Source organism: Paenibacillus sp. R-74696 (genome assembly GCF_055814915.1).
The window spans coordinates 1-57,671 of sequence record NZ_JBPULM010000039.1 but is presented as its reverse complement, the minus strand read 5'-3'; the positions used below and the strand labels follow the sequence as shown (position 1 = coordinate 57,671).

General features: G+C 46.9%; 55 protein-coding genes (1 of these 55 running past the window's edge). 33 read left to right on the top strand and 22 right to left on the bottom strand.

The genetic code is table 11. The features are described from left to right. The 6 genes from ACSR9A_RS19085 to ACSR9A_RS19060 all read right to left on the bottom strand — a co-directional run. Positions 1–679: the beginning of a hybrid sensor histidine kinase/response regulator gene (locus ACSR9A_RS19085; RefSeq protein ID WP_473758924.1), read on the bottom strand. It extends 2,306 nt beyond the left edge of the window; the window shows 679 of its 2,985 coding nt (coding positions 1–679); it begins with the start codon at positions 677–679; the stop codon falls past the left edge of the window. A gap of 202 nt (positions 680–881) precedes the next feature. After that, on the bottom strand, positions 882–1,766 hold the full coding sequence (locus ACSR9A_RS19080) for an STM4011 family radical SAM protein (RefSeq protein ID WP_473758903.1): 885 nt from the start codon (positions 1,764–1,766) through the stop codon (positions 882–884). Next, entirely contained in the window at positions 1,763–3,121 is a 1,359-nt protein-coding gene (locus ACSR9A_RS19075) for an STM4012 family radical SAM protein (protein ID WP_473758923.1), read from the bottom strand. Before ACSR9A_RS19075 ends, ACSR9A_RS19080 begins: the two co-directional genes overlap by 4 nt. A gap of 23 nt (positions 3,122–3,144) precedes the next feature. Beyond that, a complete protein-coding gene (locus tag ACSR9A_RS19070) occupies positions 3,145–3,933 on the bottom strand; it encodes an STM4013/SEN3800 family hydrolase (protein WP_473758901.1) in 789 nt (262 codons plus the stop codon). Between the two features lie 27 nt (positions 3,934–3,960). Further along, positions 3,961–5,139 carry an STM4014 family protein gene (locus ACSR9A_RS19065; protein WP_473758899.1) on the bottom strand — a complete coding sequence of 393 codons (1,179 nt, stop codon included), beginning with the start codon at positions 5,137–5,139 and terminating at the stop codon, positions 3,961–3,963. 29 nt (positions 5,140–5,168) lie between these two features. Next, entirely contained in the window at positions 5,169–6,011 is an 843-nt protein-coding gene (locus ACSR9A_RS19060; protein WP_473758898.1) for an STM4015 family protein, read from the bottom strand. 524 nt (positions 6,012–6,535) lie between these two features. Between ACSR9A_RS19060 and ACSR9A_RS19055 the strand changes: the two genes are divergently transcribed. Together ACSR9A_RS19055 and ACSR9A_RS19050 are read left to right on the top strand one after the other, a co-directional pair. Beyond that, a complete protein-coding gene (locus ACSR9A_RS19055; RefSeq protein ID WP_473758897.1) occupies positions 6,536–6,955 on the top strand; it encodes a hypothetical protein in 420 nt (139 codons plus the stop codon). Positions 6,956–7,002: 47 nt separating this feature from the next. Then, the gene (locus ACSR9A_RS19050) at positions 7,003–11,940 is read left to right on the top strand and encodes a DUF4132 domain-containing protein (protein ID WP_473758896.1); all 4,938 of its coding nucleotides are present in this window, start codon (positions 7,003–7,005) and stop codon (positions 11,938–11,940) included. 103 nt (positions 11,941–12,043) lie between these two features. Here the strand turns inward: ACSR9A_RS19050 and ACSR9A_RS19045 are convergent, their stop codons facing one another. From ACSR9A_RS19045 to ACSR9A_RS19035, 3 genes are all read right to left on the bottom strand, one after another. Continuing rightward, positions 12,044–13,357, bottom strand: a complete 1,314-nt coding sequence (locus tag ACSR9A_RS19045; RefSeq protein ID WP_473758895.1) for a DUF5050 domain-containing protein — start codon at positions 13,355–13,357, stop codon at positions 12,044–12,046. A 181-nt stretch (positions 13,358–13,538) separates the two neighbouring features. Next, a complete protein-coding gene (locus tag ACSR9A_RS19040; protein ID WP_473758893.1) occupies positions 13,539–14,501 on the bottom strand; it encodes an alpha/beta hydrolase in 963 nt (320 codons plus the stop codon). Between the two features lie 186 nt (positions 14,502–14,687). Continuing rightward, entirely contained in the window at positions 14,688–15,623 is a 936-nt protein-coding gene (locus tag ACSR9A_RS19035) for a DMT family transporter (protein WP_473758891.1), read from the bottom strand. 136 nt (positions 15,624–15,759) lie between these two features. Here ACSR9A_RS19035 and ACSR9A_RS19030 point away from each other — a divergent pair, with 136 nt between their 5' ends. Together ACSR9A_RS19030 and ACSR9A_RS19025 are read left to right on the top strand one after the other, a co-directional pair. Beyond that, a complete protein-coding gene (locus ACSR9A_RS19030) occupies positions 15,760–16,656 on the top strand; it encodes a LysR family transcriptional regulator (RefSeq protein ID WP_473758890.1) in 897 nt (298 codons plus the stop codon). Positions 16,657–16,712: 56 nt separating this feature from the next. Further along, the gene (locus tag ACSR9A_RS19025) at positions 16,713–17,534 is read left to right on the top strand and encodes a PPK2 family polyphosphate kinase (RefSeq protein ID WP_473758888.1); all 822 of its coding nucleotides are present in this window, start codon (positions 16,713–16,715) and stop codon (positions 17,532–17,534) included. A 107-nt stretch (positions 17,535–17,641) separates the two neighbouring features. Here ACSR9A_RS19025 and ACSR9A_RS19020 read toward each other — a convergent pair whose 3' ends face one another. From ACSR9A_RS19020 to ACSR9A_RS18990, 7 genes are all read right to left on the bottom strand, one after another. Then, positions 17,642–18,238, bottom strand: coding sequence for a hypothetical protein (locus ACSR9A_RS19020; protein WP_473758886.1), 597 nt, complete (start codon positions 18,236–18,238; stop codon positions 17,642–17,644). Continuing rightward, the gene (locus ACSR9A_RS19015) at positions 18,235–19,134 is read right to left on the bottom strand and encodes a hypothetical protein (protein ID WP_473758884.1); all 900 of its coding nucleotides are present in this window, start codon (positions 19,132–19,134) and stop codon (positions 18,235–18,237) included. The genes ACSR9A_RS19020 and ACSR9A_RS19015 overlap by 4 nt, the downstream gene beginning before the upstream one ends. A 112-nt stretch (positions 19,135–19,246) precedes the next feature. After that, entirely contained in the window at positions 19,247–20,230 is a 984-nt protein-coding gene (locus ACSR9A_RS19010; RefSeq protein ID WP_473758882.1) for a LacI family DNA-binding transcriptional regulator, read from the bottom strand. Between the two features lie 30 nt (positions 20,231–20,260). Then, positions 20,261–21,172, bottom strand: coding sequence for a ribokinase (gene rbsK, locus ACSR9A_RS19005; protein ID WP_473758880.1), 912 nt, complete (start codon positions 21,170–21,172; stop codon positions 20,261–20,263). 302 nt (positions 21,173–21,474) lie between these two features. Further along, positions 21,475–22,230, bottom strand: a complete 756-nt coding sequence (locus ACSR9A_RS19000) for a hypothetical protein (RefSeq protein WP_473758878.1) — start codon at positions 22,228–22,230, stop codon at positions 21,475–21,477. A 78-nt stretch (positions 22,231–22,308) separates the two neighbouring features. Further along, positions 22,309–23,349, bottom strand: coding sequence for an ABC transporter substrate-binding protein (locus tag ACSR9A_RS18995; protein WP_473758876.1), 1,041 nt, complete (start codon positions 23,347–23,349; stop codon positions 22,309–22,311). A gap of 124 nt (positions 23,350–23,473) precedes the next feature. Then, entirely contained in the window at positions 23,474–25,144 is a 1,671-nt protein-coding gene (locus ACSR9A_RS18990) for a helix-turn-helix domain-containing protein (RefSeq protein ID WP_473758874.1), read from the bottom strand. Between the two features lie 213 nt (positions 25,145–25,357). Between ACSR9A_RS18990 and ACSR9A_RS18985 the strand changes: the two genes are divergently transcribed. Together ACSR9A_RS18985 and ACSR9A_RS18980 are read left to right on the top strand one after the other, a co-directional pair. Continuing rightward, positions 25,358–25,723, top strand: a complete 366-nt coding sequence (locus ACSR9A_RS18985; protein ID WP_473758872.1) for a hypothetical protein — start codon at positions 25,358–25,360, stop codon at positions 25,721–25,723. Positions 25,724–25,753: 30 nt separating this feature from the next. After that, positions 25,754–26,044 carry a hypothetical protein gene (locus ACSR9A_RS18980; RefSeq protein WP_473758870.1) on the top strand — a complete coding sequence of 97 codons (291 nt, stop codon included), beginning with the start codon at positions 25,754–25,756 and terminating at the stop codon, positions 26,042–26,044. Between the two features lie 46 nt (positions 26,045–26,090). On the opposite strand, the gene fliB is transcribed toward ACSR9A_RS18980, so the two are convergent. From fliB to ACSR9A_RS18965, 3 genes are all read right to left on the bottom strand, one after another. Continuing rightward, the gene (gene fliB / locus ACSR9A_RS18975) at positions 26,091–27,317 is read right to left on the bottom strand and encodes a flagellin lysine-N-methylase (protein WP_473758922.1); all 1,227 of its coding nucleotides are present in this window, start codon (positions 27,315–27,317) and stop codon (positions 26,091–26,093) included. 199 nt (positions 27,318–27,516) lie between these two features. Then, positions 27,517–28,581 carry an ABC transporter substrate-binding protein gene (locus tag ACSR9A_RS18970; protein WP_473758868.1) on the bottom strand — a complete coding sequence of 355 codons (1,065 nt, stop codon included), beginning with the start codon at positions 28,579–28,581 and terminating at the stop codon, positions 27,517–27,519. Between the two features lie 94 nt (positions 28,582–28,675). Beyond that, entirely contained in the window at positions 28,676–29,917 is a 1,242-nt protein-coding gene (locus ACSR9A_RS18965; RefSeq protein ID WP_473758866.1) for a helix-turn-helix domain-containing protein, read from the bottom strand. A 338-nt stretch (positions 29,918–30,255) separates the two neighbouring features. On the opposite strand from ACSR9A_RS18965, the gene ACSR9A_RS18960 reads away from it, so the two are divergent. Genes ACSR9A_RS18960 through ACSR9A_RS18950 form a run of 3 tightly spaced genes read left to right on the top strand, consistent with a single transcriptional unit; the run spans position 30,256 to position 32,425 of the window. Continuing rightward, on the top strand, positions 30,256–30,735 hold the full coding sequence (locus tag ACSR9A_RS18960) for a GreA/GreB family elongation factor (RefSeq protein ID WP_473758864.1): 480 nt from the start codon (positions 30,256–30,258) through the stop codon (positions 30,733–30,735). Then, the gene (locus ACSR9A_RS18955; protein ID WP_473758862.1) at positions 30,725–31,219 is read left to right on the top strand and encodes a cation:proton antiporter regulatory subunit; all 495 of its coding nucleotides are present in this window, start codon (positions 30,725–30,727) and stop codon (positions 31,217–31,219) included. The genes ACSR9A_RS18960 and ACSR9A_RS18955 overlap by 11 nt, the downstream gene beginning before the upstream one ends. A gap of 3 nt (positions 31,220–31,222) precedes the next feature. Next, positions 31,223–32,425 (top strand): cation:proton antiporter, encoded by a 1,203-nt coding sequence (locus ACSR9A_RS18950; RefSeq protein ID WP_341279290.1) that lies wholly within the window; start codon positions 31,223–31,225, stop codon positions 32,423–32,425. A gap of 131 nt (positions 32,426–32,556) precedes the next feature. On the opposite strand, the gene ACSR9A_RS18945 is transcribed toward ACSR9A_RS18950, so the two are convergent. Beyond that, positions 32,557–33,225: a PspA/IM30 family protein gene (locus ACSR9A_RS18945; protein WP_473758860.1), complete on the bottom strand. Its 669-nt coding sequence runs from the start codon at positions 33,223–33,225 to the stop codon at positions 32,557–32,559. 26 nt (positions 33,226–33,251) lie between these two features. Next, entirely contained in the window at positions 33,252–33,467 is a 216-nt protein-coding gene (locus ACSR9A_RS18940) for a PspC domain-containing protein (RefSeq protein WP_046233828.1), read from the bottom strand. Positions 33,468–33,705: 238 nt separating this feature from the next. Here ACSR9A_RS18940 and ACSR9A_RS18935 point away from each other — a divergent pair, with 238 nt between their 5' ends. The 23 genes from ACSR9A_RS18935 (at position 33,706) to ACSR9A_RS18825 (ending at position 55,848) form a co-directional block, all read left to right on the top strand. After that, positions 33,706–34,959 (top strand): LolA family protein, encoded by a 1,254-nt coding sequence (locus tag ACSR9A_RS18935; protein WP_473758858.1) that lies wholly within the window; start codon positions 33,706–33,708, stop codon positions 34,957–34,959. A 144-nt stretch (positions 34,960–35,103) separates the two neighbouring features. Next, on the top strand, positions 35,104–36,297 hold the full coding sequence (gene alr, locus ACSR9A_RS18930) for an alanine racemase (RefSeq protein ID WP_473758921.1): 1,194 nt from the start codon (positions 35,104–35,106) through the stop codon (positions 36,295–36,297). A gap of 231 nt (positions 36,298–36,528) precedes the next feature. Further along, a complete protein-coding gene (locus tag ACSR9A_RS18925) occupies positions 36,529–36,810 on the top strand; it encodes a CopG family ribbon-helix-helix protein (protein ID WP_046233825.1) in 282 nt (93 codons plus the stop codon). Positions 36,811–36,813: 3 nt separating this feature from the next. Then, positions 36,814–37,164, top strand: a complete 351-nt coding sequence (locus ACSR9A_RS18920) for a type II toxin-antitoxin system PemK/MazF family toxin (RefSeq protein WP_046233824.1) — start codon at positions 36,814–36,816, stop codon at positions 37,162–37,164. Between the two features lie 310 nt (positions 37,165–37,474). After that, on the top strand, positions 37,475–38,200 hold the full coding sequence (locus ACSR9A_RS18915; protein WP_473758855.1) for a CpaB family protein: 726 nt from the start codon (positions 37,475–37,477) through the stop codon (positions 38,198–38,200). Next, positions 38,200–39,045 carry a CpaE/TadZ family protein gene (locus ACSR9A_RS18910; RefSeq protein ID WP_473758853.1) on the top strand — a complete coding sequence of 282 codons (846 nt, stop codon included), beginning with the start codon at positions 38,200–38,202 and terminating at the stop codon, positions 39,043–39,045. Before ACSR9A_RS18915 ends, ACSR9A_RS18910 begins: the two co-directional genes overlap by 1 nt. Then, positions 39,042–40,421: an ATPase, T2SS/T4P/T4SS family gene (locus ACSR9A_RS18905; protein WP_473758851.1), complete on the top strand. Its 1,380-nt coding sequence runs from the start codon at positions 39,042–39,044 to the stop codon at positions 40,419–40,421. The genes ACSR9A_RS18910 and ACSR9A_RS18905 overlap by 4 nt, the downstream gene beginning before the upstream one ends. Next, on the top strand, positions 40,414–41,349 hold the full coding sequence (locus ACSR9A_RS18900; protein WP_473758848.1) for a type II secretion system F family protein: 936 nt from the start codon (positions 40,414–40,416) through the stop codon (positions 41,347–41,349). Before ACSR9A_RS18905 ends, ACSR9A_RS18900 begins: the two co-directional genes overlap by 8 nt. 48 nt (positions 41,350–41,397) lie before the next feature. Further along, entirely contained in the window at positions 41,398–42,288 is an 891-nt protein-coding gene (locus ACSR9A_RS18895) for a hypothetical protein (protein WP_473758846.1), read from the top strand. A gap of 40 nt (positions 42,289–42,328) precedes the next feature. After that, the gene (locus ACSR9A_RS18890) at positions 42,329–42,478 is read left to right on the top strand and encodes a hypothetical protein (protein ID WP_200931697.1); all 150 of its coding nucleotides are present in this window, start codon (positions 42,329–42,331) and stop codon (positions 42,476–42,478) included. Next, positions 42,450–42,665, top strand: coding sequence for a hypothetical protein (locus ACSR9A_RS18885; RefSeq protein WP_473758843.1), 216 nt, complete (start codon positions 42,450–42,452; stop codon positions 42,663–42,665). Before ACSR9A_RS18890 ends, ACSR9A_RS18885 begins: the two co-directional genes overlap by 29 nt. Then, positions 42,662–43,087, top strand: a complete 426-nt coding sequence (locus ACSR9A_RS18880; protein WP_473758841.1) for a hypothetical protein — start codon at positions 42,662–42,664, stop codon at positions 43,085–43,087. Before ACSR9A_RS18885 ends, ACSR9A_RS18880 begins: the two co-directional genes overlap by 4 nt. 22 nt (positions 43,088–43,109) lie before the next feature. Beyond that, the gene (locus tag ACSR9A_RS18875; protein ID WP_473758839.1) at positions 43,110–43,598 is read left to right on the top strand and encodes a hypothetical protein; all 489 of its coding nucleotides are present in this window, start codon (positions 43,110–43,112) and stop codon (positions 43,596–43,598) included. Positions 43,599–43,722: 124 nt separating this feature from the next. Beyond that, complete coding sequence (locus ACSR9A_RS18870) at positions 43,723–44,952, top strand: M24 family metallopeptidase (RefSeq protein ID WP_473758837.1); 1,230 nt, start codon at positions 43,723–43,725, stop codon at positions 44,950–44,952. A gap of 11 nt (positions 44,953–44,963) precedes the next feature. Then, positions 44,964–45,443: a PH domain-containing protein gene (locus ACSR9A_RS18865; protein WP_473758836.1), complete on the top strand. Its 480-nt coding sequence runs from the start codon at positions 44,964–44,966 to the stop codon at positions 45,441–45,443. Beyond that, complete coding sequence (locus tag ACSR9A_RS18860) at positions 45,436–47,001, top strand: PH domain-containing protein (RefSeq protein ID WP_473758835.1); 1,566 nt, start codon at positions 45,436–45,438, stop codon at positions 46,999–47,001. Before ACSR9A_RS18865 ends, ACSR9A_RS18860 begins: the two co-directional genes overlap by 8 nt. A 117-nt stretch (positions 47,002–47,118) precedes the next feature. Beyond that, a complete protein-coding gene (locus ACSR9A_RS18855; protein WP_341279276.1) occupies positions 47,119–47,499 on the top strand; it encodes an ATPase in 381 nt (126 codons plus the stop codon). Between the two features lie 168 nt (positions 47,500–47,667). Beyond that, positions 47,668–47,955, top strand: a complete 288-nt coding sequence (gene gatC, locus ACSR9A_RS18850) for an Asp-tRNA(Asn)/Glu-tRNA(Gln) amidotransferase subunit GatC (protein ID WP_341279275.1) — start codon at positions 47,668–47,670, stop codon at positions 47,953–47,955. 67 nt (positions 47,956–48,022) lie between these two features. After that, on the top strand, positions 48,023–49,480 hold the full coding sequence (gene gatA, locus ACSR9A_RS18845; protein WP_473758833.1) for an Asp-tRNA(Asn)/Glu-tRNA(Gln) amidotransferase subunit GatA: 1,458 nt from the start codon (positions 48,023–48,025) through the stop codon (positions 49,478–49,480). A 491-nt stretch (positions 49,481–49,971) separates the two neighbouring features. Beyond that, positions 49,972–51,417, top strand: a complete 1,446-nt coding sequence (gene gatB, locus ACSR9A_RS18840) for an Asp-tRNA(Asn)/Glu-tRNA(Gln) amidotransferase subunit GatB (protein ID WP_341279272.1) — start codon at positions 49,972–49,974, stop codon at positions 51,415–51,417. 172 nt (positions 51,418–51,589) lie between these two features. Next, positions 51,590–53,509: a DUF4097 family beta strand repeat-containing protein gene (locus tag ACSR9A_RS18835; protein WP_473758832.1), complete on the top strand. Its 1,920-nt coding sequence runs from the start codon at positions 51,590–51,592 to the stop codon at positions 53,507–53,509. Between the two features lie 72 nt (positions 53,510–53,581). After that, positions 53,582–54,010 (top strand): peroxide-responsive transcriptional repressor PerR, encoded by a 429-nt coding sequence (gene perR / locus ACSR9A_RS18830; RefSeq protein WP_056043983.1) that lies wholly within the window; start codon positions 53,582–53,584, stop codon positions 54,008–54,010. Positions 54,011–54,126: 116 nt separating this feature from the next. Continuing rightward, positions 54,127–55,848: a glycosyl hydrolase family 18 protein gene (locus tag ACSR9A_RS18825; protein ID WP_473758920.1), complete on the top strand. Its 1,722-nt coding sequence runs from the start codon at positions 54,127–54,129 to the stop codon at positions 55,846–55,848. A 194-nt stretch (positions 55,849–56,042) separates the two neighbouring features. On the opposite strand, the gene ACSR9A_RS18820 is transcribed toward ACSR9A_RS18825, so the two are convergent. Continuing rightward, complete coding sequence (locus ACSR9A_RS18820) at positions 56,043–56,393, bottom strand: YgzB family protein (RefSeq protein ID WP_231594383.1); 351 nt, start codon at positions 56,391–56,393, stop codon at positions 56,043–56,045. 148 nt (positions 56,394–56,541) lie between these two features. On the opposite strand from ACSR9A_RS18820, the gene ACSR9A_RS18815 reads away from it, so the two are divergent. Next, complete coding sequence (locus ACSR9A_RS18815) at positions 56,542–57,417, top strand: nucleotidyltransferase-like protein (protein ID WP_473758831.1); 876 nt, start codon at positions 56,542–56,544, stop codon at positions 57,415–57,417. The last annotated feature ends 254 nt before the right edge of the window (positions 57,418–57,671 follow it).

Here is a 57,671-nt window from a genome sequence, read left to right as displayed (position 1 = left end):
TAGGCAGCCAGGCAACCAATAATTTATTATCATCTAATAGAGTACCTAACATCATGCAGAAAATAACGATGGCCAAATAAACAAGCTCCTTCTTCCGCACACCAAGCAGAGGGAGAAGAGCGACATAAATTAGATGAAGCAAGTAGATGACGGTTACCGTTAGCTGCATGGCAATTAATAAATGATCCTCCCGTTGAACAGCGGCGAACGTCCCGAATTTAATCGGCTTGGTAATACCGCCCCCTGCAGGAAAATCGTAGTTAGACACATGGAGCACTATATTCATTTCATCTGTACCTGTAATGGATGCGATAAGAGGATACATCTTTCCCACATGCTCTTGCTTATTTTCTGAAGGCTGACCGAGCTTGGATACAGAACGCCCGTTAACGAATAACTCATAGCTGCTTGAAATAGTCATCGTCTCGATCCCAAATTGCTGAGTGCCATTGTCAGGAAGCAAAATTCGGAGACGATAGGTTCCAAAGCCAAAGCCAGAACCATCAGTGTCTTTATTTAAATAATTACCCCATTTATCTGGAACAGCAGCCCAGCTTTTGCTGGCAGGAGAGGCGTCTAAGGGATCAGGCGTAAGAAAAATGTTTGGATAAAACTCCCACTGACCATTAAGCCGGATCGTTTCTTTATCAGTAAAATGCCAGCTGCGCAAATCTAGCACACCCTGCTTTGCAACAGGATGGACAGGGGGCTTAAACGCCGCGTTCCAGATGAGATGCATGCAGGTTAGGAAGCTAATAAATACAACAATATAAATAAACAGTCTGAGTTTGGGCGTATTTTTAAGTATCATATTAGTTACAATTCGACAGAAATAGACAAGTTCCTTTTCAGGTAAAGTCTAGTTACAGACGAAAGTAGCTTTAGGATGTGCTTACTTTTTCTTTATGCTGAAAATGTACTGGAATTCGCTCCAGCAGACTGTCTTCATATATATTTCCCAGCTCCAGCTTTGGCATATGGATATAGCCGATATAACATCCGCATTTCTTCATGCCGCAAGGCCGTTCTGCGGACAAGCCTTCCAGTCCGTCCCGATAGAGTTGGCCGATGATACGCCGATCTTTGTAGCAATGTTTGACGACACCGCTTCCTTGAACATAAAACACGGAGGACCCGGCGGCGCATCGCTGACCAAAGCTATCATAGTCCATCGTATTCCATAGAAAATAAGGATCAACAGCTTCAAGCCGGGCGATTTCTGCTTCTGTGTAATAGTTAGGTTTATCTTTAAAGGCATTCACCCAAACATATACATCCTCTGGCAGGCTGCTGCGAAGTGCTTCAATTTGCTCGAAAGCACTTCGCAGCCCTACGGTTCCAACGCTAAAATTAAGTCCTTGTTGGTGCAACTGCACGCACTGTGACAGCATCTGGCTGAGCGTCGTCTGACCGGGGTGGTAAGTAACCCAAAAAGCAGCTTTCTCTGGATTTAGCCGGCTTGTCCAATCTAGCTTAGTAGAGAGATTCGTCTGGACGGCTACCTTGGAAATATGCGGCATATGTGACAACTCAATCATAGCCTCGCGATACCAGCGATGGATAAGGGCTTCGCCATAGGGGTTGAAAAAAATAGATAATTCATGGCCGGCGTGCCCTTGCTCCCGAATCCAATCCATGAAAGTATGCAATTGCTCCTCGTCTTTGCGCAGCGTAGCGGCACTATCTTTATTTTTGCTAAATGGACAATAAGGACAATCATAGTTGCAGGAGGAGAGTGACCCCCGATAATACAGCACGGCCTTCATGACAGCTCGTACCCTTCCATTAATTCTCTAACGTCACCGGAAATAAACTCATCGCCGATAGCATCGGAATAAGCCATGCCAAGCTCTGTTAGACGAAGGATTTGTCCGCCATCCATCATTTGGGCAAAGCCGAGTTGGATAAGCTCAGCCAGTTCGGAGTGATCGGCAAGTGCTTCGCTGCGAAAACGTTCTAAATAGCTTGCAAGTGAAAGGCCTTCGGCATGCAGCAGTGCCTTTAAAACAAACCGCCGTTTCTGTTCATCGACATTTAATTTAAATCCGTAATTCGCGGATTGGAAATTTTCTGTTGCAACATAATCGGCAATGATGCTTCTTGTAGCCGCTGCGCTTACCCCATAACGGGACGCATAATGCACTTCGCGCGTATAAGAGCGTGCACCGCAGCCGAGTCCGGCCATGCCTTCCTCCTGACAGCTAAATGGTAAAATGTTTTTGTGCGTAAACGTTATGTCTTTAGCAAACCGCCGCATGGAAAATTGCTTGTAGCCTGCCGCCTTAAGGCGTTCGCATGCAATATGATATAGTTCCAGCCGTGCATCGGTACCCTGGCGCTGAATTTCGTCTGGCTTTAAAATCGTATGTTCTCGCGTATACAGCGGATAAATGAAAATTTCGCCCGGAGCAAAGCTAATTGCTTTCTCCAATGAATATATCCATGAATCGGCAGTTTGTCCCGGCAAACCATAAATCAGATCAATATTCAGCAAGGGAAAATCAAAAGCCTGCAGCATCGTAATTGCTTGTTCAGCAAGCTTAGGCTTTTGTGGTCGATAAATGGCCGAAGCCTCCTCATCGATAAAGCTTTGCACACCAATACTAACCCGATCGGTCCGGCGGTCTTTTAAAATTTGCATCCGCTCTTCACTCACCGTATCAGGAGAGGTCTCCACAGAAATGGAAGCCTGTGATGTATCCAGCCCCATAACATCCTCGGCAATGGTAAACAGCCGATTTAACTGTGAAGCCTCAAGCAATGTAGGCGTACCGCCACCAATGGCGAAGCGGGAAAAAGGCTTTCCTGTAATAATGGGAGCCCACTGCAAAGCTTGACGTTCAAGTGCATCTACATATTGCTCATGCACATGGGTACGACGATCAGGCAGGGTGAACAAATTGCAAAATCCGCAGCGTACGCCACAGAACGGGATATGCATATATAAGAAATAATAATCGGCAGCTTCGTCTTTCCAGAGATCCTCAAGCGGCAGCGCCGGTGTTAGTGTTCGGTATGCGGTTTTATGCGGATAAGAATATAGATAGGAGCGGTAAGGGGAGGCGAACCAGCGCTTGCCCCATTCCGGCAAATCCGCTAGTCTAGTTAGTGATGTTGGCATGGACATCCGGCATCTCTCCTCTTTCATTCTAAAATAAATTCACGGTATGGTACGTTCCATACGACCTCATGTGCGAGTCGATGTCCGTCATATCCGTCTTCGCCATAGGCGGTTCCATGATCGGAGAAGGCGAGGCAAAGGGTTTTGCCGCGGCTTCGCAGCGCATCGAACAATATGCCAAGCTGGCTGTCTACGTATCTGAGTGCTGCACGCTGCGACTCGATGGAGTCTTTACGCGAACCGACAGGAAGAAAATAATGATTCGGCCCATGAATAGCCGAGATGTTCAGGAACAGAAACAATCTTTCATTGATATCAGCCTTCTCCAGCAGCTTTAGAGCATGATTGACCTGATGCTCAGTAGAACGAGGGTTGGTTACCCCGAAATTCATGCGCCAGTAGCTTTCTTGAAAATATCCGGGAAGTACTTTTGCCAGCTTATTTTTCTTAGTGAAAAAGATGACTCCTCCAATACATATCGTTCGGTATCCTTCTTCGGCAAGGCCGCTTACAAGATCAGGTGCATCAAACTGCCATGTGTGGGGATGTGTTTTTAAACCTGTATTTTTGGTGTGGAATAATCGCACATGCGATGCTTTATCCGTATTGGCAGGAGTAGGGAGAAAGCCTCCAAAAAAGGCATGATGTGCAGCATACGTGAAGCTGCCAGGCGTATGCCGCTTCTCCCATGGTCCGTCTGCGCATAAGTTGCGGCAGTTGGATTCTTCGAGCTTGGCTACATCATAACGCAGCGTATCAAGCGTAATCATAACAATATCATGAGAGCCCACGATTTGGTTCATATCTATCATCCTGAGCATCCTCTCCGTGCAGGCTTTTTACTGCTGTAGAAGCGACATTTGCCATTCGTAAGTATTCATTCCCTTATGCTCGGCATGATACAGTAAATCACCGAAGGGATTAACATCGCATATGTAGGTCCGGCCCTGTTTTTTTTGAACAAGCACATCAATTCCAGCGACCGTTGAACCATTAAAGGCAGCAAGTGCGGATACAGCGGTATCTTCAACCTGGTTTTTCAAAGCAGCTGACAGTGTGCTATCTGTTATTAAGCGACGCTCATTGCGCAAATGTAAATTAGTAATAGGAGTGCGGCTTAGCCTTGCTAAGGCATGGCAAGGGGATCCGTTAACGACAAGCTGCCTAATATCATAGCTGCTGCCATCGATACTGTCCTTTTCAATCCAACGCTCAATTTGAGCACCTTCACGACATACCCAGTCAATGATTAATCGGATCGTTGAATAGTCGGTATAACGCTGCAATTTACCAGAATTGTAGTAAATCTGTTCATTGTTATGCTGCTCTATGCCAATCGTTGTAATCGCAATTTCTGAGCCAGTTACAGGATGACGCTGATAGGCGATAACGCCTGAGGCTCCGGAGCCATAAGCAAGCTTAATGAATAAGCGGTTCATACGGCTCGATTGAACAGCCGTCAGCAGCGATTCATAATCTCGGATAGAGCCAGTGGGAGCTGGCATAGCAGGCGTAGGGACACCATTTTGTGAAAGCAGCTGCTGGCAGCGCCGCTTGTCGAACATAACGGCAACATCCGCCGGATCGTTGACCCAGCGGAATGGAAAATCACTTTGCTGCGCAGCTTCACGAAGCTCGGCTAGCAGGCGACAATAGCCACGGTACCATTGCCCTGGATAAAGGATGCGCCCATATTGTTCGGGAAGCCGCAATGCTTCGGCCGGAGTAACAGATATACCGCTAGTTAAATCTTTTCTGCTTCCTTGAAATTCTGCTCCCCACGCAATTAATTCACGCTCGACAAGCGGATTTTCTCCAGGAGCATCGAGTCGGAGAACAAAGGGCTTTCCTTCAATGGGCTGTGAGTTTGTTGCCGCCTGCCGAATTGATTCACCTAAATGGGTAGAACGTTTCAGCAGATCCGAATAAGGAAGAACGATAGCTGGGGGAAGCCCAAGCTTCTGCCTGGCAGCTTGTAGGCCAAGCGTACGTTTGTTGCCTGGGTTCCCAATTAACAAATAGGGTTGTACTGAAGCTGTGGCGGTCATTATTCCGTAATATAGGGATAGCGCCAGTCATCCTCATCAGCATCTTGCCCATCGCTAAGGTCAACAGAAAGACCAGTTGCTTTCCAGCGTTCGACCATATTATCGCTCATATAGTGGTAATTAAGATCCAAATGTTTAAGCTTCTTCACCCGCTCGCTCGTTATGAGGGCTTCTGCTCCCACATCGGTTAGAGTACCGTAAGACAAATCAAGCGTATCCAATTGGTCGACAATTGGCAAATCAGCAATCGCAATTGCAATCTCGTCCTGAATCTCGCTATTTTTCAAGCCCAAATAGGTGAGCTTTGGGAATAGCTCTGGATTAGCGACTGCCAGAACCTCTTCCAGCGATGCATCAAACCCATAATTATCTACACCGAGATACAATTCAAGTCTGCGAAGCTCAGGAAGCTGGGAGCCAGTGATTTGTCCAATTACACTATTCGGCAATCCGCCGCAAATAATTTTCAGTTCTTGAAGCGCTGCATGCTGCAGGGGTTCAAAACTTAAATCGGTGCTTCCTTTAACGGTAAGGGATCGAAGATTAGGATAGGCTTCAAGCAGTGGAGCGATGTTTGTTTGATTAATCCAGGATACTTCACATTCCTCCGAGTCCATATCTCCAAGAAATACGCTGCTCAGCCCTGTGAAAATATGTTTGTGTTTAACGAGTGATTCGATTGCATCATCAGGTCCGTTCTCATAGGCTTGTCCCCAATCACCGATCGTAAGCACGGAAATATTAGCTGCGTTCGGTTTTTCAGTGAGCTGGTCAATAAGCTGGGAAATGCGAACACCATTTTCATATTCATCGTAATCAATGGATAAGCGAATCTCAATCATTCATATCCCTCCAAAAGTTTCCATGTCCAATTTAAAATAACACGCTCTACTCAGTAGCGTCAATCCAGCTGTTTTCCTGAAAATGATTAATAAACAATGAAGCATAAAATCAAAGTTTCCAATAGAGGGTTATACCCATGTTAAGGAATGCTCAAACATTGTTTTTTTAATGAATTTTCAAAACCATATATCCAAAAGTAGAAGGAAGAGGTTGGAATTTCATTGACTAAGAACGTATGTTCCTGTAATATGAATTATAGAACCTATGTTCTCTTTTGACAAGCCGTAAATATTTAAGGACAATTAAACATACTTGAAGACGAAATAATGAAAATTTATACACTGTTCTATCCATATGCGATAGGTGTAAATAGTCTATATCACGTATTTTTAAGTGTAAAAGGGCCTGGCTGTGTAGAGAAAGTTTCATTATTTCCTCCTAAAGGCATGAAGGGCGTCCTTTCCTAAATATGGTACTATTATGGTAGTCAGGGGACATTATAAGTATCCGGAGGTAGTCGGTCATGATTGTGTACATAACGGTGAAGAGTCTTGGAAAGAAGAAAAGCTATTTAAATCGTCTCGAGTGGACACTTACAAATAAACCGGATACGTTGAAAGCGCTAATTACGGACCTGGTTACTGTAAATGTTCAGAAATTCAATCAAAAGGAGACGGACGTTCCGCTTGTGCCATATTTGACGCAAAGTGATGTGGAGCTGCAAGCCGAGACGGGCAAAGTTGGCTTTGGCTCAATATATAATGAGCAAAGGGCAAGTATAGATGAAGCGCTTTGTACTGCAATACTGGCGTTTGAAGACGGACTATATAAGGTATTTATTAATGGCGATGAAATCGAACAATTGGATAGTCCTTTACATATACAGGATGGCGACGAACTCGCATTGATTCGTTTTACTATGCTGGCAGGTAGAATGTGGTAGCTGGACTGGTTCATATTTTATTTTAATAAGCAGGAGGCTGTTACAATATGGAGTTAGAAGCGAATAAGGAGTATTTTCAGAAGATGCTGGATAAAGCGGTTACCTTGGATAAGGATGAGTCTTATCACAAACTTGCTAGTCTAGTCATCGAATTTGCTAAACAGAGATATATGGATAGTGACGCTAAGAAAGAATTAAAGCAATTGTTGATGCAATTGTCAGCAGATGATAGCAGCAAATGGTTCCATCCGCTTGTTGCTATTATGGACAAGCTGTTTGACGCCCCTTATGCAGCTGTATTCCGATATATTGTTAACCATTGCGTGGAGTATCCGTACAGTAATGGTTATTTGCGCCGCCCATTCCGCACGTCAAATTTAGAAGTACATACGGAAAGAGTGATAGAGAAATGTATTTCCCTCTTTTATATACAGGCGGCGAACTTCAATGTGAAGGATTATTTGACGAAAGTTGATCATTCTTCTCTCTCGGATTACAATCACCTAATGCTTGCCGCGGCGGATATGATTGCTTATGAGCTTGATAGGGAAAACGAAGAAACGTTTGAGGATTTGAAAGAAATTATATATGGTGACAATAACACCGCCTTGCTTTCCCGTCTTATGATTTCCGGTATATTTTTGAGCCATAGTAAGCGAGCTTATCATATGATAGGCGAGCTTCTTGTTGCTGCCCGTCTGCAAGAAGGACTCAGACAAAGTATTGTCGAGCAAATGGACTCGGGCACGATTGAGGCCATGCTATTTATGCTGAAAATTGTGGAGGACAATAATTTAATCCGATTTAGCTCGGTTATTCGCGCGTTGGATGTTTGGACAGGCCTGAATTTGGAAGCCGCGAATGCCCGAGTAGCGAAGCAGTGCCTCAGCTACGTGATCCAGTCCCTTGGCAACAAGGCATTATGTGAGCAGTGGCTGGAAAGCAGCAACGTCAATGAGGTATTTATGGCTCTGTGGACGACAGCTGTGCATGAGGAAAATGATTTGCATGAAAAGATATCTTATATAATGGGAAGCCAGGATACGTATCGTAAAGTGGTTGCTCAGTATGTTCTTGCACAGAGCACCAATACAGCTATGCGTTTTTCCATTGCTAAAAATTGGCTTGATGAGACAGATTATGAGCTGCAGTATTGGCTTCTTGATAATTATGCTTATGGATACAGCTACGAATGGCATATGGATAGAGATAATACGTTGACTTATACAAGTACACCATTTCTTGAGGAGAAATCGGAGAGACGGAGCCATTTTTCGAAATTTTCCAACATGCTTTCCGGGATGAATGAGAAGGAAATAACGAAAAATTCCCGTGTATTTGATTGGAGGAGCTATACGCTTCATGCCGATGAAATCGTAAGAAAGATGCTCTATCTGATAGCTTATGATATGGATAATGAAATGATTGCCGAGATAATAACTATTAAAGATACATTGAGTCCTAGTATGCGGGGCGAGTTGTTAAAGTATTTCCTTCCCGATCCAGAAAATAAAGCACAAAGAGGCTTTTTATTTGCAAGCCTTTCAGATAAAAGTACAAGCAATCGCGAATTCGCGATTCGGAAAGCTGCAAAGCTCCAAATGAGTGTGGAGGAGCTGTCTTCCATATCCGCTCTGCTGAAGCTTAAGAAAGGAGCACTTCGTCAAGGTGCTATTGAACTTCTGCTCAACCAACCAGCTTCCAGTCTTAAGGCTGTAACAAAGGAGCTTCTGCAAAGTCGGGTGGAGCTGCAGCGTCTGGCTGCGTTGGAATTATTGACTGAGATGAAGGAGGACGAGCAGCATGCAGGGCTGTTTGCTGAGCTTCAGGATCAGGTAGAAGTACTTACGGAGCCAACAGACAAGGAACGGCTATTACTAGCGAAGCTGAAACAAGAGGCTACCTATTCTTTGGCAAATGGCTTTGGCTTGTACAACCTTCCTGAGAAAGCCGATGGGCTTGTACAAATAGAACCAATGCCATTGTCGGCTTTGGAAGAAGTAAAGCAATATTTTACTTTGCCAGTGGACAAGATGCAGCATTTTCTACAAGGGTTATCTGAGCTTGTTCATGAATATCGGGAACATGAATATGAAATTCAAGATTATTATGAGGCTAAACAGACTGTGCTTCTCGGGACAAGGCTGTCAACAACTAGCTGGCGTTACGACCCCGAAGACAACACACCTGCATTGGAACGTTATCCTCTTACTGACGTGTGGAGAAAATATTTGGATTCGAGCGGCTTTGGCCCGCTTGAGTTAATGCAGCTGGAGTTTTATCGTCATGCAGATTTCTTGCATCGCTGCTGCACGGGACAATTGAAAAGGTGGGAAATGTACGAATCCAACTTTCAGGCGCTGGAGTCTTGGGGCAAGGAACTGATTGAAACCATCTATCCTATGGAGAAGGTGGTGGATATGCAAGCGATTTATAATCATTTGGATTATGGGGATCAGGTCAATGAAATTATTGATGCTTATATTTCAGATAGCAATAAACAGGAGCGATTTGACAAGTCAAATCATGCGCTGCGTTTAATTATTAGCTGCTTCCCTCATGACAAAGAGGATGAAAATCAAGGTATTTTAAATGCAGTGACGAATTTCTGGCGGCGCTGGCAAAAGTCTGAACTGCATAGCGATCATTCATTCAAACCGTATTTTGAAGTTTATTATTGGCTATTTGCACTGCAGGGTTACAATGGTTATTTGCTTGGAATTGAGGATTTTGCAAGGGCGTATAGCTTAGAAATACTGACTGAAAATGAACTTATTCGATTATTAATGTCCAGACCACGCAGCAATAATTACATCGGGGAAATGACTAGCCCGAAAAATCATGATTTAAGCTCTTACCCAGAAATCGTTGATATTAAAAGTAGGGTTATCGAGCGGATATTGGAAATTGAACTTAACCGCGGCGATCTTGCGACGGATGTCACGAAGCTCGCAACAAGCATTTCACTTATTCAGGGGACTTCATATTTCCTTCGTATTTTGACTGGGTTGGATAAAGAATCATTCGTCCGGGGCTACATTTATAGCAATGGCAAAAATACGACGAAAAAAGAATCGTTCAGTCAAATGCTTAAAGTATGCCACCCTGCTGCGGGGGAGAACGAAGAGACGTTGAAAGAGCTGCTTAAGGGAAGCAAAGTTAGCGAGGTCAGACTGCTTGAAGCAGCGATGTATGCACCGCAATGGGTTGATATTGTAGCAAAATATTTGGGCTGGGATGGTCTACGCAGTGCAGCCTGGTATTTCCACGCTCATATAAATGAGACATTTTCAGGGGAGAAAGAAACGATTGTAGCCCATTATTCCCCGATTTTACCGGAGGATTTCAACGATGGCGCATTCGATGTGAAGTGGTTCCTTTCTGCTTATGAAGAGCTCGGAGAGACGCGGTTTGATCAGCTCTATCAGTCTGCAAAATATATTTCGGCCGGTTCCAACCACCGACGCTCTCAATTATTTGCCGACGCGGTGCTGGGTAAACTTAAGCTTGCAGACTTGAAAAAATCAGTAGCGGATAAACGCAATAAAGATCATTTGCTGTGTTATAGCCTAGTTCCATTAGAGCAAGACAAGCAGCGCGATGTACTGGAACGTTATGAATTTATTCAGCAATTTCTTAAAGAAAGCAAAGCGTTTGGAGCCCAGCGTCGGGCTACAGAGTCAAAAACAAGCTCCATTGCACTTGATAACTTAGCCCGAAATGCAGGGTATAATGATGTGGTTCGTTTAACTTGGGATATGGAAGGACGGAAAATAGACGAGCTTCTGCACTACTTTGATCCCGTCGCTTTGGATGAGGAAGTTAAGGTACAGCTGATCATTGACGAAGAAGGAAAAGCAGAAATCCGCTTGCTCCGCAAAGACAAGGAGCTTAAGTCCGTTCCGGCCGCTTATAAAAAGCATGATTATATTGAGACGCTTAAACAAATTAAATCGGAGCTTTCCGATCAATTCAAGCGGGCGCGCAAGGAACTTGAACGCTCCATGGAAACGGGAAGTCTTTTCACTAAAGAAGAGATTAACAAGCTCGCGAAAAACCCGGTTATTGCGCCTTTAATTAGAACATTGATATTTGGTGCTAATGGAAAGCTGGGTTACTTTGAAAACGGAACGCTGCTCGGAGCAGCAGGGGAAGCCTATGAAGCTGCCGAAAGCGATGAGCTGCTTATTGCCCATCCTCTGCATTTGTTTAACAGTGGACAGTGGAGCTTGTACCAAAAGGATATGTTTGACAGGCAGTTGAAACAACCGTTCAAACAAGTATTTCGTGAATTGTACATGCCGAATGCTGATGAGCTGGCTAGTGGTGCGATTTCCCGCAGATATGACGGACACCAGGTACAGCCTCGCAAGACGGTTAGCTTGCTGAAGGGCCGCTTATGGACGGTAAGCTATGAGGAAGGACTGCAAAAGGTTTATTACAAGGAAAATATCATTGCGAGCATTTATGCGCTAGCTGATTGGTTTTCTCCGTCGGATGTTGAATGCCCAACTCTAGAAACAGTCCGTTTCTTTGATCGCCATACGTATAAACCGATTGATATTAAAAATGTACCGCCACTCGTTTTCTCTGAAGTGATGCGTGATGTGGATTTGGTTGTCAGTGTGGCACATGTAGGCGGAGTAGATCCTGAGGCGAGTCTGACAACAATTGAAATTCGCCAAGCTATCGTTCGAGAATCGTTGCGACTGCTCAAAATCACTAATGTAAGGCTGGAAGGCAACCATGCTTTAATTGCAGGGCAATTAGGTGAATACAGCGTTCATTTGGGCAGTGGAATGGTATATAAGCAGGCTTCTGGCGCAGTTGCCATCATTCCGGTTCATTCTCAGCACCGAGGCAAGCTATTCCTGCCATTCATGGATGAAGATCCAAAGACAGCAGAGATTTTATCCAAAATCGTTCTGCTTGCACAGGATACGAAAATTAAAGATCCGCAAATTCTTGAGCAGATCAAACGTTAATAAAATCAAACATTTCACAATAGAAAAAGAGGAGCAGATTCTAGAATTCTGCTCCTCTTTATAATACATGGTAGATTCACTTCTAATGATAAAAAAAAGCGGCTTATTGTTTGGCAACAAGCAGAACGCGGCTGATTGTTTGCTCGCTAAGCATCGTTGCCGTTTTGCCATCGCTGCTTAGGTGGAACAGCTGTCCGTAGCCTGCATCCTTGGAATCGTCATTGATGTAGTAAATGCCATCCATGTCATCATTGATACGCATGAAATCCCCGTTCAATCCAGGTATCTTTTGAACCGACAAATCCGATTTCAGCAAGTAGCTGGCATTGTCTCCGAAATAGATCGTAGAAGCGATTTTCCCACCCGACATGATGTTGTAAACGGAATAAAGCTTAGAAATATTAAGATTTTTTTTGCTAATGACTTTATTGTTTTTTATCGTTGCAACATAACCTTTATTCGCTGAATCAATAAAAGCTATTTTGTCTGTGCCTACATTAGCTACACCATAGACGCCAGTGCTGTGCAGGGAGAAGGTTTTTCCGCTAGTATTCAGGAGGTAGCCTTTCCCGGTGTTATAGTTGAAATGTCCTTCGGAATCAAGGCGAATGTCCTTGTTGAATAGGTAATACGTATTCGTTGCCCATCTACCGGAATAAGCCGCATTTGCATCAATTGGAGCGTTTAAGTTAAGGGCTTTGGCTGCGCCGCCTTTTTTAGGTACGCTATAAAGTACAATGCAGTCAAGGGAATAAAATTGCTCTTCTGGCTTGGTGTTGACAATAATATTGACGGAATTAGCAGTTGTTTGAATATGGTGATCCTGTTCTATGGCACCGGCTGCAATATATTGCACTTGTCCTGCGCCTGTAACTGCTTTGGAGGCTACCCACGTGGAGCGACCATTACGGACGGTGTTGTAGTAGATTTTTCCATCAATGATTTTGAATTCTTCAAAGTCTGTATCAGCTTTATCGGCAATTTGCTTTGCTTCTGATACAGCAGCATTAGCAGAAACGGAATAGATTTTTCCAGCGCTTGTCATGTAGTACAGCGTTCCGTTCACAATGGAATAATGCAGCACATCATTATAAAAAATTTCATCCTCAGTTGCTGTACCGTCGATTGGCAGGCGCAATAGTGTAGTTGATCCGTTGTAGGACAGATAATACAAATATTTGCCGCCACGATTCAGAGCAGTACCGGGAACGTCAAAATCCTCCATTATGAGAGCGGCACCAGTGCCATCTGTTTTAATTCGGAACAGGTCATTGTCAGACGTGTAATATACATAACCGCTGGCCGTTACGGCTGCCTCGGCTTTCGGAGCTGTTACTGTGCCGAAGCTAGTAAACAGCAGGGTGAAAATAAAAAGCAAACAAACATTTTTTTTGGTGAAAAGGTGAAGCTTATTCATTACTTAATCTTCCTTTCTAGTGCTGTGGAATAGTATTTGCTGTAAACAACCCTCTTTTAGTGAAAAAAAGGAAGTCGCTTGAATACTTATCGGTTTATATGGCGGAAAACATTATACTAATTATATAAATACTTTTACAAATCTTATTGAATAATTAGGGGGTAAACCTGAGTGAGCTAATTTACTTTGAGATTGTTGAGGCAAGGTTAGTTAGAAATTCCAGGACAGCAGTACGTAATTGTTCAAGCCCTGGCTGCTCAATCGGAAAATGTCCGGCTCCTTCCAGCATGACCAGCTTTTTCGGACAGGCTAATCTTTTATAAAAGCTTTCGCTAAAAGCATAAGGAGTCATAGGATCAACTTCTGGGTGAACAAGCAGTACCGGACAGGACGTAAAGCTTTCTGGCTGCACTTCAGGTGTCATGTTCAGAAAGGTTCTTAGCAATTTAAGAGGCACACGGGTTGCTGCTGCACGGGGATCATGCATAATAAGCTGTGCTAATTCAGCATGGTTAGCAATCAGCTCCATGCGCGATACTTTGGAAACAGGCAGCCGAAATGAATCCAGTAAAATGGGGAAGGCATCCATTAACCATTTGCCATACACCGCAATATATTTATTAGGGGCAAGCTGAAGGCGCATAGCAGCGTCACTAGTATCTACGAAGGTTGTAGCAATCAGGCCTTGCACATGAGGGCTGCGCGCGGCAACATGATAGGCGAGCATGCCCCCAATGCTAGCGCCAAGCAGAACAATAGGTTTGCCATCACGTGTATATTCGCTTTCTACTAAATCAACGAGAAGCTGAATCCAGTCTTCATAACGGATTGGTTTGGAGAAAGGGCCTAATTTGCTAAGTCCATAGGGAGGAAGGTCTGGGGCAAGCATTTCATAGCCTTGCATTTGGAGCATTTTTCCATAAGGGGCGAATAAACGGCCGTTGCCTCCAGCACCATGAACGAGTACAATCTTGAGCGGGCTTTTGGCTGCTGGCAACCGGTCTAAATGAATTTCGCAGCTATGCCAATCCCACCATTCCTCGTTGGGCAGGTTATTTTCTTTTAACTGTATTTCTGAAGGGAAAAATCGCTGATAGCTCTCCCAGTAGCTGCTGTTATTATTGTAATCCTTGCGCTTGTTCATTGTTGATCGCTCCTATTCTGCTATCTATTATGAATGGATAAATTCGTAAATAGCAATATAGATTTCTGACTATAAAATAAGCACAGTAGAGGATAAAGCAACATTTTGAATAAAATCCTGATTATGCAAATGAGCTGTGGATTGCTCACCCACGGCTCATTTGTGCATCAACTGGATAGCATTTTTCTAGAGAATCTGCTGAAGTGCTTCGTTTTCCCTAGCTCTACCTAGAACTTTATCCTTAGCCTTAACGGGAAATGGGGCGTCACCACGACGCTTCCATTTTATTTCGGAGGCAACGACAGCAAGCAGCACGAACGCAGCTCCCACATAGCCCTGCGGAGGCAATATTTCATGAGCAAACCAAAAGCCTACTGCTGCCGCAAACACAGGCTCAAGGGAGAAAATTAACCCCGTCCGCGTTGGGGTCGTGTATTTTTGAGCAATGGGCTGAATAATGAAGCCAAAGCCGCTGCATAAAAGGCTTAGTGCAAGCACAGCGCCCCAACTGGCGGGTGTTTGCGGCAAAGTCGGCGTCTCGAATAGCAGCATGCCGATTAGGCCGAAACCGCCCGCAAAGCCTAGCTGTAAAATACCTAGGTTTAGTGTATTTGAAGCTTTTGCCGCAGAGTTCGTTAATATAATATAAAGCGCATAAAAAATAGCTGACAGCATGCAGAGGATATCTCCGCCACCGATGCTGAAGGGCATTTTCAGAGTGAGCAGCCCAATGCCTACAAGGGCGAGCAGGACACTGACCTTCATAGACGAAGTAAGTTTCTGTTTGAACAGAAGGACTGACAGCAGCGGAACGAAGATGACGGTCATACTGACGAGGAAGCCGGCATTGGACGTCGTGGTCGTCTTAAGGCCAAACATGATGCAGGCAAAGACAGCGAACAGCAGGAAGCCGAGTATCGCACTATATTTGATCGTGCGCCAATCGACTTTGCGCAGCGATTTCCAGAAGAGAAGAGACGTCAGCAGGAAGGCGAGTCCAAAGCGCAGGGCAATTAAATTAAAAGCAGCAATGGATTCAAGCCCTATTTTCATAAATAAATAAGAACAGCCCCAAAATACGGTTGCGAGCACGATGAGCAATTCGGCATTTCTAGGTTTCATGAGGGTTATCTTCTCCGACTTTAATAGAATAGGCTTATGGGCCGAAACCTAGTATACTGGGGTTTAACATATAAGTATAACGGGGATTTCTTATTATAAACATGAGGAATACTCATGCAAATAGAGGAGACGCAGGATGAGTATTAATAAGTATGAAATATTCGCACAGGTTGCCAGGCTTGGCAGCTTGACGAAGGCGGCGGAAACGCTGGGCTTTACCCAATCGGGCGTTAGCCATGCAATCAACAGCTTGGAGAGTGAAATTGGCTTTAGGCTGCTGCAGCGCAGCCGTGCGGGCATTCTATTGACAGCGGAAGGCGAGAGGCTGCTAAAGCCTATGCGCGAGGTGCTGCAGGCCAATGCTCGTCTGCAAGAAGAGATAGCTGCAATTCGGGGGCTGGAGGCTGGCACGATTCGCATTGGCACATTCACAAGCGTATCTGTGCACTGGCTGCCGCGGATGATGAAGGCTTTTTTAAACGATTATCCGCAAATTGAATTTAAGCTGATGGAAGGGGATTATCAGGAGGTTGAGGAATGGCTGGAGGAGGGACAAATTGACTGCGGCTTTTTCTCCTTGCCCACGAGCGACAAGCTGGAGGTATTTCCTTTAAAGGAGGACCGGATGCTGTGCATATTGCCCCAGGAGCATCCGCTTTGCGGAGCTGCCTTTTTCCCACTTGCTCGGCTTGGGGAGGAACCGTTCATTATTCCTAAATCTGGCTCGGATTATGATGTTCGGCGCGTACTTAAGAAGGCAGCGATTACGCCAAACGTTCGATTTGAGGCAGGTGATGATGCTGCTATTATTGCCATGGTTGAACAGGGACTTGGCATTAGCATATTGCCCGAGCTGGTCATTGAAGGGCGCAATCATCATGTCCACGTCATGGAGCTGGAAGAGCCGAGCTTTCGCTCGCTAGGTATCGCCGTCCATTCAATGAAGTTTTGCTCGCCTGCCACAAGGCGTTTCCTTGCGCATGTCCAATCGTGGTTGGATGAGCAGCAACTGCTGCAAGTTAATAACGCATAACTAATTGATAAGAATGGCATAAAGTGGAATACTGGTACATAAGGAGCGTGAAGCAGATGGCAAAAAAATACGAGCTGACGGCGAATAAAAAGGTTGTTTTGAGCAGCATCAATCCAAAGGACAAAGGTTCCTTTGACCATAAGGAAGAGGTGGAGAAGGAGGCGCTGAAGCTGAAGGAGGAATTGGAGCAGCTTCAGGAAAAGCTGGCGGCTTCGAAGGATCAGGCGGTGCTGTTCGTCATTCAAGGGATGGATTGCAGCGGCAAGGATGGCGTAACGAAGCATGTGTTTGCGGGCCTGAACCCGCAGGGCGTGTCCGCTCACAGCTTTAAGGCGCCGACAGATGTGGAGAAGCGGCATGATTTTATTTGGCGGGCGCACAACAACGCGCCGGAGCTGGGACAAATCGCTATTTTTAACCGTTCCTATTATGAGGATGTTCTGATTACACGGGTGCATGGCGCAGTATCCGATCAGGAAGCGAAGCGGCGCTTCAAGCATATTAACCATTTTGAGTCGCTGATTGCGGATAGTGGGGTTAAGGTTGTCAAAATCTTTTTGCACATTTCCAAGGAGTTTCAATTGGAGAAGCTGAAAAGCCGAATCGAGGATTCATCGAAAAATTGGAAGTTTGACCCTTCGGACCTCCAAGAACGGAAATACTGGGAGCAATATCAGGGCTATTACGAGCAGGTGTTTGAAAAATGCAGCAAGCACGCGCCTTGGCATATCGTGCCCTCCGACCATCGCTGGTACCGCAATTATGCTGTGCTGCGCATCGCTGTGGATGCCTTGAGAAGCATGGAGCTTCAGGACCCGCCAGCAAATCCGGAGCTGAAAGCCTTTTTGAAGGAAATCAAGGAGCAGGAGCGGCCATAACGAATGCGTTCATTATGAATAACGATACGAAAATAACCGGCAATGCATCGCCGATCACATCGCGATATATTGCCGGTTATTTTTATAAGCCGAGCGAATCCCTAGCTCTAGCTAAAGAAAAAATCCAAATACTGCTGACCATGCTCGCGTCCAATCATCACTGGGGCAAGCTCCATCGCGCGTTCAATAAATTCGCTTTTCACTTCGGAATCCTCATCTGTGGCATCGAGCTCAAATTCTTCCTCCTCGACCTTCATCAACGCAGTGGTCATAGCGAAAAAGTCAGCCAGTGAAGCGGCGATTTGCGAATGCCGCTTTTGAATGCTGCCATATACCGGCCCTTGCGGATCGGTCGTATCAACAATAAGCGCATCGCCATTGTAATCGGCGAAGACGATCCAGCCATCCGGCCACTTCGGATCAGGAGAGAGTCCAGAAGCCGTCATTATCCAGCGCCAGCCCTGCTGCGCCCGTTCCAGCTCCGGCAAGCGGAAAAATTGCACCGCCAAGACACCGCCAATCATCGGATGCTCCTCCAATTCCAGATAGCTATAAAAGGTCCACAGTGCTTCTCCAAGCGGAAGCGGCTCTTGAACGGGTAGAGGCTCATCATGAAAATAAACCTCGCCTAGGTCCATGTCATGCCTCCCAAATACAGAAGCGAATTGCTGTAATTGTGTCATTAATGTACGGTTTACGCTCATGTAGCATTCCCCTTCGTCGTCCATTTTTCCAAAATATCGATTAAGTCTTGCCTTAATAAATCCACGCGGTAGCTTAGCTTTTTCTTGAGCAGCTTCTCTTTCAACAGGTCCACTATAACGAGCATATCCGCTCTAAACAGCTGCTGCTGCTCGCTTAAAGGCAGTTCGCCCTCCGCTCTCGTAAAATGCCTGGTCACTTCCAGTTTGAGCTCGCCCTTGCGGGAAGCCAGCTTGCCAACTGCAAATTTTGGCCTTATGTAATAACCCTGCTCAAATCCGTCTGGAACATCATTTTGCTCATGAAAATATTCATATTGCAGCGTACGCTCGGCGTCGTCATGATGGCTAAAGTGGCAATGAATACCGATGTAGCTAAAGGAAGCGCCGTAAAGCTCCTGACGCATATGCTCATCCAGTTCACGCCGCAGCTCGCTCAGGCTGTCGATGAAGGGCTGGGCTGACAGCTGATAGTTGCCGGAGCGGACGAGGCGCAGCGGATTTTTCGGCAGCAGGTTGCGCTGGGAAGCAAAGGCGGCAATGCCATAATCGGTGTTGTCACTGCCTTCATGGATGACGAAGCTGCCCTGCTGCTTGCTCCAGCCTTTGCAAGAATCTTTGATTTGCTCGAAGGTGCGGGTGCGCAGCTCGGTGTAATAGGAGCCGTTGATCCATTTGTCCGCTACTGCCTCTACGGGCGTCATAGATGCGCCCCAGCCGGCAACAGCAAGCGCTTCGCATACACGCACTAGCTCATTCCACTGCTTGATGTTGGCATAATGAAAAAGCCGATGATATTCGGTGATTAGCAGTTCGCGCAGCTCGTCCTTAACTGGAGCCGTTTGTATGACTTCGCTTAGCTGCTCGAGTGTTTCGGTTTCGTAGATGGACCTAATCATCGTACATTCCCCTTGTAGAAAAAAGTAGAAAGAAATAGTATTCAGTGGCACCTGGCTATCTTTTATTATGCCACACCAAACCTTTGATTTCCTGTTTAGCAGCATGCCGAAATCAGGTCGATGCTTTCTGGAGCAGCTCTACCTCCAGCTCGTAATTGCATTGCTCGATAGGCTCGTTGTTGATCAGGCGAATTAAATAGTCCATAGCGGTTTTGCCGATCTTATAAATTTGCTGGGAAACGGTGGACAGCTCGGGATATACCATATCCATCCGAATACCGTCGAAGCCAATTAGCTTTAGCTGGGAGGGGACGGATATGCCGAGCTCATGCAGCGCCTTAAGTGCACCGGCCGCCATGAGGTCATTGCCGGCGAAAACGCCGTCAACATCGGGATGCTGGCGTAAAATATTTTTCATCGCCTCGCAGCCTCCCGCAACGCTGAAATGGCCGAACGCAGTTAGACTGGATGAAAACCACGGCAGACCAGAGCATATATCCTCATAAGCTAGCGTCCGCTCACGCGCGGAATGCACATGCGAGGGCCCGCATATATGGGCGATTTTGCCGCAGCCAGCATCCAGCAAATGCTGCACAGCGAGCTGACCGCCATAACGATTAGCTGCTGTAATCGTCACAATCGGATGGTCAGGAAAGCTTTTATCAATGACGACAATTGGAATCGACCGCTTCTGCAAGGCAATAATCTGCTCTGGCGAAACCGTATAAGAAGATATAATAATGCCGTCAATTTGTTTATTGATTAACGCTTCTATATACATTTTTTCCTTGTCGGGATTATTGTCCGTGTTGCAGAGCACGAGCGTATAGCCTTGGGAAGCGGCTGCATCCTCAGCTGCACGGGCAATTTCCGGGAAAAAAGGGTTCAAAATGTCGGGTACCATTAAAGCGACTGCAGCTGTCTTTTTGCCTGCAAGGCTTCTGGCAATCGTATTGGGCTTGTAGTTCAGCTTCTCGGCGGCGGCTTGAATGGCGGTCTGCGCTTCCTTGCTCACATATCCGCTCTTATTGTACAGCCGCGAGACAGTGGCAACCGATACGCCAGCCAGCTTGCTGACATCTCTAATCGTAGTCATTTAGGGCAAAATCCTTTCAATAGTGTGGCCTTAGTTGGAGGATTCCACAATAAATGCATCGACATTTTGGCGAAGCGGCATTCCACTTTGGGCACCAAGCTTCGTGACGGACAATGCGCTTGCGGCAACGGCAAACTGGACTGCTTCCTCTAGTGTTGCCCCTTCGCTTAGCCTCACAGCCAATGCGCCGTTAAACGTATCGCCCGCACCGGTCGTATCTACGACTTCGACCTTATGCCCTGTAATATGACCTTGCTCCCCATCCGCTGATTTGTAAAAGGCTCCACTGCTGCCTGCTGTCATTACGATTGGGTATGGATAGCGTTCGAGTAAAGATTCCGGTGTCTGCTGGCGCTCTAATCCGGTCACTATAGCGAGCTCAGATTCATTTGGCGTAATGAGATAAAGCTGAGCAAGCAATTCTTCCGGCAATCTCACAGCAGGTGCCGGGTTCAAAATTACAGGAATACCCAGTGAATGGGCGAGCTTGATAGAAGCTTCGACCGTTTCAAGCGGGATTTCATGCTGCAGCATCACCATATTTGAGGCGGCGATGACATCCTTTAATGCAAGGACATCTTCAGGAAGCAAGCAGTGGTTTGCACCAGGAATGACGATAATGCGATTGTCACCTTCAGTGACGGTAATGGCAGCGATGCCGGTTGCTTTATGAGGAACCGTTTTCACATATTGCAAATCGATGCCTTCGGCGCCAAGCGCATCCCTCAGCTGCTGTGCCATCGCATCCTCGCCGACGCAGCCAATCATGGTAACCGCAGCACCAAGCCTTGCGCAGGCCACTGCCTGATTGGCTCCTTTTCCACCTGTAAAGCTGGAAAATGCGTTACCCATTAGCGTCTCCCCTTGATTTGGCATAACATCCGTTTCTGTCACCATATCAATATTCAAACTGCCAATAACAGTAATTTTCGCTTGAGACATATGGACACCTCTTGTTTTTTGAGTATATGATGTGTAATCGGTTACACATGGATGCTTCCCATTTTAAATAGCCTGCTTGCCATTGTCAATAGAGCTCCGGGAAGGGGAGCGCAAGCAAGAAGGAAAGACTATTAAACTTTACACTCGAAAACACAAAGCAAGCAAAAACGCAGCTGTCTCGCTTTTAGCGCACAACTAACATTTTTGCTTGCCTAGTAAATAATAGTTATCGCTTTCGATCACTTTACTTAACGACCCTTAACGACCCTTAACGACCCTTAACGACCCTTAACGACCTGTGCTTAGCATTCATCAGCCCATTTGGCGAGCCTTTCTTGTACCGTTGCTTTGGGACAGGTAAGGCAGTAGCCATGCTCTTCTCCATCCAAGGATAGACGGTAAGCAAGGCAGCAATGCCTACGTAAATAAAAAGACTCATCTTGACGCGTTTCGTGTGAGAAGCGGTGCAGCTTCAACGTCAGCGGATTTTCAAAATCGGCTGATGGCGTATGCAGCAAGGGCGCTAGCAGAAGCTCGCGATCAGCAGAGAGCAGTCTTCGTCGCTGGGATGCGCCCACCTCACTGAGGCGTTGAAGCTCGAGCTGCAGAAATAAGTTTTGAATATTATGAGAGACAAGTGACCACATATGAGCAAGCTTTGCCCCGGTACAAGCAGAGATTGCTGCAAATACGGGGTTAATATGCTCCAGAAAGAGGTCGCTGGCGAAATCGGCCGCTGCTATACTCCTCAGTTCAACTTTTTCAGCAGACAACAAGCGGATAGGAGATTGTAAAATTTGATATTCCATTTCCGCTTCCTTCGTTACTTTAAACCGGATATTTTCCAGCCTTATATCCATCATACAATCAAACAAGCTGAAGGCAGCGACGAGTCCCATTGCCAAAACAGAATATCGCTTGGCAAATAAGGTGCCTGTCACAATCGAATCTGGATGGCCGAGTTGTTCAGCCTGAGCTGCCAGTATAGGTTTCAAAGCTTCGGGCTTGAGCAGGTCACCAGACGAAAAAGGATAGGCAGGCTCTCCCGGCCTCTGCATGCTGATACAAAACCGCTCTCGAATGTATAGGAGAGCATCTTGCCGAGGCTCTTGTTCCAATAGTTCACTCATCATGTTTTATTTAATAAACCCAACAATTTGATCGATGATCACTTCCCGGCCGAGCTTGCCCCAGCTCAAGTAAAGCCAATATTCAGGAATGAAAACCTGATTTTTTTTGACGGCATCGACGTTTTGCCACAGTGAGCTTTGCGTGATTTCTCCCATCAGCTTCTCGCCATCAGCACCGTCTGCTTGCATAAAAATATAATCTGCGCCAAGCTCTGGAATTTTTTCCTGTGATAAATCAATGCGATCCACTTGAGAAAGGGCTGATGGTTGGAAGCCAAGCTTGTCGAACAATAAATAATTAAGCGGATGGCCCTCTGTCCCATACAATTGCAGCTCATTGTCACGCACGCGAATATAAGCGATTCTTTTGCTTGGCAAGGAGGCAATTTCAGCGCTCACTGCCTGCAGCTTCTCGCCGAGCTTAGCGATTTCCTGTTTCGCTATATCCTCCTTGCCGAAAATTTCGGCGACCTTCATCAAATCGATTTGCCAGTCATCGGCGACAAGGCCGGCATTAGGATCCTTTGACGCGGTCTCGCTGCGGTTGGGAACACCGAGCACCACAGTAGGCGCTATTTTCGAAAGCTCGTTGTATGCTTGTTCGCCTACAGCTTTCCCGGAAAGAATGAGGTCGGGTTTAAGCTCAAGTATTTCCTCCAGGTTCAGCCCTTCGCTGCCGCCCTTTACTAGCTCAACATTTTCAAGCTTGTCTGCAATATAAGGCAGCAGTTTGTCATTATATTGTGGAGTGACCAAAATGGCATATGGCTTCTCGCCAATGGTCAGCATATGATCGGCATATTCATTTTGCATGACGAATACGCGCTGCGGCTTAGCAGGAATCTGCGTAACGCCCATTAAATGTTTAATTTCCTTTCCGCCTGGCGCAGCCGAGACCTCCGCCTTATTCTCCACTGTATTAGCTGAAGGAATGGCTGAAGGATCAACTCCTTGATTTGTTGCGTTGCTTCCGCAAGCGGCGAGCAGCATGCACATAAGGAGCAGCAAAGCGGCTCCAATCTCTCTGTTTAATCTTACAGCGTTCATACGTTACCCTCCATTTGATAAAAGTTCTCAATACAGTTATCAAAGATAGCACGCTTTTTGGAGAACCTCCATAGCTGTTTGAGCGATGTTTTCGCACAAATGTGCGGAGGAGGGTGCTTGACTTTTAATAGGCGCTTAGTATTTGGTCAAATCGCTTAAGCATAAGCATATGAGAGTAGGCAGAATATTCGCGCCACGCTGGCCCTTGCAGTGGAAAGACCCGCTGCTTTCGCACCGCGCTAAGCGTATGCCATCGGGGGTCCTGCTGAAGCATTCGGGCATAGCTCTGGGAAAGGTTATCTTCATAAATATGCAGCAAAATGATATCCGCATCCCATTGCGTGAGCTCCTCAAGCGTCGTTTCTTTCTCTTTAAACGGCAGATGTTCGAGTGGAAATGGAGCACGCATTTGCAAATCGTTGAACCACACATCTCCGATATTTCGCCTGCCGTATAAATACAGCTCAGACTCGTAGATGACGAGAATGACAGAAGTAGCACGTTCATAGGTCTGAATAGCTTTGCGGCGTACGCTTGCTGCTTGCTGTTCATAGATTTCTAACCACTGCTCGGCATGCTTCTCCCGGCGCAGCACACCGGCAATTTCCTGTAAATGCTTGCGCCAGCCGAGCTCCCAGCATACTTCGAATACGGGAGCGATAGAGCGAAGATGCTCATCGTTTTGCAGCATTTGATTTTTTTCTCTGACGATGAGATAAGGACTGGCTTGGCGCAAAATACGCAAATTCCGTTCTGGATCTGTGCCACTGGCTAACGGATAGCTGATTTTATGAAAGTAGGTGCTTCGATGGTTAGCCAGCATATCTACATGCGATGCGTAGCTGTTCATATCAAGTGCCATCAAGTGTCCATCAAAGGGATAACATAAATTGGCTAACCGCTGTTCCGTGTTTTTCATATATACCGTAGGGGCGTGACCCAGCTTTTTCTTGAAAATCCGGCTGAAATAATACTCGCTGCTGTACCCGCTTTGCTGAGCGATATGCTCTAGATTATGCTTGGACAGCAGCAGCATTTCCTTCGCGTGGCGCATGCGGATGTTGACTAGATAATCCATAGGGCTGACACCATGCTCTTGTTTGAACAGCTGGGAATAATACCACGGGCTGAGCCCAGCCATATCAGCAAGCTGCTGCCTGGACAGCGGCTCTTTGTAGTGGTCGTTTATATAGGCTGCTGTACGGCTTGCTGCTTCCGCTGATGTCATTGTTTCGCCAGTCTTATCAGGAGCATGTGTATCCATAAGGATAAGCAGCAGCTCATATAGAAGAGAGTGGCATTGCAATCTGGCTGCTAACGCTAGAGGATATGGCGGTTCAATAGCAGTATAGAGTCGCTCAGCAAGCGGCAGCATCTGCCTGGTTTGCTGGGCAGATAGCCTGCCGAAATAAGGAGCAAGCTCATCTGCATGCTCATGGGCAAGCTCAGTAGACCATTGCTGTTCAGGTGAAGTCCGTTTGGTGGGCAATGTGTCGTGGTTTAGCTGTTCGCTGGTAGTAAAGCAAATGATGGTGCAATGGAAAGGAAGGGAATTGACAGCATGTATGGCAGTAACAGTGCCGGGCGGCAGCAAACAGCCGCTGTTTTCAAGCAGCAGCTCTCCATCATCAGTGAGAAGATTGCATGCGCCTGCTTGCATTAAAATCAGGCTGTAGCTGCGCGCGGAGTTTCCTAGATGAAGCGGCACGGCAGAGCCAGTAATGACCTGAACCGTCTGCAAGTGAAACAACGCTCCAGGTAGGCAACTGTTATTGCTGTTAGTAAAATCAAGCATCTGAGGGCTCCTTCCATAAAAATGGACTAGCTTAATTTTAATACAGCTTAGCTGATGTGTCGCCCAAGATTGTAAAAGCTAGTTCTATTGGCATGGCTGAGGTCAATAATCAGTCGGCAGACTGATATTATCGGGTTATAGACGTATGATACAATTGTGAAATCATGTTTTTTGAGTTCCAGGGCATAATGGCCTTGGCTGGGAGGTGCTTTTATGGGGAAAGCAGAACTGACATATAAGCTGATCACGGATCATGCGGAATTTAAGAAAGAAGCGATTGAAGCGTCGCTGATCACGGATATCATATATGCATTTGAACCGGATCATGAGGAATTTATCGTGCTTGAGCCGAGCATGCCGCTGGAAAACAGCATCTATTTGCAGGCCGCAACCGAAGGGGAAGGCATGAGCGGCTTCGTTGTGGAAATCCGGTTCGTGTATGCCGATGATTCTTTTAAACACTATGATTACAAAACGACGGATAAAGGCGAGATTGTTCGAATGTTTCTTGAATATTGGGGAGCACAGAAGCTGCCTGATCTGTCGCAATGGAATGATATTACAAGCACATTCGCGTAATCGTTACATGAGCTTAAGCGGAGGCGTAACATGCAGTACAAGCGTTTTATTCTTTTTTCAACAGTCATAGTGGCCTTGCTTATTTTACTCGTTAATACAAGCGCGTTTCAGGAAAATGCGGCTAAGGCAGCTTCCCATTATTATGTGCGCTCTCATTACGCGAGCAGCGATTTTACCTTTCTGAAAATTGTTTATGATACCAACCTTGGTGATTACACTGTTACTTATAAGGACAATACGGAGCAGCAGTTTAGCTTTACAATGGCTCCGCGCTATTTTCCGGTATTTGTGCGTTACGATCCTTTGAACAGCGACCTCTAAATAAAAAAGTTCCGATCCTTCCAGCGGAGGTTCGGAACTTTTTATTTTAGTCATTTTTAATGAGCAGGCTCATAAAACCCAGTGTATGATAGCCATGCTTTTTAAAATCATCGAGGATGTTTTTAAGAAACAGCGCGGTATGTTCATAATTTTTAGTATAGGATTGAATGAGCTTTACGGTCAGCTCCTCGGTTAATTGCTGATGGTGCGCAGCTATTCCGATAAGATGCAGTTTGATTAATGCAAATTCTGCGACCAGCATTTGATAGCTGTCAAAAACGGGGATGTTCACATGCATTTCCGCAAGCATCCGGCTGTGTAAATGATTCAAAATGAAGTTTTCCAAAACATGCGCATGCTGATCCATAAATGGCTTGTAATAATGCTCGTAAGAGTAATTATAGGCGCCTGCAATGGCTTCCAATGAACTTCCATTTCGCGTCATTCCTTGTTTATAATCATGAATACATTCCCTGTAGCGGACATTCCATATCGTGGCATCCAAAATGTCCATCAAATAATTATTCAAATATTGCAGTTGAAAAACAGGATCTAGCGGATACACATCATAACTGCGCAGCTCATCGTTGTGGGAAACCTCTTCCCGGAATTGAACGCATAATTGAGGCAGCTCCTTATATTTTTTCTCATCCATCAGCAAGTTGACATTATCGCAGAAAACACCAAGCAGAATAAGGCGATGGGGCAGGCTGAATTCCCGATATTTCATAATTTCCATCATCATCTCGCGTATTTCAGGAAAGTAGAACCCCGGGCGATTTTGATCCAGAGTAGCAACTGCTTTATGTTTATACGTGACGGAGCCGATGTGAGCGAGATCGATGTCTACAAATTCCATCGCTTGCTCGTCAAGCAATACTAATCGGGCCACCTCGGGGCAAGAAAGCTGTGCTGTCATTTCCAAGGCATTGCCTGCCTGATTAATGACACGGGGGTAGGTTCGGCAAGTTTGGGACAGGTATGATTCACCAAGCTCTAATTGAATAGAGCACATTCCTTGATCAAGCATAGAACAATCACCTGTATTCGGGTTCAACTGCATTTCAGCATAATCTTGAACGCTACCCTGCAGTTTAATGGATAAGTTTTGTTTCAATTTGCTTTTTAATTTGGTGTTAGTGACCGATTGGTATTTCATATAGGTATGTTTATCAATACTGATCCCCCACCAAGCGCAGCAAGTATCTTCACAGGCAGAACCAATGCAGGCAAATTGTTTTATGTAATGTGGCACTCGACTTTGGCTTAACATCATGCTAGGTTTAATTCCTCTCTCTTTACCATTTTAGTATGTATATCGACTTTATCGTCCTCATTTTTAATAATCGAATATAGTTACACCTTAATTTAAACAGCGATTTAAAAAGTCATATTGGGGAAACAGGAAATTCGCCGAACCCCCCATAAAGATGAGGTGTTCGGCTTTTTTTATAGCCTGTTAGCTAGACTATTTAATTAGATGAACCGAGCTCTGCCACAACATCATCGATTTTCATGCTGTTCGCCAGAGGGCCTGAGCTGATCCAATGTCTTGCATTTACGAAAATGACATGGCCCGCTTTAACGGCTGGCACCGATTTCCACACAGCGGATTGCTCAATCGTGCTGAAGCTTTCCTTCGCCTGTTTGATTTCCTCATCCGTGCTGCCGGCTCCGCCGAGCGTAACGAATAAGTAGTCAGCCTGCAATTCGGGCAGCATCTCAAGTGAAATCGTCGCATTTTGAAAATTCGGCTGTTCCTTGTGCCATTGCTGGACGGTTGGATCAAGCTTCATTCCTAGCTCATTGTATAGAACGCCGGGATAGGTTGGCCATTCGATTTGTGTTTTTTCATCGACATAATTAGGGAAATAAACACGGAAATCCTTAGCGGTCATGCGGATGAAAGCAGCACTTTTGCCTTCCGCTAGCAGTTGATTCAGAGCTGTTTTGGCATCGGCTGCCTTCGTATCATAAGCGCTGATTACCGCTTGGGCCTGATCCTCTATACCTAACGCTTGTCCGATGGCTGTAAGCGAATTTTTCCAATCCTCACGATCATATACGATGGTGGGCGCGATTTTGGAAAGATTGTCATATCCTTCTTGCATAATCGCGGTGCTTGCAATAATCAAATCCGGCTGAGCTGCAACAATCGCTTCGAGATTCAGGCTATCTCCCCAAATTTCCAAAGCGGCTCCTTGCTCCTTAAGCCGATCGTTTAAATAATAACCTTCGCCAATCGACATTCCAAATACAATAGGGACATTTAATGCGAGCAGCATATCCTCTAGATTAATCGAAGCAATCCGCTCATGGCTCGTTGGAAGCTCAGTTGTGCCGAAAGGATGTGTGACCTTGAGTGCTTGTGGTTCAAAAGCAGCTTCCGATGAAGAAGTAGATGGCGAAGCAGTTGAGACCGTGTTAGAAGCTGAACTGGACGGCTGCCCGCTTCCCGAGTTGTTCCCACAAGCTGACAACAGCAGAATAGCAGCAATAAGGGCAACAGACAGGAAGGAATGACGGTACATATACATCTTGAAACCTCCGTTTTGAAAATAATGTTAAGGCTTATCATGATCAAAACGTATTATACGCTCCCGCCGCTTCGCAAAACATGGACATTCGTGTTTAGTTCATTTTAAACAGTCCTTCTACCTGCTCTACCATGAGATTGTGGGCAAAAGGGGAATAGTCCAGCCAGGGGCATTCCTGTATTCGCCGCACATTTCCCGCCCTTACAGCCTTGAGCTGCTTCCACACGCTGCTATGCTGAAGCTGCTGCCATACATGCTGCGATGCTTGGTCAGAATCAATAATGAGCAGCAGACGATCTCCCGTAAAAATAGGTAGCTCTTGCTCTTTAATCGCGTGCAAAATCGATATATTTTCTGAATCATAGGGGCAGTTTAATTTTAAATCCTCATATAAAACAGCCCCTCCATTGCGTCTTCCATACACAACGATATGTCCCTGCATGAGATGAATAATGGAAATGGTCTCTCCTTGAAAAAGCTTCCGGACCCGTTCTCCAGCGCAGGCCGCCTTCTGGTCATAATCGGCAAGCCAGTATTCGGCAGCCTCTCCTTTACCAAGTAGAGCTGCAATTTGCCTGAACTGCTGCCGCCAATCTAGCTCCAGCCAAGGAATGACGACGGTGCGGGCGATTTTACCGATTGAGCCTATAATCTGCTCATTCACCATATCATCGCATAAAATGAGCTCGGGTCTTGCCTGCTGAAGCGCACTGCGATTATAGTCCACAAGGTCCGGCTCCATTCGTTTGGAGCGTCTAAGCGGGTAGGGAATATGCTGAAAAAAAGCATGGCGGTGCACGTCCCTTTGCGGATCAACCTGTGTGGCACACGGAATGATGCCTAAAGCGAGCAAATGTCCGGCATAGGGAAATGAAAAGGAAGCTATTCGTGTTTTTGTCCAATTGGCATATTGTTTTGGCGTTATGCCGGCCACTTTTTTAAACTTTCTACTGAAATAAAACTCATCTTCAAAGCCGACCTGCTCTGCAATTTCCTTAATCCGCATATTAGAATGAAGCAATTGCTCCTTCGCTTTGTTGATCCGGATGCGGTTCAAATAATCAATGGGGCTTTGCCCAACCCAATGCTTGAATTGATGGGAATAATGCCATAGACTCATGCCTGCAATGGAGGACAGCTTCTGCCTTGTCATGCCTTCTGCATATTTTTCATTCATATAATGGATGGTCCGGTCTATCATGGCTTTGGATTCCGAAGGCCAATTATCGTTATCGCTCAAAGCAGGTGCTTGCTGCTCGAAATCCGCCGTGGCGGCTTGCCTTTTCCAATAGCTGCAACTGCTGCCCGTTTGCAGGGCTGAAGCTGGTTTTCTCATATTTCGCCCCTCCTTTGTAAAGAAGCTTCTATATTTATATTTTTCAACAGCATAGCGCTAGATTAATTCTTTAGCTTACCAGTATTAAATGAGAATTGTTATCAATTGTAGTTTATACGAAATCAACCGTCTGTACAACCTCTTTTCCCGTATTAAAAAAGCATAGCTTGTCACACTAGATTTAAATAATAGCTGGACATATATTATTTGTTTGGTAAGCTTGTTATAAGGCCTCTGACGAAGAGGCCTTATATTATTTTAGGAGGAGAGCAGTATGAAAAAAGCGGTTTTTTGTTTGTGTGAAATCAGTAATGTGCGCATAGGGAGTGAGGTCTACTATGAACCATAGTATCGGAATGTCCTATGCACAAGAACAGTTGATGGCGCAGCTTGCCGTGTTAGGTGTCGAGAAGAAACGTTTCCTCGACGCCCATTTTGTTATGCAAGGGAAAGAGCGTATGGAGATGGACCAATTTCTATTCTTGTATACGGAGGTCGTGCAAGAGCTTCTCTCGGAAACGGACGTACTAATGGAAGAAAAGCTTCAATCCATGGTGCTTATTGGCAGCCATATTACGATTGAATATCCTGAATTTGATACGAAGGATTCTTTTACCATTGTGATGCCTGAGCAGGCCAATCCAGACGAAAACCTGATTTCGTTTCTATCCCCTGTTGGCAGGCAATTGCTGCTCGCACGTCTTGGTGAGCTGATCTCTGTAACGACGCCAGCTGGCGCAATGCGTGTCAGTGTCACCTCCATTACGTTTGCAGAAAACACATTTTCCCAGGGAGGAGGAGCTATAAGTGGATCTTAGAGAATCTGAACTGCCGGGTATTGGCCAAAAATACAGCCTGCGCACCCGTGGTGGGGAGCAACTGGTTATTGTCGTTCATAATGATGAAAGACGGGATATGTTTCACATGGATGCTGATGAGCCTGATGAGATGCGGTCAATGGTTTCGCTTGACGACGAGGAAGCCAGAGTCGTATCGGCTATCCTTGCAGGCATCACCTATAAGCCGAAATTTCTCGAAAACCAGGAAATAGCGTTAGATAGCTTAGTTATCGAATGGATTCGGCTGGAGCCATTATCCAAATGTGTGGGCAAACGGATTGGCGAGCTGGATATCCGCAAAACGACCGGTGCGACCATACTAGCGGTAGTCGAGAAGGATAAGACCAAGCATATTAATCCCGGCGCGGAATACGTGTTTACGCCAGGGGTAACCTTAGTCGTGGCAGGTGAACGCATTCAACTGAACCAATTAAAAAAACTTTTACTGAATGGGATGCTTTAGCCCATGGAGACGCTCATATTTGAAGTCGGGATGGCACTGGCGCTCATTACGCTGACAGGCTTGCTTTCAGCGAAGCTTCGCTTCTCGGTTATTCCTTTTTATATATTAATTGGAATGGCTGTTGGACCGCATGCGCCGCATTTTTGGATTATTGATTTGCGGTTTATTGAGAGCTCCTCCTTTATCGAATTCATGGGACGTTTAGGCATTTTATTTTTGCTGTTTTATTTAGGGCTGGAGTTTTCAGTGAAGCGGCTGTTGAAATCAGGAAAAGCGATAATCGTAGGCGGCTCCTTCTACGTAGCGCTGAATTTTCTATCAGGACTGCTGCTTGGCTGGATCGGGGACTTGCCCATCAAAGAAACGCTAGTCGTATGCGGTATTATGACTAGCTCATCAACTGCAATTGTGGCAAAGGTATTAGTTGATTTAAAGAGAACCGCTAACCCGGAAACGGAAATCATTATGGGCATGATCATGTTTGATGATTTGTTCATTGCGGTGCACATTTCGATTTTGACGGGACTCATCTTGAGCGGCGCCTCTTCATTCTGGAGCGTTTTGCTGATCTCTTTGACCGCCCTGGCATTCATCGTTGTATTTTTATTTATTGGCAGGAAAATTATTAAATATATTGATTTTGCGCTTAATATTAAATCGTCAGAGCTGTTTCTACTGATGATTATGACGCTGCTGTTTCTTGTCGCAGGCTTCTCGGAAACGCTGCATGTGGCAGAGGCAATCGGAGCGCTGATGATCGGGCTTGTACTGGGCGAATCTAGGCATGTGAAGCGGATCGAGCAGCAGATTTTGCCCTTTCGCGATTTTTTCGGGGCGCTGTTTTTCTTTAGCTTCGGATTAACGATTGAGCCTGCCTCCTTGGGCGGTGCGGTAGGGATGACGCTGATTGCGGTCGTTTTGACGCTGATTGGAAATTTTGCAGCAGGCATGCTGGCGGGCCGTATTTCAGGCATCACGCCAAAGGCGTCGCTTAATGTAGGCTTTACGCTCGTTTCCCGAGGCGAGTTCTCCATCATTATGGCGAACATCGGCAAAGCGGGCGGCTTGATGGCCTCCATTCAATCATTTGCTGTACTGTACGTCCTAATTCTTGCTGTGCTAGGGCCTTTGCTTACGAAGGAGTCCAAATGGATTTACCGAAGCTTTGAGCAGCTGTGGAAGAGACTAAGGCGTTCAAGAGGATAACGGACATTGCCCGTAAAAAAGAACAGGAGCCACTCAGAAAGCAGTATGACTGCTAAAGGAGTGGCTCCTGTTTATATTTCACCCTCGAAACGGTAGCTTTGCCGCCAGAGGACGGCGAGAGCCGTTTATGCTTAGCTGACAGATTTTTTCTGCAATAACCGCTGCAGCTCTTCCTCTACTCTTGCGCTTTGCTGCTCGTTTTGCTGGGTATTAACTGCCGTGCCACGACCCGCACCATAGGGGTCCTTAGACAACTCCTGCTGTGCTTCCCGTTCCATCAGCTTCTGCTCGATGCGGTCAAAACCTCGGGATGCGAAGCTTCCCTGCAACGAATCTCCTGATGAATAGCCAGTGGCCCCGTCTGTTTTCTTCAGGCGCAGAATGAGTTCATTGCGTTTTTCCTGCAGCCGGATTTTTTCTTCCTTAAGCGATTCGAGACGAAGACCGAGCTCGAACGCGCTCTGCTTGGCTAGCTGAGCCAGCTTTGAGGTTTCTTCGCGCTGATCGGCGTAAGCTAGTTTAGCTTCAAGTGCAGCACGGGCCTCTTCCTCGCGTTCACCTGCTACCGCTTGCTCTGCTTTGCTTTCATAGTAGTCGGCTTGTTGCTGCAGCTCAGTGAGCTTAGCTTCTAAAACACGCTCTTGCGCTTGCTGATGCAAGCTCTCCCGTTCAGTGTTTGCGATGTCCTCGTCCAGATCCCGCAAATATTGGTTAAGCATGGTCACGGGGTTTTCCATTTTATCTAACATCTCATTGGCCGCTGCCTTCGTCATACTAAATACACGCTGTAAAATTCCCATTTTATCATCTCTCCTCAAAATTAATTTTAGTAGTGATCAGCAAATCTGAAATCGCCTTGCGGAGCTTTTGGAACAATCAATACTGCAATGAAATAAGCAAGTATGACAGCACCTAAGCTGAAAAGCGATGCAACAACAACAAGCAATCTTATAATAGTAGGATCAATGCCAAGCCATTGTCCTAAACCTCCACACAGACCAGTCAGCTTACTGTCCGTAGTTGAGCGAAATAATTTTTTCATATCGTTCATCCTTTCCCGTGTTCGTCTATGTCCTTATTGTAAGGTGCTCCGCGAGATTACGTAACGGACCACAGTCCGTTCAGCATACTAGCCTTTAGACGGGCATCAACGCGACAAATGGCGGGGAAGCTTTGTTTCGTTTTCACAGCCAGCTTGTCAAACTAGTCCGCATAAATGTCCAAGTTATCTCATACACATGAATCAGATGGCAAAACATTGTGAAGAGGGGATGATTTTAATGCGTCGCATGACATGGGCCGCGGCAATGATATTATGTTTTTCACTCGTATTGGCTGCCTGCGGGACGAAGGATGCCGAGTCCGTGGTGAAGGATCTGGACAAGGTAGTAAATGGGCTTGAAAGCTATCAAGGAAGCGGGACAATGACACTGCATACGGGACAACAGCCGCTTACCTACAAGGTTGAAGTATCATATCAGAAGCCGCAATATTATCGCATTAAGCTAACTAATGAAGAAAAAGACATTACCCAAATTGTACTGCGCAATGACGATGGCGTTTTCGTCCTGACGCCACGCCTCAATAAAGTGTTCCGTTTCCAAAGCGATTGGCCGCAAAATCAAGGCCAGGTTTATTTGTACCAGACGCTGGTGCAGAGCATTCTGCTTGATAACTCGCGCCAATTTGCTTCTGAAGAAAGTGCCTACGTCTTCGACGTCATGGCAAATTACAATAATGGATCATTGGCGCGGCAAAAGATTTGGCTAGACAAGTCAAGCTACAAGCCAGTCCATGTCGAGGTCAGCGATGCCAATGCAGCACTTATGGTCGAGGTGCAGTTCAATACCTTTGAATTTGGCTCCAAATTCGATAAAAGTGTATTCGAGACAGAAGCCAACATGAAGTCGACCCCATCGAGCAGCGGCACAGGCGAACAAGCGACTTCGGCTATGCCTGAGGATAATGCCAATAACAATGGCACAAACAATAATCAAGCTGCTGGTTCAGACAATAACGCAGGCGGGCAGAACGATGTGGACAGCAGCACAGACATTTCTGGCAATGCAAATACAGAAGCCAATTCGGAGCAAAACACCGGCAGTGATCAAAATGCGAGTACAGATCAAAATACAGATGGCAGCTCGAATGCGGGTGAGGAAGCCAATGAGACAAGTGCGCTGCCGGATGATGGGGTATTCCTGACGATGGCTCCGACTTATTTGCCGGATGGCGTCGTTTGGAAAGACAGCAGTGATGTGGAGTTCGCTGGGAATCCTGGACAGCTGACTCGTTATACAGGCGTTTACGACTTCTCGCTCATTCAGACTCAGCCGCATGATCAAGCAGCTTCGCTCGTACCGGGCACCTTGGTGGATCTTGGCTTTACGTGGGGCGAGCTCACCTCAGGAGCCGAGCAGCAAACGCTCAGCTGGACTTATGAAGGCGATCAATTCAGGCTGACAAGCGCCGCGCTGCCAGAAACCGAAATGATCAAAATTGCCCAATCCGTGCAATCTGGTGTCGATAAATAGGAATCTCCCTGAATTTCCAAGACGTGCTAATCAAATCCGGCGGTCATTTCATTGACAGTCCTGACGGCAACGTATAACATTATTACTATTGATGTTTACTGGCCCTAATGTATGGGGCTGCCGGATAAGGAGAAGGTGAACGACTTGGAGGGGTATTATCGCCCAACACGGGTAGAAATTTCTTTGGATGCGCTGCGCCGCAATTTAAGCGTGTTTCGAGCGCATATGGGCGAGGGCGTGCGCCTGATGGCTTCTGTGAAAGCCAATGCTTATGGCCATGGAGCGGTGGAAATTGCACGGGAAGCTGCAAGCAGCGGAGTCGATTATTTAGGGGTCGCTTTTCTGGATGAGGCATTGGAGCTGAGACGGGCAGGCATTTCCATCCCTATATTGGTACTCGGCTATGTTGCGGCGGATGCGCTGTGGCTTGCAAGAAAGCATGATATAACGATAGCCTTGTTTCGTGAGGATGTTTTGGAGGCTGCGTCCAAGCTGCCAGCTCCGGATGAGGATCATTTTAACCATAAGCTAAAGGTTCATATTAAAGTGGATTCCGGCATGGGACGGCTTGGGCTCATTGGAGCGGATGCGGCTATCCCTTTTATCGAAAAGGCGCTTTCCGTTCCCCAGCTTGAAGTCGAAGGCTTATTTACCCACTACTCCCGTGCGGATGAGCATGACAAAAGCTATACGATTTTGCAGCATGAGCGCTTTCAGGAAATTGTTCGTTATGTGTTGCAGCAGGAACTGCCCATTCCGATTATCCATGCGGCGAACAGCGCTGCAGGCATGGATACGCCGCAGCTTGCGGGCAATATGCTGCGGCTTGGCATCAGTATGTATGGCCTTTACCCGTCGGATGAGGTGCGCCACGATGAGCTGCAGTTGGAGCCCGTATTGTCGCTCAAGACGGAGATCGTTATGGTTAAAAATACACCTTCAGGCTGGGGCATCAGCTATGGCGCACGTTATGTGACAGAGGGCGAGGAGCGGATTGGCACGCTCCCGATTGGCTATGCCGACGGCTTTAGCCGGATGCTCACAGGCAAAGCGCAAGCGCTCGTCCGTGGCGTAAAGGTTCCTGTCCGCGGTACGATTTGCATGGATCAGTGCATGATTGCGCTTGATGCAGCGGCGACGGAAGCTGGAGAAGCCGTAGAGCAAGGTGAAGAGGTCGTACTCATTGGCGAGCAGGGCAATGCGCGGATTTCTGTAGAAGAGGTTGCAAAGCACTTGGGCACGATTAATTATGAGGTCACCTGCATGCTGGCCGCTCGTGTACCGCGTGTCTATATGAAGGACGGAAAGGCGCTATCCGTCGTAAATCCTTTAATTTGACAGCATAAGCGTGCGGGAAAAATTTCAAATGCCATTTTTACGCAAAAAAAGAGGGATTTCACCATTTGTCTCGAATTAATGCTAGGTCGGGTTTAAAGACGCTAAAGTACGTCATGTTCGTACAGCATATTTGATATATCGCTGACATAGATATGTTGAAGTATAGAGGGACCTTATTATTGCAATAATGTGTATTAAAGGTTGTGGAAAAGTTTTGGAGGTGCTTGTTCGGTGGCCAATGTGCAGAACACCAAGAGGATCATGATTAGCTTGCCGGATCATTTACTGGAGGAGGTTGACGGTATCGTAGCTAAGGAGAACTCTAACCGCAGTGAATTTATTAGGCAGGCTATGAAGCTGTACCTTGTGGAAAGAAAGAAACGGCAAATCCGCGAGTCCATGCAGCGTGGGTATCTGGAGATGGCTAAAATCAACTTGAACATGGCCTCGGAAGCTTTTCAAGCGGAGGTAGAGGCTGATCACACGCTCGGCCGTCTTGTAAGCGGGGTGTAGAGCTTGATCGTAAAACGTGGAGACGTGTTCTTTGCTGATCTGTCACCTGTCGTCGGATCGGAGCAGGGAGGAGTGCGGCCTGTTCTTGTCATTCAGAATGATATCGGCAACCGGTTTAGTCCGACCGTCATTGTGGCGGCCATTACCGCGCAGATTCAGAAGGCGAAGCTCCCTACACATGTAGAAATGAACGCGGCTGCACATGGCTTTGACCGGGATTCCGTCGTTCTGCTTGAGCAGATTCGAACGATCGACAAACAGCGGCTAACCGACAAAATTACGCATTTGGACGATGAAACGATGCGTAAAGTTGATGACGCGCTGCTGATTAGTGTGGGCCTGATTGATTTTTAAACGATGGCGTCTTATAGAAAGGACGCCGTCAGGCCTTTCTTCTTAACGGGCTAAATCCTGTATAAATGCGCTTTTTTATAGCATCGTTGATGCTGTAGGAGAGCGCATTTGTGCATGAGCGGCGTGTGAAAATTTATTTTTAAAAAATAGATGGACAAGAAATGTTTCCTTTGCTATTATGTGGTTAATCAAGGAACAATCCAATTGTATATGAGCAATACTTAGCGAAGAACGCTAGTAGTTAAGCCTTTTACAGGCTGCTGCTGCGTTCTTTTTTTGTTGTCTGCTAATGGCTCGGAAGGGAGAAGGGATGAACAGAAAAAGGAATATTTGGATAAGTGTGCTGGCTGCGCTCCTCTCGGGTGCGCTTGTATACGGCCTGTTTCAGATTCAGCAGCTGCAATTGCAGCGTCAAGAGATGGTTGCCGTCGTCGTACCCAAGCGCTTTATTGATGCTGGGGTGACTTTAATGGCAGGGGATCTCGCCTATCGGTATGTGCCGAAAGCGGCTTATGACAATGGAATGCTGCTGGACGTTGCGACTGCTGTTGGAATGGAGACGATTGTGCCGCTAGGCACGCAGGAACCGATTCTCGATTGGAAAATCGATCGTTTTCACCTGCTGCCGGGCAGCGGCGAATCGACCTTTCAAATTCCGCGGGATTATGTACGTTCCATTTCTAACGGCATTCGTGCCGGGGATAAGGTCGTGCTTTATTTATCCGGTGAAGGAGAAGACTCCGGCCGCTTGTTCGATCTGGCTGTTACAGTAGCGTCAGTCAAATCTTCAGGAAATGTTGAAATCGATAATATGGAAGATCCGAATCTGCTCTCCTTAGCGGATGGGAATAAGGAAAAGATGTACGCCTCGCGACGTGAGGCTAATGGCATGATCGATTATATCAACCTCAATCTGACCGAGAGGCAGTGGCTCGAAATCGATGGCTATTGCAAGGATGGGAGCCATAAGCTTGTCATAGCTTTCAGCCCGGAATCGCTCAATGTTGTGGATGAGACTAAGGAGGAGCAGCCTTGATGGAGCAGCGAATACCCCTCATTGCCTTTGTTGGAACGACGCCTAATATTGGGACTACGACAGCTGCTTTTGCCGCAGCGTACCGAATGGCCGAAGCCAGCGGCCTTCGTGTCGGGTATTTATGTCTGCATCTTAAGAGCGCGAAGCTCCATCGCTACCTTGGCATCAAGGAGCCGCAAAGCACACTCGACAAGCTGCGGCCCGAGCTGCAATCCGGCTCGCTGACACCAGGAAGATTGAAGAGTGCTATGCATAAGGTTGAAGGAAGAGGGAATTTACGAGTGCTGTTCGGCAATGTCGTGCGTGATCAGGCCGAATTTTTCACGCCCGAGGAGGCTGAGCATTTAATCCATATTGCAGAGCAAACCTTTGAGGTGCTTTTTATGGATGTTAGCGCTTATTGGGATAATGCAGCTACCGTTTGTGCATTACGGCTGGCGAGCACGCGAATTGTGGTTACGACGGCTGCGCTTTCCCATTTCCAGGAGGATGGGAAACGATGGATAACACAAATTTCCCCGTTATTCGGCTTAACAGCTGACCAATACAATACTGTTATTATACAGCCCCCATGGGGCAGAGGAGGGTATCGAATGAAAGATATTTGCAAGGAAATGGGCACGGTGAAGCTGGGTGAAATGCAAATGACGAAGGATACGTTTATACATTTGGACAGCGGAAAGCTTGGCCAATGGCTGGGGGAAGATCAAGTGGGCAGAGCGGCAATGAAAAAACCATCGCAGCAGCTAATGGAGAGATATGGCATTCGAACGGTGGCACCTGCTTTTAAGCTGCAGCCTTGGTACCGCAAGCTGCTCTCGCATCGTAATGAGGCCCGCTCTTGAGGGCGGGGAATGGCCGATTCTCTCCTTTCGATTATTCAGCCCAGTTGAGAGTGGGGGTGACTGGAAGCAAGGAGGGGGAAGCCGGAGAACCGGAGCTGCCTGCTGCGTCACATGAAGCGGATTTTGACAGACTCGCTGATGAGATGAAAGCTTTTTTGGCGGCGCCGCGCGGACTGAATGATGAGGAGCGCAGACAGTACAATGAGACATTGAACCGGGCTGTGCTTGGCTTTATGCCAGAACGGGAACAGATTTATGCGGTCATTAATGATCGGCTGCGGCGATTGCGCATTCATAATCAAGATGGTTATCATCATCCCTACCAAACACTTGCTGAGGCCCTATTCGCTGAGGTTATTGGGCTGAATGTATTGGAGCTGGTTTTGCAGCATAAGGATGGGCTGGAGGAAGTGCAGGTCGTAGGCACGCAAATTTATGAGGTCCGCAGTGGCGAGGCCATTATGTCTGAGCATCAATTTGCAAGTGTGCGCGATGTTGAACGCATCCAGAGCAATTTGGTGCTGTATAACAACGATCGGTTCACCCCGCGCAAGCGCTGGGCGGAAGTAATGCTTAGCGACGGCTCGCGCGTCACGATGACAGGATTCGGCTTCACCTCGAAGCCAACGCTGACGATTCGCTTTTTTACTGTAAAAAGCTTCGGTCTGCCTGTACTTTGCGAGCCGGAATACGAAACGATAAGTGGAGCGATGCTTTCAATGCTGCAAGCTGTGCTGCAGGCAAGATTCAACCTCATTATCATTGGACCGACGAATTCCGGAAAAACCCACCTAATGAAGGCGCTAATTGCCAGCCTGCCGGATGAGGAGAGAATCATTACTATTGAAGGGCGCTTCGAAATGATGCTCGGAAGAGATTTTCCAGCAAAAAATATCGTTGAATACGAAACCGACGAGGATGATCCGCAGCACCGCGCCAGCCGGGCATTCAAATTGGCGCTCAGGCAATCTCCGCAGCGCATCGTGCATGCGGAGATCAGGGACAGCGATGCGAACATTTATGTGAGAGCCTGCACAAGAGGACATTCCGGCAGCATGACAACCGTGCATGCAAGTACGCTTGAGGATGTGCCAGAGGCGATCACCGATATGTGCATGCTGGATGGGCGAGGCATGAACCCAGAACGGCTGACAAAACGGATTGCTGAGTATGTAGTGGAGATTGGAATTGAAATGCGCAATATTAAGGGTCGGCGTATCGTATCGCGCCTTGCTGAAATAGGCTGGACTGACAACGAGGTAAAGGTACGCGATTGGGCGGTTTATGATGAAGTGCTGGAGCAGTGGCAATATCCGCAGCGGCCTTCGCAGCGAGCGATGAGGAAGCTGGCGAGGGGAGGTTTGTTTTTTGACTAGGCTGTACGTTTTTGGAGGCGGTGCGCTGCTGTTTTTATTTTTGTTTATTATGCTTGCTGCGCTGCTTGTCATGTGGATGGAAAGGCATGAGCGTTTAGCGAGACTGGCTTATCGGCAGCGAGGGCGGTTCCGCCACCTTCTGGAGCAGCGACTGCAGCGGCTGGACAAGCTTTATCGCCCGCTTGCTGATTTATTGGAGGCACTCCAGATTAAGCTGCAGCCTTTGGCATTTTTATGCTTGTCGGGACTGCTGCTGCTGATTGGGCTGGCGGCTGGCGGATTGTTTTTTCAGACGGTAAAAGGTACCTTGCTGTTCGGGTTTGTACTGGGCTTTATACCGTATACGGTGCTGCGGGCGCTGCTCGTCCAGCGTCAAATGCAGACACAGGTCGAATTTTTGCCCGCCATTGAGCTGTTTTACCAGTGTTATCTAGTAACCGGAGGGATACAAGTGAGGGCAGCGCTGCAGCGAACGGTTGATGAAAGACGGCTGCTCGGCCCGATGAAAGCCGTTTTTGAGCAATTATATCGCAATTTGTCTGTCCGTGGTGATGATGAAGCCAGTTTGCGGATTTTTGCTGCATCGCTTGGGCATACGTGGGCGGATTACTTCGCTAATATTTTGCGGGTTGCGCTTGCTGAAGGCGTGCCGATGGCAGATGGCCTCAAGGATTTGCTGACGGACATGCGCAAAGCGCGCCGCGCGAATGAGCAGGAACGTAACCGGCTGTTGGAAATCCGAATAGCCAATTTTACACCGGTATTGTTTCTGGCTTTATTTATTGGCATCAATTTGCATTATAACGAGCAGAATGCCTATTACTATTACGTTCTCGACCCAAAGGGCAGAGATATGCTTTTAAATGCGCTGCTGCTCATTTTTGCCTCCTTCCTAATGGGACTATGGTTATCTCGAAAAAAAATGTAAGCGGCTGTGAACTGCGTATTTGCAAGCTGAAAAGGAGGCAAGGCAGCGATGCATCATTGGGTGGAAGGCGGCGTGCGTACTGGAGCAATTGCGGCCCAGTTTATATTCGGATTTATTGCAGTGGCCGCTATACTTAGGCTGCTGCCGCAAAGGAAGCCGCGCTGGCTGCATCTCACTGGAATCAACTGGCGTTCGAGAAAAATATCAGATAGCTGGCTCAGCAAGCTTAGGCTCTCAAGGGAACAGCAATCATACATTGACCGTGAAATGCTGCTCGCCGGATGCGGGGTGGAGGCAGATGCCAGTTGGTACGCAGCTGCACGCAAATTGCTGCTCATCGTATTGATGATAGGCATTTCCATAGGCGTACCTGTCAGTGCGGGCCTGGGTCAAGGCAGCACAATAGCCTATTTTACCTCGGGGCTCGTTTTTTGCTGGATTATGCTGGTGTGGGATTTGCCCTGGCTGCGAATGCTGCGCAAGCTTCGATCAGAACGCATGACGAAGGAGATTTATGTAATAAGCAATCAATTGCTTTATTTGGCCGATTCGTCGCTGCATATTCATACGAAGCTATCGCGCTGCATTCCGTATACGAGTACGCTTCGCGGCGATTTGGAGCGATTGCTGGCGGAATGGTATCACGATGCCGAACAGGCATTACGTCAATTCAAGCTTAGAATGGGAACGGATGACGGCATGAGCTTTGTAGAGACCATTGCTTCGCTTCGCATAGATGACAGCGAGGAATATTATATGCTTTTGCGCGACCGTATTCAGGAGTATAAGGAGAAGCTGGAGCTTGCCAAGGACAGCCGCAAGGAGACAACATCGTATTTGCTCTTTATGCTCGCTGGCGTTCCTATTTTGTATACGTTTCAAGTATTCATTTATCCATGGGTGATGGAGGGACAGAAGCTGTTCGCATCATTGGGCTGAGGACTTGGCAGCGGCCACATAACAAGGAGGTGAATTCATAATGCGCAATATATTAATGACCGTCATGCTGTTAGTTGTCGTTATTTTGCTTTTCAATGGCATTATTGCTAAAGATACAACGGGTACCAGCAGCCAAATCCAGTCGCAAGGAGACGCTGCCAATGAAAAAATCAGCAAGCTGCTCCAGTAATTTGCAAGCCGTTTATAGCGGTAGGAATGGAGGGAAGACGATGCGAAGCCTGCTGGCAGCCATATTGTTGCTTGTAACGATTGTTATGATTTACTCTGGTATTGCAGAAGGGGATCAGGGAATGAACAAACAGCTCGAACGTTCAGGTGATGCCACTAGCAGCTATATAAGGACTATGAGCCCATGAAGAGCATTTTAGTATTTGTGCTGTTTGCAACGATTTTATGCTGGCTGATGTTCTCGCCTATTTATAAACATGTGCTCATTGTTAGGCAGGCTGTACTGCAGCAGGAGGTCGATTATTTATTGGAAATCGGGGCGAGCGGCAAGCATGGCTACATCAGTCCGGAGATGGTCGAGCAATCGCGGCAGCGGCTGGCGAAGTTTGGAATGAAGCCGGAAGCGCTGAATTTTGAGGTGGCATCCGATAATGGAGAGCAGGCAACCAATTCTACTATGCCGTTGCTGCGCGGGACAGGATTGATTGTTCTGCTTAGCTATCCCTATGAGGGACTGTTTCAATTGGATCGCTTAATCGGAGTGAAGCCACCTGATGAAAATGGCAGGCTTCGCGCTACAGGCATCAAGATGAGCGAATATGTACCTTGATCAGGCGACAGGGAGTTATGCTATGTATAAGCTGACAATAATTGTGCTGATGATGACAATGTGGCTCATGCTTCACGTTATGCAGACGGATGAGGAGATTGCGATGAAGACGCTTTTTCAGGGCAAGCATGCACTAAACCGTGCCGTTCATGCGGCTGCACAGCAGGTCGATAAAGCAGCTTTGGGAGACGGTGTCATCCGCATTGATCCGATAACGGCTGAAGCGGCAGCAAGCCGCTATTTGCAAGGCAACCTGCAGCTTGATTCGGCAGGGAAACCGCTTGGCAGCTCCTTCCTGCATGAGCCGGTTAAAGTTATGGTCTTCGAGGTCATTAACGGTGAGCATACTTTTCCTTATCAATATGTAAATGCAGAGTTCAGTTATGAGGCTACGCTGTACCGCCCGGGAGTTGTGATGATTATAAAGCTTGTGAACCCGAGGGTGTTCACAGTGCTTAAGCCAATTGAATGGACAATTAAAGGCGTATCCGAGCTGACTTTTAATTTTTAATACTTTATAGAGGGAGATGTTGATCATAAAAATGCTTGCGGCAGCTGCCTTGCAGTTGACTGCCTTTTGTAAAATTGTTCTAATGAAGGGGAGGGATAAATGATTTTGGGAGTTGAGCAAAGCGATGGATAAGACAACGATAACTAGAGACATACCGGATGACTTGGTTCATGAGCGCATAAGCAAGCTTCAGCTGGAGCTGGGCAAGAAGGCCATTGACGGCATGCTGCTTACGCAAAATATAGATTTGTATTATTACACAGGCTCGATGCAAAATGGCTATGCTTTTGTTCCAGCCGAAGGCATGCCCGTATTTTTTGTCAAACGCAGCCTAGAGCGTGCAAGACTGGAAACGCTAATTGCTGTAGAGCCATTAGGCTCATTCCGCCAATTCGGTCAGACGCTCGCAGAGCGTTTTCCACAGCTGTTTAAGTCAGGAAGTACTGTTACTGTGGCTGCGGATCTTGATGTGCTTCCTGCACAAACCTATTTTAAGCTTAACCAGCTGCTGCAAGCGGCAGGGGCAGGCGAGCTGGTGGACGGTTCAGCCCTTATTAGAGGGCAGCGTATGATAAAGTCTCCTTGGGAAATCAAGCGAATTGAAACTGCAGCACAGGCTGTAGACGAGGCGCTAGGTGAAGCTTTGAATGTATTGAAGGAGGGCATTACCGAACTAGCCTGGATAGCGCGAGTAGAATATGAGCTGCGGCTTCGCGGGCATATTGGCTTGATGCGTATGCGAGGCTACAATCAGGAAGTAGCGACAGGGATGGTCACGTCAGGAGCCGCTGCTGCGGTGCCAACTTATTTTGATGGTCCGGCAGGGGGCCTTGGCTTAGGGGCTACTTCACCGCAAAGCGTCAGCCGCAGAGTCATTGGACGAAATGAGCCAATACTCATTGATGTGGGCTGCTGTATTGACGGCTACATTATCGATCAGACGCGTACTGCGGTTATTGGCGAGCTTTCAGAGCAGCTTGCTCTTGCTTACCGAACGTCGGAGGAGATGATGCGCGCAGCGGAAAAAGGGATGATTCCCGGGACGCCATGCTCTGAGCTGTATATCGCTTCTCTTGATCAAGCGGCTGCTGCAGGGTTGTCTGCGCATTATATGGGCTTTGGCCATGATCAGGCCAAGTTTCTCGGACATGGTATTGGTCTTGAAATAGACGAGTGGCCTGTGCTGGCCCGCGGCTTCGATCTGCCGCTAGCTGCTGGAATGGTGCTTGCGGTCGAGCCGAAGTTTACTTTTCCGGGGCAGGGTGTTGTCGGAGTGGAGAACAGCTATGTAATAACTGACGGCACGCCCCGCCAGCTTACATGCACGAAAGAGCAGCTTATTGTGCTGCCATAGGGGGATGAGAGATGAATCGTGCTTTAACACAAAGAGTCGATAGAGATTACGTTAAGGTTAGCCGAATGGGAGCAGCTATTGCAGCGGCTATTGGCTATTTGCTCGTATGCGGTTATGCGGCTTTGGCGATATCGAAAGGGTGGACGCTTATCCCGCTGTGGATCGGGCTCGCTGTCGTTACGGCTTATAGTGTATTAGATATTTGGGTAGTTCCTAGCCTCCGCTACCGTCGCTTTCAATATGAACTGTTTGAGGAGGAGCTTGAGCTGCAATACGGGCTGATTATTATTAAAAATGTACTCGTTCCGATGGTGCGTGTCCAGCATGTCGAACTGGAGAGCGGACCGCTCATGCGGAAGTTCAAGCTGGCTAGCGTAGCGGTTGTAACGGCAGCCACGACCCATCGCATTAAAGGGCTCAAGCTGGAAAAAGCCGAGGAGCTGAAGCGGAAAATCGGGCAGCTGGCGAAAGTGGATGATCAGCATGAGTAATCTGCGAAGACTGCATAAAGTATATGTTGTTTTTACGCTGTTTCAGTTTATTAAAGGACTACTGCCGCTCATAATCATTACAATGCTTAGGAAATCGGGATTGCTCGGACTGGAATGGTACTGGTATGCGGGTGCAACCGCCCTGGTGCTGCTATCCTTGTTATTCGGATGGCTGGAATGGAGAGCATTCACCTATACGGTAGAGGAAGACCGGATCATTTTGCGCAAAGGCGTTTTATTCAAGGATGAGAAGACGATTTATTATGGACGCATTCATTCGGTGAATGTAGATCAGCCCTTTTTGCAGCGATTACTTGGCGTTGCGGAGTTGAAGATTGAAACCCCGGGCGGCGGAAAAACCGCAGATGGCATTTTGCCTGCGCTCGCCGCTGGCGAAGCGGAGCAGCTTCGCCAGCAGCTGCTGTCTCGTCACAATCATGTTATGGAAGAGGGAATAACGCGAAATTCGCAGGAGGAGTTCGAGAAAGCCGACACATTCGACTCTGATGTAGAGCTGCGCGGTGATGCCGCCTCCGTATCCGAACGGCATGTCGATGCTCTTTTTCAAAAAAGTTCGGGCCACCCTTCAGCGGAATCAAGAGATAGCGCTTATTTTCGCTTAACAAGCGGACAATTGTTGATGGCGGCTGCAACATCGCTTAATTTAGGACTGGCGATCGCTTTTATCGCGGGTATTTATTCATTTGCCAATGATTTTTTAGAGAAGTTTACCCCAATCCGGTTTTTTGAGCAATTGTATACGGAATCGCAAAGCCTCGTACCCGGCTACTTCATCATCGTCATTGTAATTGCTGCTATTATCGCATTGGCCGCAGGTTGGGCACTATCGCTAATTTTGTATATTATCAAGTATAGTGGGTTTACTGTTAAGCGGGAGGGTAAGCGCATATCGGTTTCCTATGGTCTGTTGAACAAAAAAGCATATTCGTTTGACCCCGATAGGGTGCAGTCCGTGATCGTTGAAGAAGGGCTTCTTCGCCAATGGATAGGCTACGCTCAAATTAAGCTGCAAGTCGTTTCTTCCGACAAAAATGAGCAGCTCATGCTGCATCCCTTTTTGCCCATAACAGAGATGGAGAAGATGATAGGGCTTTTTGTGCCGCAGATGAAGTGGTCAGCTATCGAGGCTAAGGCACCGAAGCGGGCTTTGTTCTATTATATGAGAATCTGGCTTCTTCTCACGCTTGTGATCTGTGCAACGTTAATCGTCATCTGGCCTCTTAATGGACTATGGTCGCTGCTATTGCTTCCGCTTGTTGCGCTCTGGAGAAGGGCATGTCATCAAACGGCGGGCTTAACGCTTAAGGATGGTCAACTCATTTTGCGGCGCCGGAATTTTGCCAAGGTCACGTATTTGCTGCGCAGACAACAAATTTTGGCAATGACTCTAAAACGCAGCCGGGCCCAGCAGAGGAAAAATCTTGTATCACTGAGCGTGCAAACAATGGGTACGGTCAATGATTATAGTGTGTCGCTACTGGAATATCGGGATATGGAGCGGGTTTGGAACTGGTATAGCAGGGAGGGACGAAGCTAGCAACAGCGTCGCTCTCGGCTTCTGATTGCGATAGTTTCAATCCCTATTGGACACCGCTACTATTTTTTAGTAGGATAATAGTTATAGGTTAGCGTCCGATAGATAGGAGTGAAGACGATGCTTAGTTTGGGAACTAAGGTAATTATTATATCAGATCATTTTGAGCAAAATCTTCCCGTAGGGGAATATGGTTATATAATTGCTTACGATCGCAATGCTGACAATGTATTTGATTACGTGGTGCGCGTTCCGGCCGCCAATCGCAATTTTTTGCTGCCAGATGAAGATGTGGAGCTGGAGGATGTGTTGCTTCAAGAAGAGGTTGACCGCATCGAACGCGAATCGCTGATCGACTTCGCCCTGGCTACTCATAATGAAGAGCTGTTTAAGCGTATAATGAGAGGCGAAGAGTCTGCTCCAGAAGCGGAGCCAGCTGCTGCTGAAGGCCAAAGCCAGAAGGATTTTATAAGGCAGGTTAATTTGAAAGCGTGGATTTAATAAGCTTCTGCGAGATGACCCTTCCGCCAGGTGCGGGAGGGTCATCTGCTATTAATAGGTATTGCAGAACATAAGCGTTCTAGCCCAGGTTTGTGCACTTTGTCAAAATGTGATTCTAGGCTATAATAGAAAGAATGATTGCAGGCTTAAGAAGGGGGAGGAACATTCATGAGCATTACGATTAAAGATGTCGAGCATGTTGCGAATTTGGCTCGCCTTGAGCTGTCTGACGAGGAGAAGGATAAATTCACCGAGCAGCTTAATGCGATTTTAAAATATGCAGAAAAGCTAAACTCGCTTGATACAGAAAACGTCGAGCCGACCAGCCATGTGCTGCCGATTACGAATGTGACGCGCGAGGATATAACGCAGGAATCGCTGCCGATCGAGAAGGTGCTGCTAAACGCGCCTGATGAAGAAGACGGCCAAATTAAAGTGCCAGCTGTATTGGAATAGTCCGCATGATCGAGCGCGATAGCTTTAAAGGCTTGCTGCGCTTTTATATTGAAGGGAGGAACATGTTTTGTCACTGTTTGATTTGCGTCTTCAGGATGTACATAACAAGCTGAGCCAAAAGGAGCTTTCCGTCACCGAACTGGTTGATGAATCCTTTGCTCGTATTAAAGCAACAGAAGCTTCCATTCAAGCGTTCCTTACGCTTAATGAAGAGGGAGCTCGCCAGCATGCAGCCGAACTGGACAAGCAGCTTCAAGCAGGAGTGGAACGCGGCTTGCTGTTTGGTCTTCCGGCTGGAATTAAAGATAATATCGTTACCGAAGGCTTGCGCACAACATGTGCCAGCCAGTTTCTAGATAACTACAATCCAATTTATGATGGAACGGTTGTCAGCAAGCTGAAATCGGCGCAATCCGTCACGATCGGCAAGCTGAACATGGATGAGTTTGCGATGGGCGGCTCGAATGAAAATTCCAGCTATTATCCGACTCGCAATCCGTGGAATACAGAATATGTGCCGGGGGGTTCCAGCGGCGCGTCTGCAGCTTCTGTTGCTGCGGGCCAAGTTTATTTCTCGCTTGGCTCTGATACGGGCGGTTCGATCCGTCAGCCAGCAGCGTATTGCGGCATTGTCGGTCTTAAGCCAACGTATGGCCTTGTTTCCCGTTTTGGGCTTGTTGCTTTCGCTTCATCGCTGGACCAAATCGGTCCTTTGACGAAAAATGTTGAGGATTCCGCATTTGTGCTGCAAGCGATTGCTGGCTATGATGCGAAAGACTCTACTTCTGCGAACGTAAGCATTCCGGACTATTCGTCTGCCTTGACTGGCGATGTCAAAGGCTTGCGCATTGCGGTACCGAAGGAATATTTGGGAGAAGGCGTCGATCCAAAGGTTAAGGAAGCGGTTTTGAATGCACTGAAAGTGTATGAAAGCCTTGGCGCAACATGGGAAGAGGTTTCACTTCCGCATACCGAATATGCTATTGCTGCTTATTATTTGCTTGCTTCTTCTGAAGCTTCATCCAACTTGGCCCGTTTTGATGGCGTTCGTTACGGCGTCCGTGCAGACAATCCAGCGAACCTGATTGATTTGTACCGCAAATCGCGCAGCGAGGGCTTCGGTCCAGAAGTTAAGCGCCGTATTATGCTGGGAACGTATGCGCTTAGCTCCGGCTACTATGACGCGTATTATTTGAAAGCACAAAAAGTGCGCACGCTCATTAAACAAGATTTTGACCAAGTATTTGAAAAATATGATGTCGTCATCGGGCCAACTGCCCCTACAGCAGCGTTCAAGCTTGGCGAACAAGTTGGCGACCCGCTAACGATGTATTTGAACGATATTTGTACGATTCCGGTCAGCCTTGCAGGCATTCCGGCGATCAGCATTCCTTGCGGCCAAGCGGACGGCTTGCCAATCGGCTTGCAAATTATCGGCAAAGCCTTCGACGAGTCGACGGTTCTGCGCACAGCCCATGCCTTCGAGCAAAATACCGAATTCCATAAGCTGCGTCCGCAGCTCTAATATATTCAATCTTGCGGGACTAACCTGTGAGTTCTGCCCGCAAGTTGATTGTACAGGCTTAGCCCGATAGGTTGTACCTTATATGTTTTCTTATTTATGTTGTCTTATGTAGGTTTTACCTTGCGATAAAAGCTAGCTTGCGACGCGATTTTTACTTTTTTGCTGCTATAGAAGCTAGATGAAAAAGGCAAGCGGAGTGAAAAGGTTGAACTGTAGAAGCGCAAGCGTTCGCCTTTGCCCAAGAATTTTACCGCTGAGCGGGATTGATCAAGCGTAAACGGCTGTCGCCGTCCTCTGGCGGCAAAGCTACCGTTTCGCGTAGAAATATAGAGAATGGATGGAAAAATAATATCATTTCCTATATTTTCAAAAAATGCTTGGGCAACAGCGATCGAAAGTCAACCTTTTCACGCAGCGCAGTTCCTTTTTTATCATGCTCTATGTGCTCCATGAAGTAACCTCGCCCAGCAAAATTCTAAGGAGGATTAACGATGTCTGAAGCGACTCAATATGAAACGGTAGTCGGTCTGGAGGTGCACGTTGAGCTGCACACCAACAGCAAGATTTTTTGCGGCTGCTCCACCGCTTTCGGAGCTCCGCCTAATACGCACACCTGCCCGGTCTGCCTCGGTCATCCCGGTGTACTGCCGGTGCTGAACAAGCAGGCGGTTGAATACGCGATGAAGGCGGCTATGGCGCTCAATTGCACAATTGCGGATGTCAGCAAATTTGACCGTAAAAACTATTTTTATCCCGATTCGCCTAAAGCTTATCAAATTTCGCAATTCGATCAGCCTATCGGCGAGAATGGCTGGATTGATATTGAAGTAAATGGCGTTACGAAGCGCATTGGCATTACCCGTCTGCACTTGGAAGAGGATGCGGGCAAGCTGACGCATGTTGATGGAGGTTATGCCTCACTCGTTGACTTTAACCGTGTCGGCACGCCGCTCGTTGAGATTGTTTCCGAGCCGGACATTCGTACGCCTGAGGAAGCGAAAGCCTATCTGGAGAAGTTGAAAGCGATTATGCTTTACTGCGAAGTATCGGATGTGAAAATGGAAGAGGGCAGCTTGCGCTGCGACGCGAACATCAGCCTTCGTCCTTATGGACAAGAGAAGCTTGGCACGCGCGCTGAGCTGAAAAACATGAACTCCTTCCGCGGTGTTCAGCGTGGCCTTGAATATGAGCAATGGCGTCAGGCCGAGGTGCTGGACGGCGGCAATAAGGTTGTTCAAGAAACTCGCCGCTGGGATGAAGCGCAGGGCAAGACGATTTCGATGCGCGGCAAAGAGGAATCCCATGACTACCGTTATTTCCCGGACCCGGATTTGGTTCGCCTCTATATCGATGAAGAGTGGAAAGAACGTGTTAAAGCTTCGATTCCTGAGCTTCCAGATGCACGTAAAGCCCGCTATACTAGCGATTACGGCTTGCCTTCCTATGATGCTGATGTTATTACGGCATCGAAGAAAATGGCAGACTTTTTTGAAGCAAGCTTGTCCTATACGAAGGATGCGAAAGCTGTATCCAACTGGATTATGGGCGACCTGCTCGGGTATTTGAACTCGAACAGCCTGGAGCTGTCCGATGTGAAGATTACTGGACAAGGGCTTGGAGAAATGATTGGCTTGCTGGAGAAAGGTACAATCAGCAGCAAAATCGCCAAAACCGTCTTTAAGGAAATGCTGGAATCCGGCAAGCTGCCGCAGCAAATCGTTGAAGAGCAGGGCCTCGTACAAATTAGCGACGAGGGGGCAATCATTGCGATCGTCGATAAGATCATTGAAGCGAACCCGCAATCGGTTGAGGATTTCCGCGCAGGCAAAGAGAAGGCGATCGGCTTCCTTGTCGGCCAAATTATGAAAGAAACGAAAGGCAAGGCGAATCCGGCAATGGTTAACAAAATGCTGCTGGAGCGTCTTCAGCAAGCCTAATATAGTTTCATTAACATGCAAGTTGATTAATGATAATCAATGAAGAGCTGTCCACAAGCTGGACGGCTCTTTTTTTGCATTTTTAAGCAAAAGCCTATGAGCGGGGCATCTATGGTACAATAATAAGCAATAAACTTGCATATACGGGGGATATGTTTTGCAGGAGCATGGGATGAACACGGGACGTAGGAAAAGTCGATTGCTTACGGTGCTGCTAGCCTTTCTATGGCCGGGAGCGGGACATTTATATACAGGGGAATATACGAGAGGGCTGCTGCTTGCCGCTGGTATTTTGCTAGATGGCGGCACTATTGTTCGTTTGGCGGATGCGGATGGTGCAAAGCATTTGCTGCTTATTGTTTATTTAGGGCTTGCGCTGCCTGTATTTTATTTTATTAGCGTCTATGATGCGCTGCAAAGCTTGGATCGGCGAACGGAAACGCAGCCCGGTTTAAAGCTTAGGGACGGCATACTCATTATGGTGTCGGGCATTTTGCTTATGCTGCTGCTCATGCTTCGGCAGCCGACTTCTTTGTTTACTTGGTTTGACGAAGCGGCAAATTATGCGGTAGGCCCTGTTCTAGGGCTGATCGCCGTAAGCTTAGTTTTGCGTCAGCGGCTGGCGGCGGTGTTTCGGTTAGGAAGCTTTACGGCGGCTCTATTTATTGCCGCTGCAGGAGGGCTGCTGTTGTGGGATGAAATACACAGCAGCAATGTTTTTGCGCTGATGCGTTATTGGTGGCCTGTCTTGTTTATATGTCTGGGAGGCGAACTCGTCGCCTACAGCCTATTGCAGCGGCGGTCGCGAAAGCAATTGCGACTTGATTTTATCGGAAGCATGGCAGCTGTTGTCATTGCTGGCTTTGGCTTTTTAGTAACACAATATGCTGATCTGCCTTTTCGCTGGATTGATCAATATGTCGATTTGAATGGCGCACAGGATTACGGCGAGGAAAAAGGCTTCCATTATCAGAAAGAAGTACTCATTGTTCCAATGGAAGAAAAGACGACAGCTATTCAGATTTACAATGTGAATGGCAAAGTGACGCTTCAAAGCGGAAATAATGATTATATCAGCATAGATACCGAGGTATGGGTTGATATCGCTGATGAAGCTGAGGCTGATAAAATGGCCGAAAAATCAAAGATCGAGGCGTCATCAAGCGGTGAAAAAATCACCCTGCAGGCCAAAAGCAGCAGCTATGGGGAGAACGGGACGCGTAAACCGCGCATAAATATTACCGTAACCGTACCTCGTTTGCCGAATGTTCAGGTGGAGGAAATTGTAGAGCCTGATCTTGAGTCGGACGATCCAGCTGTACAAGAGACCAGTATACCAGATCCAAGCTCGCCACATAATGTGGAACAAGTCTCTGCTTCGAACGCGACATCAACACCAACTCCTGAGCAGTCGCCCCTACAAGTGGAGGAGCAGCAGCGGGACGAACAGCCGCAGGACGAACAGCCGACGAGACAGCTTTCTGTACTCGTGCATACTGATAATGGACCGATAAAAGTTAAAAACCTTGATGCTCCCGGTGGTGTGGAGCTCTCCAGCGATACAGGCGAAATTTTAGCAGAAGGAATACAAGGAAGCGTTCAAGCCAAAGCCAATAATGGAACGATTACTCTTCGTCATATAATAGGCGACACAAGTATAACCTTATTAAATGGGGCTGTTACCGCAGCATCTATTACAGGGAATGTATTTGCAGAAGCGACTAATGGGGCTTTGAAGATGACGAACATTTCGGGAGATATAGAGGCCGATACGAAAAATGGAAAAATCAACATTAATGAAGCTAACGGCATCGTAAAGGCTGCTACCCTAAATGGCGGCATAGAGCTGGCGAGCTCGGTAGTCGGCGGTGACTGGGATGTTGATAGCTCCGTAGGGGAAATTAAACTGACTGTCCCGCAGTATGGTAGTTATACGGTGTATGGATCGGTCACTTTTGGCGCAATTACAACGAATTTGCCGCTCGAAGTCAGTAAAAAGACAGTGAGGGGAACGATTGGAGACGGCCAATACCGTCTGCAAATTAATGCTAATAACAGTATTGCCATACAGCATAGCGTCACGGACCAATAACCGCATTCATTGACAAATCATTTTGAAAACACGTACAATAGCTTTAAATACTAATTGAAAGGCGTGAGGGGAATGGGAGCCGTCAATGCAGCATTGCAGCAATTAAAAATGAATGGTGTCCGTATGACCCCGCAGCGTCATGCCATTTTAAGCTTTTTAATGGAATCGATGACTCATCCGACAGCCGATGAAATTTATAAATCACTGTCGCCTAATTTTCCAAGCATGAGCGTGGCGACCATATATAATAACCTACGGTTATTTGTAGAAGCGGGGCTTGTTAAGGAACTGACATATGGAGATGATTCCAGCCGCTTTGATGCGGATACATCGGAGCATTATCATGCCATATGCAATGACTGTGGCCAAATTGTTGATTTTGAATACCCGCCGTTACTTGAGGTGGAGCGTGTGGCATCGCAGGAGACCGGTTTTATCGTGCAAGGGCATCGAATGGAAATTTACGGTTCCTGCTCTACTTGTGCAGCGGCTAAGAAGTAATAGCTAACCATTAAGCAAGAATTAAACCTAACAAAATGATGGCGTGCAGGGAAGCGTTCAACCGCGGATATGCACGCTTTCGTCTTTTATAAAGGAGCGCGATACGCTTGGAAACTATGCTTCGCCGAACTCCTCGTCGCCGCAAGGGCAGTGGGGCTCGGAATCTATTTCTCTTTTTAATCGTTATTTTGGCAGCAGGTGGTGGTTGGTTTGTATATGACCGCTACATTCCTAATTTTAAACAAATAGTTCCCGATTATGGGATGAAAAATCCAATCGTCGTTCATGGCGAAGCAATGAAGCAAGGTGCCATTATTGAAAATAACGAAGTGAAGCTACCGCTTCCTGTCCTTCAGCAGGTGCTTGGGGCAGACCAGCCTATACGCTATGAAGCGGATAGTGGATCAATTATTTTTACAACAGCGAATAAGGTGCTGCGTTTGCAGACAAATTCCTTAACGGCGACAGCGAATCGCAAGCCTTTTGACTTGACGATTACAGCTGAGGTGCAGGATGATGTGGTTTACATTCCAATTACGCCGATTGAAGAGCTTTATGGTCTACAGACAGAGTACGTTGAAAATTCGGGAGTTGTTTCCCTGCTTCAGTCTGGGGAGGCTATTCAACTGGCGGAAGCCAATCGGGAGAAAGGATCGGCTATACGGACAGAACCTACTATTAGGGCGCCGATTGTGGAGAAGGTTCCACTCGCGAGCAAGCTCAGAGTTTGGGGAGAACGCGATGGCTGGCTGCTCGTTCAGGGACCGGATGGCCATCCGGGTTATATCGCTAAGGGCGATACCACGCTCACTGGCATGGAGCAGATTGCGCCTAGCGATAATGAAACGGATTTTGTTGCTTGGAAGGTTACAGGCAGCAAAATCAATCTGACCTGGGAGGCTGTTTATCAACGCAAGCCAGATCCAGCGACAATTCCGGAAATGCAAGGCGTCAATGTCGTCAGTCCAACCTGGTTTGAGCTTCAGGATGCGGATGGCACAATTAAAGGTAAGGCTGATCCAGCGTATGTAAAATGGGCTAAAGAGCAGAAGATGCAGGTATGGGCGCTATTCAGCAACGGGTTTGAGCCTGATCGGACGAGTGCGGCTCTGGCGACAGTAGATACGCGTTTTCATATGATCCAGCAGTTGCTTGCATTTGCAGAGCTTTATCATTTGCAGGGCATTAATGTAGACTTTGAAAATGTATATACGAAAGATAAGGAAAATCTGGTCCAGTTCGTCCGTGAGCTGACGCCTCTGCTTCATGAAGCAGGACTAGTCGTATCTATTGATGTGACGCCTAAGTCCAACAGCGAGATGTGGTCTGTTTTTCTAGATCGTAAAGCGCTTGGCAAAGTTGTAGACTACATGATGGTTATGGCTTATGACGAGCATTGGGCAACAAGCCCAGTTGCGGGGTCGGTCGCTTCGCTGCCTTGGACGGAGCAATCCTTGAAGAGAATATTGGACGAAGACGGTGTTCCTGCAAGCAAGCTTATATTGAGCATGCCGCTATATACCAGGATTTGGACGGAGACCGAAGAGAATGGTGAAACCAAGGTAAGCTCCAAAGCACTTGGCATGGATAAAGTGAAAGAAATTATTACGCAAAATAAGCTTAAGCCTGTACTCGATGGGGATGCTGGGCAGCATTATGTGGAGTATAAGGAAGAGGATGCGCTCAAACGCATCTGGATTGAGGACGAGCTGTCGATCAAAGCTAGAGTTGCATTGGTTAAAAAGTACGGGTTAGCAGGAGTAGCAACCTGGCAGCGCACTTTTCAAACGAACGCTATCTGGGAAACGATTGATACCGCGTTGAATAAAAAGTCGTAATTGCAATAATAACCCTACAATTTATTAGAAAGAAGGCCATCGCGAGTTCGGCGATGGCCTTCTTTCATTCTAATATGAAAATTTATAAGCTTGATCTTGAAGCTTACCTGCTATATCTGTGCGAAAAGGGCGATACCTCCAAAAGGAGGCATCGCCCTTTTACCGTTATGTAACATATTTTTAAGAGCGGCGTATTATTCGGAAGGAGCATGTGTGGCTTGCGCCGGATCGAGTGTCAGAATCGTTTTGCAGAACATGCAGCGATCCGTTTTTCCGAGCATTTTCGTTGGACGATTGCATTCGGGGCAGGTTAGCATCGTTGCACTGGTTGACATCATGCCTGCCCAGAAATAAACGGCAACGCTAACGAGTAAGGAAATCATCCCGATAACCATAAAAATCGCGGCAACGATTTTACCAGCTTGTCCCCAAAGAACGATTCCGGCTGTACCGAGAATCATAACACCCATGCCGACGAGTGTGAAAATCAGCCCCCACAGACGAAATTCGTTTATTTTCGCTGATTTGAAAAAAAACTTATTCACTTTGTCCATCCTCTCCGTGGTATTCTTATTAAAATCAGACGGTTTTCCATCCATTAAGCAGGAAACTGTCCTCGGTTTGTCGAAATAACAAACACCGTAGATTATTATTATATCTTAATCATATTGGATTAGCTATACGGAGGCCCAAGTGAAACATATAAAAGAACATTTCATTCAAACGCATCAATCACAGCGAGAATTGCTTGGTCTAATCGCAATCGAGAACTCTTATGCTTACAGTCCGTTGACCGAAGGATTGGATTTGCTACTGCTTGCAATTGTCGAGCAGACTGCTGTTCAAAGTATTGAGCATGTCCGTATTGAAGGCCAGCATGTGCTGATCCGCAGTGCGAGTGTAGGTCAACTGGAGCAGTGGATGGCAAGCGGGGAGAACAAAAGTATTATTCAATGGATAGTTCGGGGGGAGATACTGTTGGAGCGCGACAGCCGTATAAGCGATATTCGTGAGCGCATTATACAATTTCCGGACGTCATGAGAGAGCAAAAGCGGTTTGTAGAGTTCTCCGGCTTTCTGAGAAGTTACCTGCAGGCAAAGCATGATTACGAAGAGCGCAATATACTGGATGCATACAGCAATATATTAACTGCTCTGCATCACTGGGCGCACATTGTATTAATTGAAGAAGGGCAGCATCCAGAGCTAACCGTGTGGCGTCAAATGCGCAGGGTTCATCCTGGGGTGTACAAGCTTTATGAAGAATTAACCGTTAGCCCTGAAACGCTGGAGCAGCGTGTTCAACTTGTTATGCTTGCTTGTGAGTTTACGGTAATCAATAAAATGAAGGACTGCTGTTCCTTGCTCTTTAATATCATGATGAGCCGAGAGGAGCCATGGAGCATCAGCGAGCTTCAGGAGCATGAGAGAATAAAAACCCTTCATGTCGATTTATCCTTGTTGTTGCAACGATTGGTTAAACGCTCGCTTATTCGCGAGGTAGCGGTGATGGCAGCTAGCGGAGATACTGAGGCGTTGGAGCTTCGATATATGACGCTCGCTGTATAAAATAGAACGGCAAAAGATACCCAGATCGCTTGTTTCAAGCAGAGGGTATCTTTTTTTGAAATAGGGCTTGACTAATTTTTGCGAGCTGTGATATATTAATACACGCCGCTTTTGAAGCAAGCAAATGACTTGAATCGACAAACGAAAAAAAATGTCGAAGAAAAGAAAAAAAGTGCTTGCAATTGAGTAGGCAGTCATGGTATATTATAAAAGTCGCCGCTGAGAGAAAACGCGATTGACACAAAAAGAAATGA

Bases quoted from the DNA above. Each gene is read 5' to 3' on its own strand.
- ACSR9A_RS19080 (WP_473758903.1), bottom strand. From the start codon at position 1,766: ATGAAGGCCGTGCTGTATTATCGGGGGTCACTCTCCTCCTGCAACTAT.
- ACSR9A_RS19075 (WP_473758923.1), bottom strand. From the start codon at position 3,121: ATGCCAACATCACTAACTAGACTAGCGGATTTGCCGGAATGGGGCAAG.
- ACSR9A_RS19070 (WP_473758901.1), bottom strand. From the start codon at position 3,933: ATGATAGATATGAACCAAATCGTGGGCTCTCATGATATTGTTATGATT.
- ACSR9A_RS19060 (WP_473758898.1), bottom strand. From the start codon at position 6,011: ATGATTGAGATTCGCTTATCCATTGATTACGATGAATATGAAAATGGT.
- ACSR9A_RS19055 (WP_473758897.1), top strand. From the start codon at position 6,536: ATGATTGTGTACATAACGGTGAAGAGTCTTGGAAAGAAGAAAAGCTAT.
- ACSR9A_RS19050 (WP_473758896.1), top strand. From the start codon at position 7,003: ATGGAGTTAGAAGCGAATAAGGAGTATTTTCAGAAGATGCTGGATAAA.
- ACSR9A_RS19045 (WP_473758895.1), bottom strand. From the start codon at position 13,357: ATGAATAAGCTTCACCTTTTCACCAAAAAAAATGTTTGTTTGCTTTTT.
- ACSR9A_RS19040 (WP_473758893.1), bottom strand. From the start codon at position 14,501: ATGAACAAGCGCAAGGATTACAATAATAACAGCAGCTACTGGGAGAGC.
- ACSR9A_RS19035 (WP_473758891.1), bottom strand. From the start codon at position 15,623: ATGAAACCTAGAAATGCCGAATTGCTCATCGTGCTCGCAACCGTATTT.
- ACSR9A_RS19030 (WP_473758890.1), top strand. From the start codon at position 15,760: ATGAGTATTAATAAGTATGAAATATTCGCACAGGTTGCCAGGCTTGGC.
- ACSR9A_RS19025 (WP_473758888.1), top strand. From the start codon at position 16,713: ATGGCAAAAAAATACGAGCTGACGGCGAATAAAAAGGTTGTTTTGAGC.
- ACSR9A_RS19020 (WP_473758886.1), bottom strand. From the start codon at position 18,238: ATGAGCGTAAACCGTACATTAATGACACAATTACAGCAATTCGCTTCT.
- ACSR9A_RS19015 (WP_473758884.1), bottom strand. From the start codon at position 19,134: ATGATTAGGTCCATCTACGAAACCGAAACACTCGAGCAGCTAAGCGAA.
- ACSR9A_RS19010 (WP_473758882.1), bottom strand. From the start codon at position 20,230: ATGACTACGATTAGAGATGTCAGCAAGCTGGCTGGCGTATCGGTTGCC.
- rbsK (WP_473758880.1), bottom strand. From the start codon at position 21,172: ATGTCTCAAGCGAAAATTACTGTTATTGGCAGTTTGAATATTGATATG.
- ACSR9A_RS19000 (WP_473758878.1), bottom strand. From the start codon at position 22,230: ATGCAGAGGCCGGGAGAGCCTGCCTATCCTTTTTCGTCTGGTGACCTG.
- ACSR9A_RS18995 (WP_473758876.1), bottom strand. From the start codon at position 23,349: ATGAACGCTGTAAGATTAAACAGAGAGATTGGAGCCGCTTTGCTGCTC.
- ACSR9A_RS18990 (WP_473758874.1), bottom strand. From the start codon at position 25,144: ATGCTTGATTTTACTAACAGCAATAACAGTTGCCTACCTGGAGCGTTG.
- ACSR9A_RS18985 (WP_473758872.1), top strand. From the start codon at position 25,358: ATGGGGAAAGCAGAACTGACATATAAGCTGATCACGGATCATGCGGAA.
- ACSR9A_RS18980 (WP_473758870.1), top strand. From the start codon at position 25,754: ATGCAGTACAAGCGTTTTATTCTTTTTTCAACAGTCATAGTGGCCTTG.
- fliB (WP_473758922.1), bottom strand. From the start codon at position 27,317: ATGTTAAGCCAAAGTCGAGTGCCACATTACATAAAACAATTTGCCTGC.
- ACSR9A_RS18970 (WP_473758868.1), bottom strand. From the start codon at position 28,581: ATGTATATGTACCGTCATTCCTTCCTGTCTGTTGCCCTTATTGCTGCT.
- ACSR9A_RS18965 (WP_473758866.1), bottom strand. From the start codon at position 29,917: ATGAGAAAACCAGCTTCAGCCCTGCAAACGGGCAGCAGTTGCAGCTAT.
- ACSR9A_RS18960 (WP_473758864.1), top strand. From the start codon at position 30,256: ATGAACCATAGTATCGGAATGTCCTATGCACAAGAACAGTTGATGGCG.
- ACSR9A_RS18950 (WP_341279290.1), top strand. From the start codon at position 31,223: ATGGAGACGCTCATATTTGAAGTCGGGATGGCACTGGCGCTCATTACG.
- ACSR9A_RS18945 (WP_473758860.1), bottom strand. From the start codon at position 33,225: ATGGGAATTTTACAGCGTGTATTTAGTATGACGAAGGCAGCGGCCAAT.
- ACSR9A_RS18940 (WP_046233828.1), bottom strand. From the start codon at position 33,467: ATGAAAAAATTATTTCGCTCAACTACGGACAGTAAGCTGACTGGTCTG.
- ACSR9A_RS18935 (WP_473758858.1), top strand. From the start codon at position 33,706: ATGCGTCGCATGACATGGGCCGCGGCAATGATATTATGTTTTTCACTC.
- ACSR9A_RS18915 (WP_473758855.1), top strand. From the start codon at position 37,475: ATGAACAGAAAAAGGAATATTTGGATAAGTGTGCTGGCTGCGCTCCTC.
- ACSR9A_RS18910 (WP_473758853.1), top strand. From the start codon at position 38,200: ATGGAGCAGCGAATACCCCTCATTGCCTTTGTTGGAACGACGCCTAAT.
- ACSR9A_RS18895 (WP_473758846.1), top strand. From the start codon at position 41,398: ATGCATCATTGGGTGGAAGGCGGCGTGCGTACTGGAGCAATTGCGGCC.
- ACSR9A_RS18890 (WP_200931697.1), top strand. From the start codon at position 42,329: ATGCGCAATATATTAATGACCGTCATGCTGTTAGTTGTCGTTATTTTG.
- ACSR9A_RS18885 (WP_473758843.1), top strand. From the start codon at position 42,450: ATGAAAAAATCAGCAAGCTGCTCCAGTAATTTGCAAGCCGTTTATAGC.
- ACSR9A_RS18880 (WP_473758841.1), top strand. From the start codon at position 42,662: ATGAAGAGCATTTTAGTATTTGTGCTGTTTGCAACGATTTTATGCTGG.
- ACSR9A_RS18875 (WP_473758839.1), top strand. From the start codon at position 43,110: ATGTATAAGCTGACAATAATTGTGCTGATGATGACAATGTGGCTCATG.
- ACSR9A_RS18870 (WP_473758837.1), top strand. From the start codon at position 43,723: ATGGATAAGACAACGATAACTAGAGACATACCGGATGACTTGGTTCAT.
- ACSR9A_RS18865 (WP_473758836.1), top strand. From the start codon at position 44,964: ATGAATCGTGCTTTAACACAAAGAGTCGATAGAGATTACGTTAAGGTT.
- ACSR9A_RS18860 (WP_473758835.1), top strand. From the start codon at position 45,436: ATGAGTAATCTGCGAAGACTGCATAAAGTATATGTTGTTTTTACGCTG.
- ACSR9A_RS18855 (WP_341279276.1), top strand. From the start codon at position 47,119: ATGCTTAGTTTGGGAACTAAGGTAATTATTATATCAGATCATTTTGAG.
- gatC (WP_341279275.1), top strand. From the start codon at position 47,668: ATGAGCATTACGATTAAAGATGTCGAGCATGTTGCGAATTTGGCTCGC.
- gatB (WP_341279272.1), top strand. From the start codon at position 49,972: ATGTCTGAAGCGACTCAATATGAAACGGTAGTCGGTCTGGAGGTGCAC.
- ACSR9A_RS18835 (WP_473758832.1), top strand. From the start codon at position 51,590: ATGAACACGGGACGTAGGAAAAGTCGATTGCTTACGGTGCTGCTAGCC.
- perR (WP_056043983.1), top strand. From the start codon at position 53,582: ATGGGAGCCGTCAATGCAGCATTGCAGCAATTAAAAATGAATGGTGTC.
- ACSR9A_RS18825 (WP_473758920.1), top strand. From the start codon at position 54,127: ATGCTTCGCCGAACTCCTCGTCGCCGCAAGGGCAGTGGGGCTCGGAAT.